Annotated in this window: 55 protein-coding genes (2 of these 55 cut by a window edge); 26 read left to right on the top strand and 29 right to left on the bottom strand. The window is 58.5% G+C overall.

Annotated elements, in window-relative coordinates; translation table 11 throughout:
- Together N2599_RS18330 and N2599_RS18325 are read left to right on the top strand one after the other, a co-directional pair.
- Positions 1-1,307, top strand: partial view of an ActS/PrrB/RegB family redox-sensitive histidine kinase gene (locus N2599_RS18330; protein WP_027513419.1) — the 3' portion only. The gene continues 4 nt to the left of window position 1, outside the view; only the last 1,307 of its 1,311 coding nucleotides appear in the window; its start codon lies off the left edge, out of view; its stop codon occupies positions 1,305-1,307.
- Positions 1,308-1,379: 72 nt separating this feature from the next.
- Positions 1,380-1,955 (top strand): ActR/PrrA/RegA family redox response regulator transcription factor, encoded by a 576-nt coding sequence (locus tag N2599_RS18325; RefSeq protein WP_027513420.1) that lies wholly within the window; start codon positions 1,380-1,382, stop codon positions 1,953-1,955.
- 6 nt (positions 1,956-1,961) lie between these two features.
- Here the strand turns inward: N2599_RS18325 and N2599_RS18320 are convergent, their stop codons facing one another.
- Positions 1,962-2,456 (bottom strand): MmcB family DNA repair protein, encoded by a 495-nt coding sequence (locus N2599_RS18320; protein ID WP_027513421.1) that lies wholly within the window; start codon positions 2,454-2,456, stop codon positions 1,962-1,964.
- 179 nt (positions 2,457-2,635) lie between these two features.
- Between N2599_RS18320 and N2599_RS18315 the strand changes: the two genes are divergently transcribed.
- Positions 2,636-3,316 (top strand): L,D-transpeptidase, encoded by a 681-nt coding sequence (locus N2599_RS18315; RefSeq protein ID WP_027513422.1) that lies wholly within the window; start codon positions 2,636-2,638, stop codon positions 3,314-3,316.
- Between the two features lie 74 nt (positions 3,317-3,390).
- Here the strand turns inward: N2599_RS18315 and N2599_RS18310 are convergent, their stop codons facing one another.
- The 6 genes from N2599_RS18310 to hslV all read right to left on the bottom strand — a co-directional run bounded on the left by N2599_RS18310 (position 3,391) and on the right by hslV (position 10,599).
- A complete protein-coding gene (locus N2599_RS18310; RefSeq protein ID WP_027513423.1) occupies positions 3,391-5,562 on the bottom strand; it encodes a malate synthase G in 2,172 nt (723 codons plus the stop codon).
- A 92-nt stretch (positions 5,563-5,654) separates the two neighbouring features.
- Positions 5,655-7,067 (bottom strand): cytochrome P450, encoded by a 1,413-nt coding sequence (locus N2599_RS18305; protein WP_027513424.1) that lies wholly within the window; start codon positions 7,065-7,067, stop codon positions 5,655-5,657.
- Between the two features lie 45 nt (positions 7,068-7,112).
- Positions 7,113-8,060 (bottom strand): DUF1402 family protein, encoded by a 948-nt coding sequence (locus N2599_RS18300; RefSeq protein ID WP_027513425.1) that lies wholly within the window; start codon positions 8,058-8,060, stop codon positions 7,113-7,115.
- A 196-nt stretch (positions 8,061-8,256) separates the two neighbouring features.
- Positions 8,257-9,564, bottom strand: a complete 1,308-nt coding sequence (gene hslU / locus N2599_RS18295) for an ATP-dependent protease ATPase subunit HslU (protein ID WP_027513426.1) — start codon at positions 9,562-9,564, stop codon at positions 8,257-8,259.
- The gene (locus N2599_RS18290; protein WP_027513427.1) at positions 9,561-10,085 is read right to left on the bottom strand and encodes a GNAT family N-acetyltransferase; all 525 of its coding nucleotides are present in this window, start codon (positions 10,083-10,085) and stop codon (positions 9,561-9,563) included. The genes hslU and N2599_RS18290 overlap by 4 nt, the downstream gene beginning before the upstream one ends.
- Entirely contained in the window at positions 10,072-10,599 is a 528-nt protein-coding gene (gene hslV / locus N2599_RS18285; protein ID WP_027513428.1) for an ATP-dependent protease subunit HslV, read from the bottom strand. The genes N2599_RS18290 and hslV overlap by 14 nt, the downstream gene beginning before the upstream one ends.
- Before the next feature lie 178 nt (positions 10,600-10,777).
- Here hslV and hisB point away from each other — a divergent pair, with 178 nt between their 5' ends.
- Genes hisB through coaA form a run of 7 tightly spaced genes read left to right on the top strand, consistent with a single transcriptional unit; the run spans position 10,778 to position 15,440 of the window.
- Complete coding sequence (hisB, locus tag N2599_RS18280; RefSeq protein ID WP_027513429.1) at positions 10,778-11,386, top strand: imidazoleglycerol-phosphate dehydratase HisB; 609 nt, start codon at positions 10,778-10,780, stop codon at positions 11,384-11,386.
- 24 nt (positions 11,387-11,410) lie between these two features.
- Positions 11,411-11,896 (top strand): DUF2628 domain-containing protein, encoded by a 486-nt coding sequence (locus N2599_RS18275; protein ID WP_027513430.1) that lies wholly within the window; start codon positions 11,411-11,413, stop codon positions 11,894-11,896.
- Entirely contained in the window at positions 11,896-12,546 is a 651-nt protein-coding gene (hisH, locus tag N2599_RS18270; protein ID WP_027513431.1) for an imidazole glycerol phosphate synthase subunit HisH, read from the top strand. The genes N2599_RS18275 and hisH overlap by 1 nt, the downstream gene beginning before the upstream one ends.
- 29 nt (positions 12,547-12,575) lie before the next feature.
- On the top strand, positions 12,576-13,325 hold the full coding sequence (gene hisA / locus N2599_RS18265; protein ID WP_027513432.1) for a 1-(5-phosphoribosyl)-5-[(5-phosphoribosylamino)methylideneamino]imidazole-4-carboxamide isomerase: 750 nt from the start codon (positions 12,576-12,578) through the stop codon (positions 13,323-13,325).
- The gene (gene hisF, locus N2599_RS18260; RefSeq protein WP_027513433.1) at positions 13,322-14,110 is read left to right on the top strand and encodes an imidazole glycerol phosphate synthase subunit HisF; all 789 of its coding nucleotides are present in this window, start codon (positions 13,322-13,324) and stop codon (positions 14,108-14,110) included. Before hisA ends, hisF begins: the two co-directional genes overlap by 4 nt.
- Before the next feature lie 14 nt (positions 14,111-14,124).
- Positions 14,125-14,439, top strand: a complete 315-nt coding sequence (locus tag N2599_RS18255; RefSeq protein ID WP_027513434.1) for a phosphoribosyl-ATP diphosphatase — start codon at positions 14,125-14,127, stop codon at positions 14,437-14,439.
- A gap of 5 nt (positions 14,440-14,444) precedes the next feature.
- On the top strand, positions 14,445-15,440 hold the full coding sequence (coaA, locus tag N2599_RS18250; protein WP_027513435.1) for a type I pantothenate kinase: 996 nt from the start codon (positions 14,445-14,447) through the stop codon (positions 15,438-15,440).
- A 6-nt stretch (positions 15,441-15,446) separates the two neighbouring features.
- Here the strand turns inward: coaA and N2599_RS18245 are convergent, their stop codons facing one another.
- The 3 genes from N2599_RS18245 to N2599_RS18235 form a co-directional block, all read right to left on the bottom strand.
- Complete coding sequence (locus N2599_RS18245; protein WP_027513436.1) at positions 15,447-16,058, bottom strand: alpha-ketoglutarate-dependent dioxygenase AlkB family protein; 612 nt, start codon at positions 16,056-16,058, stop codon at positions 15,447-15,449.
- Position 16,059: 1 nt separating this feature from the next.
- Positions 16,060-16,494, bottom strand: coding sequence for an alternative ribosome rescue aminoacyl-tRNA hydrolase ArfB (gene arfB, locus N2599_RS18240; protein ID WP_027513437.1), 435 nt, complete (start codon positions 16,492-16,494; stop codon positions 16,060-16,062).
- Positions 16,495-16,589: 95 nt separating this feature from the next.
- Positions 16,590-18,200, bottom strand: coding sequence for a phosphoenolpyruvate carboxykinase (locus N2599_RS18235; RefSeq protein ID WP_027513438.1), 1,611 nt, complete (start codon positions 18,198-18,200; stop codon positions 16,590-16,592).
- Between the two features lie 344 nt (positions 18,201-18,544).
- Between N2599_RS18235 and N2599_RS18230 the strand changes: the two genes are divergently transcribed.
- The 12 genes from N2599_RS18230 (at position 18,545) to trxA (ending at position 36,197) form a co-directional block, all read left to right on the top strand.
- Positions 18,545-19,276, top strand: coding sequence for a response regulator transcription factor (locus tag N2599_RS18230; RefSeq protein WP_198521689.1), 732 nt, complete (start codon positions 18,545-18,547; stop codon positions 19,274-19,276).
- Between the two features lie 77 nt (positions 19,277-19,353).
- Positions 19,354-21,147 carry a sensor histidine kinase gene (locus N2599_RS18225; protein WP_027513440.1) on the top strand — a complete coding sequence of 598 codons (1,794 nt, stop codon included), beginning with the start codon at positions 19,354-19,356 and terminating at the stop codon, positions 21,145-21,147.
- Positions 21,147-21,596, top strand: coding sequence for an HPr kinase/phosphorylase (locus tag N2599_RS18220; protein ID WP_027513441.1), 450 nt, complete (start codon positions 21,147-21,149; stop codon positions 21,594-21,596). The genes N2599_RS18225 and N2599_RS18220 overlap by 1 nt, the downstream gene beginning before the upstream one ends.
- A 152-nt stretch (positions 21,597-21,748) precedes the next feature.
- Positions 21,749-22,150, top strand: a complete 402-nt coding sequence (locus tag N2599_RS18215) for a PTS sugar transporter subunit IIA (protein WP_027513442.1) — start codon at positions 21,749-21,751, stop codon at positions 22,148-22,150.
- A gap of 17 nt (positions 22,151-22,167) precedes the next feature.
- A complete protein-coding gene (locus tag N2599_RS18210; protein WP_027513443.1) occupies positions 22,168-22,443 on the top strand; it encodes an HPr family phosphocarrier protein in 276 nt (91 codons plus the stop codon).
- Positions 22,444-22,610: 167 nt separating this feature from the next.
- Positions 22,611-24,011 (top strand): adenosylhomocysteinase, encoded by a 1,401-nt coding sequence (gene ahcY, locus N2599_RS18205; RefSeq protein WP_027513444.1) that lies wholly within the window; start codon positions 22,611-22,613, stop codon positions 24,009-24,011.
- Positions 24,012-24,213: 202 nt separating this feature from the next.
- Positions 24,214-26,802 (top strand): PAS domain-containing sensor histidine kinase, encoded by a 2,589-nt coding sequence (locus tag N2599_RS18200; protein WP_027513445.1) that lies wholly within the window; start codon positions 24,214-24,216, stop codon positions 26,800-26,802.
- The gene (gene tsaE / locus N2599_RS18195; RefSeq protein WP_375714113.1) at positions 26,799-28,301 is read left to right on the top strand and encodes a tRNA (adenosine(37)-N6)-threonylcarbamoyltransferase complex ATPase subunit type 1 TsaE; all 1,503 of its coding nucleotides are present in this window, start codon (positions 26,799-26,801) and stop codon (positions 28,299-28,301) included. The genes N2599_RS18200 and tsaE overlap by 4 nt, the downstream gene beginning before the upstream one ends.
- Positions 28,302-28,324: 23 nt before the next feature.
- Positions 28,325-29,059 carry a nucleotidyltransferase family protein gene (locus N2599_RS18190; RefSeq protein ID WP_027513447.1) on the top strand — a complete coding sequence of 245 codons (735 nt, stop codon included), beginning with the start codon at positions 28,325-28,327 and terminating at the stop codon, positions 29,057-29,059.
- Positions 29,060-29,062: 3 nt separating this feature from the next.
- On the top strand, positions 29,063-32,257 hold the full coding sequence (gene addB, locus N2599_RS18185; protein WP_027513448.1) for a double-strand break repair protein AddB: 3,195 nt from the start codon (positions 29,063-29,065) through the stop codon (positions 32,255-32,257).
- Positions 32,250-35,801 (top strand): double-strand break repair helicase AddA, encoded by a 3,552-nt coding sequence (gene addA, locus N2599_RS18180; RefSeq protein WP_027513449.1) that lies wholly within the window; start codon positions 32,250-32,252, stop codon positions 35,799-35,801. The genes addB and addA overlap by 8 nt, the downstream gene beginning before the upstream one ends.
- Positions 35,802-35,876: 75 nt before the next feature.
- Positions 35,877-36,197, top strand: coding sequence for a thioredoxin (trxA, locus tag N2599_RS18175; protein ID WP_086997466.1), 321 nt, complete (start codon positions 35,877-35,879; stop codon positions 36,195-36,197).
- A gap of 48 nt (positions 36,198-36,245) precedes the next feature.
- On the opposite strand, the gene N2599_RS18170 is transcribed toward trxA, so the two are convergent.
- The 9 genes from N2599_RS18170 to N2599_RS18130 all read right to left on the bottom strand — a co-directional run bounded on the left by N2599_RS18170 (position 36,246) and on the right by N2599_RS18130 (position 45,135).
- Positions 36,246-37,598 carry a bifunctional folylpolyglutamate synthase/dihydrofolate synthase gene (locus N2599_RS18170; RefSeq protein ID WP_260307468.1) on the bottom strand — a complete coding sequence of 451 codons (1,353 nt, stop codon included), beginning with the start codon at positions 37,596-37,598 and terminating at the stop codon, positions 36,246-36,248.
- Positions 37,599-37,625: 27 nt separating this feature from the next.
- Positions 37,626-38,528, bottom strand: coding sequence for an acetyl-CoA carboxylase, carboxyltransferase subunit beta (gene accD, locus N2599_RS18165; protein WP_027512286.1), 903 nt, complete (start codon positions 38,526-38,528; stop codon positions 37,626-37,628).
- A 39-nt stretch (positions 38,529-38,567) separates the two neighbouring features.
- The gene (gene trpA / locus N2599_RS18160) at positions 38,568-39,407 is read right to left on the bottom strand and encodes a tryptophan synthase subunit alpha (RefSeq protein ID WP_027512285.1); all 840 of its coding nucleotides are present in this window, start codon (positions 39,405-39,407) and stop codon (positions 38,568-38,570) included.
- A gap of 5 nt (positions 39,408-39,412) precedes the next feature.
- Positions 39,413-40,633 (bottom strand): tryptophan synthase subunit beta, encoded by a 1,221-nt coding sequence (trpB, locus tag N2599_RS18155; protein ID WP_027512284.1) that lies wholly within the window; start codon positions 40,631-40,633, stop codon positions 39,413-39,415.
- Between the two features lie 2 nt (positions 40,634-40,635).
- A complete protein-coding gene (locus N2599_RS18150) occupies positions 40,636-41,304 on the bottom strand; it encodes a phosphoribosylanthranilate isomerase (RefSeq protein WP_027512283.1) in 669 nt (222 codons plus the stop codon).
- 77 nt (positions 41,305-41,381) lie between these two features.
- Entirely contained in the window at positions 41,382-42,146 is a 765-nt protein-coding gene (locus tag N2599_RS18145; RefSeq protein WP_027512282.1) for a M48 family metallopeptidase, read from the bottom strand.
- Positions 42,147-42,240: 94 nt separating this feature from the next.
- Positions 42,241-42,675 (bottom strand): DUF2852 domain-containing protein, encoded by a 435-nt coding sequence (locus N2599_RS18140; protein WP_027512281.1) that lies wholly within the window; start codon positions 42,673-42,675, stop codon positions 42,241-42,243.
- Positions 42,676-42,819: 144 nt separating this feature from the next.
- Positions 42,820-44,091 (bottom strand): polyhydroxyalkanoate depolymerase, encoded by a 1,272-nt coding sequence (locus N2599_RS18135; protein WP_027512280.1) that lies wholly within the window; start codon positions 44,089-44,091, stop codon positions 42,820-42,822.
- A gap of 201 nt (positions 44,092-44,292) precedes the next feature.
- Complete coding sequence (locus tag N2599_RS18130) at positions 44,293-45,135, bottom strand: fumarylacetoacetate hydrolase family protein (protein WP_027512279.1); 843 nt, start codon at positions 45,133-45,135, stop codon at positions 44,293-44,295.
- A gap of 235 nt (positions 45,136-45,370) precedes the next feature.
- Here N2599_RS18130 and N2599_RS18125 point away from each other — a divergent pair, with 235 nt between their 5' ends.
- A complete protein-coding gene (locus tag N2599_RS18125) occupies positions 45,371-45,964 on the top strand; it encodes a nitroreductase family protein (RefSeq protein ID WP_027512278.1) in 594 nt (197 codons plus the stop codon).
- 57 nt (positions 45,965-46,021) lie between these two features.
- Here N2599_RS18125 and gyrB read toward each other — a convergent pair whose 3' ends face one another.
- From gyrB to N2599_RS18100, 5 genes are all read right to left on the bottom strand, one after another.
- Positions 46,022-48,457, bottom strand: coding sequence for a DNA topoisomerase (ATP-hydrolyzing) subunit B (gyrB, locus tag N2599_RS18120; protein WP_027512277.1), 2,436 nt, complete (start codon positions 48,455-48,457; stop codon positions 46,022-46,024).
- Between the two features lie 134 nt (positions 48,458-48,591).
- Positions 48,592-48,969 carry a helix-turn-helix domain-containing protein gene (locus N2599_RS18115; RefSeq protein WP_027512276.1) on the bottom strand — a complete coding sequence of 126 codons (378 nt, stop codon included), beginning with the start codon at positions 48,967-48,969 and terminating at the stop codon, positions 48,592-48,594.
- Complete coding sequence (locus N2599_RS18110) at positions 48,966-49,529, bottom strand: Smr/MutS family protein (protein WP_027512275.1); 564 nt, start codon at positions 49,527-49,529, stop codon at positions 48,966-48,968. Before N2599_RS18110 ends, N2599_RS18115 begins: the two co-directional genes overlap by 4 nt.
- Positions 49,529-50,647 carry a murein transglycosylase A gene (gene mltA, locus N2599_RS18105; protein ID WP_027512274.1) on the bottom strand — a complete coding sequence of 373 codons (1,119 nt, stop codon included), beginning with the start codon at positions 50,645-50,647 and terminating at the stop codon, positions 49,529-49,531. Before mltA ends, N2599_RS18110 begins: the two co-directional genes overlap by 1 nt.
- Positions 50,644-51,345, bottom strand: coding sequence for a Tim44/TimA family putative adaptor protein (locus N2599_RS18100; RefSeq protein ID WP_027512273.1), 702 nt, complete (start codon positions 51,343-51,345; stop codon positions 50,644-50,646). Before N2599_RS18100 ends, mltA begins: the two co-directional genes overlap by 4 nt.
- A gap of 126 nt (positions 51,346-51,471) precedes the next feature.
- On the opposite strand from N2599_RS18100, the gene N2599_RS18095 reads away from it, so the two are divergent.
- Positions 51,472-51,981, top strand: coding sequence for an FxsA family protein (locus N2599_RS18095; protein WP_027512272.1), 510 nt, complete (start codon positions 51,472-51,474; stop codon positions 51,979-51,981).
- An 81-nt stretch (positions 51,982-52,062) separates the two neighbouring features.
- Positions 52,063-52,539 carry a protein-export chaperone SecB gene (gene secB / locus N2599_RS18090; RefSeq protein WP_027512271.1) on the top strand — a complete coding sequence of 159 codons (477 nt, stop codon included), beginning with the start codon at positions 52,063-52,065 and terminating at the stop codon, positions 52,537-52,539.
- A gap of 51 nt (positions 52,540-52,590) precedes the next feature.
- On the opposite strand, the gene dnaQ is transcribed toward secB, so the two are convergent.
- The 5 genes from dnaQ to N2599_RS18065 are packed head-to-tail and all read right to left on the bottom strand — an operon-like array spanning position 52,591 to position 56,213.
- Positions 52,591-53,304, bottom strand: a complete 714-nt coding sequence (dnaQ, locus tag N2599_RS18085) for a DNA polymerase III subunit epsilon (protein ID WP_027512270.1) — start codon at positions 53,302-53,304, stop codon at positions 52,591-52,593.
- Complete coding sequence (gene coaE, locus N2599_RS18080; RefSeq protein ID WP_027512269.1) at positions 53,297-53,908, bottom strand: dephospho-CoA kinase; 612 nt, start codon at positions 53,906-53,908, stop codon at positions 53,297-53,299. The genes dnaQ and coaE overlap by 8 nt, the downstream gene beginning before the upstream one ends.
- Complete coding sequence (locus N2599_RS18075; RefSeq protein WP_027512268.1) at positions 53,908-54,765, bottom strand: shikimate dehydrogenase; 858 nt, start codon at positions 54,763-54,765, stop codon at positions 53,908-53,910. Before N2599_RS18075 ends, coaE begins: the two co-directional genes overlap by 1 nt.
- The gene (locus N2599_RS18070; protein ID WP_027512267.1) at positions 54,758-55,357 is read right to left on the bottom strand and encodes a Maf-like protein; all 600 of its coding nucleotides are present in this window, start codon (positions 55,355-55,357) and stop codon (positions 54,758-54,760) included. Before N2599_RS18070 ends, N2599_RS18075 begins: the two co-directional genes overlap by 8 nt.
- A gap of 34 nt (positions 55,358-55,391) precedes the next feature.
- A complete protein-coding gene (locus tag N2599_RS18065) occupies positions 55,392-56,213 on the bottom strand; it encodes a pyruvate, water dikinase regulatory protein (protein ID WP_027512266.1) in 822 nt (273 codons plus the stop codon).
- A 403-nt stretch (positions 56,214-56,616) separates the two neighbouring features.
- On the opposite strand from N2599_RS18065, the gene hemE reads away from it, so the two are divergent.
- Positions 56,617-56,973 carry the start of a uroporphyrinogen decarboxylase gene (hemE, locus tag N2599_RS18060; protein ID WP_027512265.1) on the top strand. Its footprint extends 678 nt past the window's final position, so the window shows 357 of its 1,035 coding nt (coding positions 1-357); the start codon lies at positions 56,617-56,619; its stop codon lies off the right edge, out of view.

The raw sequence follows: 56,973 nt of genomic DNA, 5'->3' as shown, positions 1-56,973 counted from the left end.
TCGATGACGCCAACAGCAAGCCTCAGGATAACCGCCACAGCAGCCGCAGGCTGCGCCTGCAGACGCTGGTACGCTTGCGCTGGCTCGCGGTCGGCGGACAGGCGGTGACGGTTTTCATCGTCGCCTTTTGGCTGAAATTCCCGTTGCCGCTGGTTACAAGCAGCTTGTTGATTGCAGCGCTTGCCTTGGTCAATTTCTTTCTGACGATCCGCTATCCACCAACGCATCGCCTGCAACCACCAGCCGCCTTCGCGCTGCTTGGACTTGACCTTCTGCAGCTTTGCGCGTTGCTGTTCATCACCGGCGGCCTGGCGAACCCGTTTGCGGCGCTCGTCTGCGTGCCGGTCATCATTTCTTTTGCCTCCCAACCGATCCGCTACAGCGTCGCCCTCATCGTCTTTGCGATGGTCTGCATCACGATCCTCGCTTTCTCGCCCTTCCCGCTTCCATGGTTCAACGGCGCCGAGATCAATGTGCACAACGTCATGCAGTTCGGTGTCTGGTGTTCGATCGCTTCGACCATGGCCTTTGCAGCTTTCTATGCCTATCGCGTTTCCATGGAAGCGAGCCAGTTGGCGGATGCGCTGGCTGCAACCGAACTCGTTCTGCAGAGGGAAAAGCACCTCTCGCAACTCGATGGCCTGGCGGCGGCGGCGGCACATGAGCTCGGAACGCCGCTTGCGACGATCAGCGTCGTCGCAAAGGAAATGGAGCGCGAGCTGAAGGATGACGACCGGTTCCGCGAAGACGTGCATCTGCTGCGCAGCCAGAGCGAACGCTGCCGCGATATCCTGAAGCGGCTGACGAGTCTTTCTGCAGAGGGCGATGCCCATATGCGGCGCCTGCCGCTATCTTCGATGATGGAGGAGATCATTGCGCCTTTTCGCGAATTTCCGATTGAAGTCGAGCTGATCGAAAAAAGCCCGCGCAAGGGTGAACCGGTGACGGAGCGCAATGCCGGGATCATGTATGGGCTTGGCAACCTCATCGAAAATGCCGTCGATTATGCTCGCGAGAAAGTAACAGTCACCGTCGAACATGACCCCAGTAAGGTTCTGATCGTCATCGAGGACGATGGCAACGGCTACGCACCGGATATTCTCACCCGTATCGGCGAGCCTTACGTCACCAAAAGGCAGAAAGAGGATACTGCGGGCGGGCTTGGGCTCGGGCTCTTTATCGCCAAGACGCTGCTTGAGCGTTCCGGTGCAACGCTGGTTTTTGAAAACCGCGATCCGGAAAGTGAAGGAGCGCGTATCCGTGTCGAATGGCCGCGCATGCTCATCGATGCAAATTCGACAAAATGACTTTATCGGCATAATGAAGATATGCGTAGCTGACAAATATCAGGTGGGCGTAAACCGCCAGGATCGAAGACCATGACCGAACAAAGCCACGAAACCCTTGCCGCCGGCGAGCACGATATTGGCCCCGATGCGAGCCTCTTGATTGTCGACGACGACGGGCCTTTTCTGCGACGTTTGGCACGCGCGATGGAGACACGCGGCTTCCAGGTCGAGACCGCCGAATCGGTTGCGGAGGGCGTTGCCAAGTCGAAGAGCCATCCGCCGAAATATGCGGTGGTCGACCTGCGGCTCGGTGATGGCAACGGCCTCGACGTCATCGAGGCGATCCGCCAGCGCCGGGACGATACGCGGATCATCGTGCTGACGGGCTACGGCAATATCGCAACGGCAGTGACAGCCGTGAAGCTCGGGGCCGTCGACTATCTCGCCAAGCCTGCCGATGCGGACGACGTATTCGCAGCTTTGACGCAACGGCCGGGCGAGAAGGCGGAGCTTCCGGAAAACCCGATGTCGGCCGACCGGGTTCGCTGGGAGCATATCCAGCGCGTCTATGAAATGTGCGAGCGCAACGTCTCCGAGACGGCGCGGCGGCTCAACATGCACCGCCGCACGCTACAGCGAATTCTCGCAAAACGCGCCCCGAAGTAGCCGCTGTTAGATATCGTCGGTGGCAAGCGGCTTGCCATTCGCCCATTCAGCCAGCATCAATCTCTGCGCGGCGGCGCGGGAGAAATTCAGTGTGACCGATTTGCGGGTTGCCGGCGCAAGCCGATGTTCGGGTGCTTCGCGGATCATATGCGCGCCATAGCCGTCGGACAGAAACAGTCCGCATTCCTCCGGGAAGATATCAAGCGGTACATCCTTGTGCGTCGCAAAGAACAGTCGGTCGCAATGCAGCCGGTATTCGGGCCACTTGCGATCAACGCGGAAATCCTCGATCGAGGTTTTGATCTCGATGATCCAGATTTCGCCTTTTTCCGAAATGGTAATCAAATCGGCGCGCCGGCCGCTCGCCAGCGGCAGTTCAGGCAGAACCGCATGGCGCATGTCGTGAAGTAATATCTGAGTCCCGCGGCGCACGAGCATGGCTCTGTCCGATTGCCGGCCATCTATTAACGGATTGTTATTGTAAACGCTCAAAATCGTCATGGATAACCGTGAGGACGTATCGCCCGTTGTTGCAAAAAAACCATGCGGTTCTAATTTGCCGCTGCCGGTAACTCTCGCCGCACTGCAACATCTTGCAAAGACGAAGTTAATCGAAAATAAACCATAATCAAAGATGGTTCCAAGACCGTTTCCTCACTGCCAATCCTAAAGAGATATTCATGCGCATCCGAAATGCATTCCCTGTATTCGGCCTAATGGCGACCCTCGCTCTGGCCGGCTGCTCTACCAATTCCGATCGCGCTTCCCTCGAAGACAAGGCCGCCGGCCCGACTGTCCAGACGGCACAAATCTTCGATGATGCCTACGGCGTGAGGACGGATGCCGGATACGCCCTGCCCGCGATCCCGATCCAGCGCGTCAAGCCGGAGTTCCGCCGACAGATTGTTTCCTACGAGACGACCGAGCGTCCGGGTACGATCATCGTCAACACCCGCGAGCGCCACCTTTACTACATCCTGCCGGGCGGCAAGGCGATGCGCTACGGCATCGGCGTCGGCAAGCAGGGCTTCGCATGGGCCGGCACGGCCTATGTCGCCTGGAAGCAGGAATGGCCGACCTGGCATCCGCCGAAGGAAATGGCTGTCCGCAAGCCCGACATTGCAAAGTACGTTGAGGACGGCATGGGCCCGGGTCTCACCAATCCGCTCGGCGCACGCGCCATGTATCTCTTCAACGAAAAGGGCCAGGATACCCTTTTCCGCCTTCACGGCACGCCCGAATGGGCCTCCATCGGCACCGCAGCTTCGTCCGGCTGCATCCGCCTGATGAACCAGGACGTGATCGACCTTTACAGCCGCGTACGCCCAGGCAAGGCGACCAAGGTCATCGTTATCCAGTAAGCTAGAAAGCGAATTCGGTATAAAAAAGGCCACCGGAATTTTCTTACGGTGGCCTTTTTGTTTGATCATGAGCCTTATGCGGCCTGCCTGCCTTTGAGCTCGAGACGGCGGCGATGAAGGACCGGCTCCGTGTAGCCGCTCGGCTGTTCCCTGCCCTTCAAGACGAGATCGACGGCAGCCTGGAAGGCCACCGAGCGGTCGAAATTCTCCGCCATCGGCATATAGGCAGGATCGCCGGCATTCTGTTGATCGACGACCGCGGCCATGCGCTTCATCGTCTCGATGACCTGTGCTTCACTGACGACCTTGTGGTGCAGCCAGTTGGCTATGTGCTGAGCGGAAATGCGAAGCGTTGCGCGGTCTTCCATCAGCCCGACATTGTTGATGTCCGGCACCTTCGAGCAGCCGATGCCCTGATCGACCCAACGGACGACGTAGCCGAGGATACCCTGCGCATTGTTGTCGAGTTCTCGCTGGATTTCCTCCGTCGTCCAGTTCGGCCGGGCGGCAACTGGAACGGAAAGGATATCGGAGAGCTTGGCACGGGCGCGATCCTTCAGTCCGCGCTGAACGTCGGCCACGTTGATCCGGTGATAATGCGTCGCGTGCAGTGTCGCTGCAGTTGGCGAGGGAACCCAGGCGGTGTTGGCACCGGCCTTCGGGTGGGCGATCTTCTGCTCCAGCATAGCCGCCATCAGGTCTGGCATCGCCCACATGCCCTTGCCGATCTGCGCGTGACCGGACAGGCCGCATTCGAGGCCGATATCGACGTTCCAGTTCTCGTAGGCCGATATCCATGCCGCCTGCTTCATGTCGCCCTTGCGGATCATCGGGCCTGCTTCCATCGAGGTATGGATCTCGTCTCCAGTACGGTCGAGGAAGCCTGTATTGATAAAGACGACGCGCTCGCGGGCAGCACGAATGCATTCCTTGAGATTTACCGTCGTGCGGCGCTCCTCATCCATGATTCCCATCTTCATCGTGTTCTTCGGCATGCCGAGAAGTTCTTCGACGCGTGAGAAAATCTCGACGGCGAACGCCACTTCCTCAGGCCCATGCATCTTCGGCTTGACGATATACATCGAGCCGGTGCGCGAGTTCTTGCGGCGGCCGTTGGGACCGATATCGTAAAGCGCGATCAGGCCGGTAATGGCGGCATCCATCATGCCTTCGGGAACTTCGCGACCGTCACGGTCGAGGATAGCCGGATTCGTCATCAGGTGGCCGACATTACGGACGAGCATCAGCGAGCGGCGATGCAAATCAAAGGCGGAGCCGTCCGGCGCCTGATAGGTGATGTCAGGATTGAGCTTGCGGATGAAGGTCGAGCCGCCCTTGGTTACTTCCTCCTGCAGGTCGCCCTTCATGAGGCCCAGCCAGTTGCGATAGACGACGACTTTGTCCTCGGCATCGACGGCAGCAATCGAATCCTCGCAGTCCATTATCGTCGTGATCGCTGATTCGAGCCAGACATCGGAAACATGCGCCGGATCGTTCTTTCCGATCGGCGTCGAGGCATCGATGACAATCTCGATGTGAATGCCGTTGTTTTTCAAGAGAAGATGTGTCGGCGCTTCGGCATTTCCTCGGTAGCCGGCAAAATGCCGATTATCCCTGAGGGCCAGTCTTTCGCCATCTGTCAAGGTGATCGCGAGATTGCCGCTGTCCACCTTAAAGGCAGCAGCATCCTTCCAACGCGCGCCTTCGAGCGGAGCGGCGCCGTCCAGAAAGTCGCGAACCCAGGCGATGACCCTTTCGCCGCGCTTCGGATTGTAGCCCTTGCCTTTTTCCGCGCCGTCGCTTTCGGGAATGGCATCCGTGCCGTAAAGCGCGTCGTAGAGCGAGCCCCAGCGCGCATTTGCGGCGTTCAACGCGTAACGCGCATTCATGACCGGGACGACGAGTTGCGGCCCGGCAATCGAGGCGATCTCGGGATCGACATTGTTGGTCGAAACCTGGAAATCAGAGCCTTCCGGCAGCAGATAGCCTATTTCGCGCAGAAATGCCTGATGGGCATCCAAGTCTGTCGGCGCGCCATTCTTGCGGTACCAGTCGTCAATCTGCTGCTGGAGATGGTCGCGCTTCAGAAGCAGTTCGCGGTTCTTCGGCGCGAGATCATGAACGATTGCTGAAAAGCCGGCGAAAAATGCATCCGCATCAACCCGAAGGTCGGGAAGCACTTCATTGACGATGAAATCATGAAGGACGGTTTCGACGAAAAGACCGTTCTTTTCAATGCGGCGCATACAATTCTCCTCCCGCAGACGGCGGCGTTTTCACATACTGTTCACTTTGCGCCGCTTTCATTCATAGTCAATTCTGCAATAGTTCGAAAGATTTATGCCCATGAGGAAACAGTGCGCGCGGTGACACGCATCGGCAGACCGTTCTGGGGCTGGGTCGTCAGTTTCTGCACCGGCCAAGGATTGGTCTTCTCCGTCACGTCGAAGCGGAAACGGCTCATCAATACGGCCAGCGCAATGACCGCTTCCTGCAGGGCGAAGGTGGCGCCGATGCAAACACGCGGACCGGCGCCGAATGGCAGGAACTGGAACCGGCCGATCTTGCCGCGGTTTTCCGGAAAAAAGCGCTCGGGCATATAGGCGCGCGGCTTGTCCCAGTAGAGCTCATGCCGGTGCAGGGTCCAGGGCATGATGAGCACCGTCATGCCGGCATGGATCTCGACCTTCTCGCCTTTGGCATCTGTCCAGCTGTCGTCAGCGATCGCCGCACGGTTGATCGACGGCGCCGGCGGATAGAGCCGCAGGGCCTCCTCGAAGGCGGCGCGCGTGAGGGGCATCAGATCGAGCCATTCGACGGGCTCGGCGCCGCTTGCAAGAACGCGGCCGATCTCTTCCTCCATCCCATCGCGGATATGCGGGCTGTTCGCCACGCAATATAGCGTCCAGGCGAGCGCCCGCGCCGTCGTTTCATGACCAGCGCCGATGAACGTCAGGATATTGTCTTCGATTTCTTCATTGGTGAGGCCGCCCGCCGATGCCCGGTCGAGCAGCAGAGTCAGAAAATCTTCGGGCGCCGAGGCGCGATCGGCAGCCATGCGCCGGAGCCTGGCGTCCATCGTTTCGCGCACCATGTTGCGGAACTTGTCGAGAACCTTCCGGCCGCCGACCCGCGTCACCCGCGGCACCCAACTCGGCGCTCGCAGGAGATCCATGGGGTCGACGCGGCCCATGCGGTGCAGAAGCGCGTTCACATCGTCAGCGAAGCTGTCCGAGGATGTGACGATTTCACCGGAAAACAGCGTATCGGCAAGGATTGCAAAGGTGAGCTCCGTCATATCGCTGGCGATTTCGAATACCCGGCCTTCGCTTCCCGCCGCCTCGTACTTATGCACATACGCCTCGGACTGCTGCAGCATCTGCGCGGCAAAGCCGTTGGCGTGGCGGGGCGTGAAGACGGGGGCAACCGCTTTCCGCGTCCGCTTCCAGACCTCGCCTTCAGCCGTCAGCAATCCATCGCGCAATATGGGGCGCAATATGAGCTGGCGGATATCCGACATGCGGTAGTTCGCGGTGTTATCGACCAGCACATATTTAATGAGGGCGGGATCGTTGACGATGATCGTGCTGTCGCCGAAGAAGCGGTCCTTGATCCAGGGAAGTGTGTAGGACGGCTCGCCCCAAAGCTCCAAGGGATTGCGAAAGATCGTGCGGATGATCTCCAGCCGCGACGGTGGCACGGAGCGCGGCAGCGGCGCGGGTGGAACAAACGGTTCCGGTCGCATATCCATGGCAAAGCCTTTCGCGGAAGATTATAGCCTCCCGCCAGGCGAACGTTAGAGCAGGCCCTCAAGCTCGTCCAGCTTGTCGTTGATCAGCCAGCCGTAATAATTCTCCTCCGGCCAGACTATCGCACCTGCGACCTGGTTCCTCGCGGCAAGAGCCGATGCGCGCTGGCGCGAATTGCCGACATTGTAAAGCGTGGCGGTCAGGCCGGGATTGTTCGAAATATCCATGCCGGTAATCTGCTTGTAATCATCTATCGACTGGCGGATGGAGGCCGCAACGAACGCGAGCGAGATATCCGGCTCCATGATGGCGCGGTAAACGGCGCCGGCATCCTTTTCGTTCAGTCTCGGATAGCCGGAAACACGGCTGACCAGATCCGACAGCATCAATGCCGTCAGCGGGTTCACCTGGCCGAGACCGAAGGTTTGACCGGCATAAAACGGCTGGAAGAACACGGCGCTGAAGCGGTTGTTCGGGAAGCTCTTGCCGCCGACGGTCCTGCCGCGGAACTCGCTTTCCCAGACATCCTCACGGCAGCTCCAAAGCAGATAGGAATCGCGCTTGCCGTTGCACTCGGCAAACTGTGGACGATCGACGAAGGTGTCGACATCCTCGCCTTCATAGGCAAAACGGAAGCTCTCGCCGGCGTAGGAAGCGGCCTTGACGTAATAGGATTGAAGGCGGTCATAGGCGTCGACGTTATAGGTGTGCTCGCCGACGATGGCCCCGATGATGTGGATGGGTTCAATGCCGTAAGCGGCCGCCGTCTTCCTGATCTTGCTCATCAGCTCGTGATCGGTGGAGAGTAGCTCATAAACCTTCTCATACTTGCGATCGAAGGTCGTCTTGGTACCCTTGGTGCGGCGGACGGATGCGCCAGGGACCGCAGGCTGCTCGACGTTGCGGTTGCCGGGCGGCACGACCTGCATCGCATGGGCGGGCACGGATGTAAGTGCCGCAACGGCGATCAGGAGGCATGTCAAAAGGCGTCGCACGATCAGCTATTCCGTCCTCTGGCTATTATATCGTCTTCATGGCGAAGCGCGCTGACTGGACCAGAATCTTGGCCGAATAAAGCCGCGTCCACAAACAAAACGGGCCTTCACTAAGTAGTAAAAGGCCCGCTGTCGAGAGTTCAGACTGCCGAAATCCGGCGCGAAACCCGCAAAGGTTTCGACCGATGCGGCAATATCACAGGATGAAACGCGAGAGGTCCGTGTTCTGCGCCAGATCGCCGACATGCTCACGCACATAGGCGGAGTCGATCTTCACCGCCGAACCGCCGCGATCCGGGGCATTAAACGAGATGTCGTCCAACACACGTTCCATCACGGTCTGCAGCCTGCGAGCGCCGATGTTTTCGACCGATGAGTTCAGATGGACGGCGACATCGGCCAAGGCATCAATCGCGTCGTCGGTAAATTCGAGGTTCAGGTTCTCTGTTTCCATGAGCGCGCGATACTGGCGGATCAGGCTTGCCTCGGTTTCTGTCAGGATACGGCGAAAGTCTTCCTTGGTCAGCGGACGAAGTTCGACACGGATCGGCAGGCGGCCCTGCAATTCCGGCAAGAGATCGGAAGGCTTCGAGACATGGAAGGCGCCCGAGGCGATGAAAAGAACGTGGTCGGTCTTCACCGGCCCGTACTTCGTGGAGACAGTCGTTCCTTCGACGAGCGGTAGCAAATCGCGCTGCACCCCCTCGCGCGACACGCCGGCACCCATCCCGCCGTCGCGCGCTGCAATCTTGTCGATCTCATCGAGGAAGACGATGCCGTCATTCTCGACAGCACGCACGGCTTCGCGCTGGATGACTTCGTTGTCGATCAGCTTGTCGGACTCGTCCCGGATCAGATCGGTATAGGAGGCTTTAACAGTGGTGCGGACCTTTTTGGTACGCCCGCCCAGCGCCTTGCCGAACATTTCCGAGATGTTGAGAACACCGATATTGGCACCGGGCATGCCGGGGATTTCAAAGCCGCCCATGCCCGCGCCGCTATCGGCAACCTCGATATCAATCTCCTTATCGTCCAGTTCGCCATTGCGCAGCTTCTTGCGGAAGCTGTCACGCGTGGCAGGAGAAGCGGTAGACCCGACAAGGGCATCAAGCACACGTTCCTCGGCGCTCATATGCGCCTTCGATTCGACCTCGGCGCGCTTCTTGTCGCGCGCGAGCCCGATGCCGATCTCGACGAGGTCGCGGATGATCTGTTCGACATCGCGGCCGACATAGCCGACCTCGGTGAACTTGGTCGCCTCGACCTTGATGAAAGGCGCACCGGCAAGTTTGGCAAGACGGCGCGAAATCTCCGTTTTGCCGACGCCGGTCGGGCCGATCATCAGGATATTCTTGGGCATCACTTCGTCGCGCAGGCTTGGATCGAGCTGCTGGCGGCGCCAGCGGTTGCGGAGCGCGATCGCCACGGCGCGCTTGGCCTCATGCTGACCGATAATGTAGCGGTCGAGTTCGGAAACGATCTCGCGAGGGGAAAAGGTGGTCATGGTAATTCCGTTTCTCCGGGTGCGTCCAGTGCCATGAAATGGGCCGGACCGTAAATGGAAGTTCTTTTATCGACGTAGCGAAAGCCCGCCTTCTCGTAAGCCCTGATCGCCTGAACGTTTTCAGGATCCGGATCGATCACGATGCGCGTGGCGCCACCTGCAAAAAGCTCGGACGCAAGCTTGCGGATGATCGCAGCACCGTGGCCTTTGCCCGTCAGTTCCGGGATACCGATCGAAATGTCGATGCCGAGCGTACCCTTCGGCTGATCGCGATAGGGATGGCCCTCCTCGAGATGAGGATCGTAACTTTGCAGATAGCCTATAGGCTTTCCGTCCAGTTCCACGATCATCGGCCGGGTTTCCTTACTCGTCATTGCCTCTTCGATCGAACCAAGCTCCGTTGCAGGTTCGCCCCACCATCTCGCGACATGCGGCTCCGTAAGCCATTGCGCCAGAAGCGGGAGATCCTCGCGGCAGACGTCGCGGAAACGATATCGCGAGACAGGCTTAGCTTTCAGCATCCAGTGTTTCCATCACCACGTTGTGGTTCGTATAGACGCAGATGTCGGCTGCGATATCCAGCGCTCGGCGAGCGACCTCTTCTGCGGACTTGTCCGTATCCATCAGGGCACGCGCTGCCGCCAAGGCGAAGTTGCCGCCGGAGCCGATCGCCGTAGCGCCATGCTCAGGCTCCAGAACATCGCCGTTGCCGGTGACTGCCAGTGTTATCGATTTGTCTGCGACCAGCATCATGGCTTCGAGGTTGCGAAGATACTTGTCCGTGCGCCAGTCCTTGGCGAGTTCGACGGCTGCGCGCATCAGTTGGCCCGGATATTGTTCGAGCTTCTTTTCAAGGCGCTCGAGCAGCGTAAAGGCGTCCGCGGTCGCGCCCGCGAAACCGGCAATGACCTCGCCCTTGCCAATACGCCGCACCTTGCGGGCATTGCCCTTCATAACGGTCTGACCGAGGCTGACCTGGCCGTCACCGGCCATCACCACCTTGCCGCCCTTTCGAATTGTAATAATCGTTGTCATCAAAACATCCTTGCCCGGATCAGCGGGCGTTACGCCGAGCCGCTCACCGGCCCCTGTGAGCCCTATGTAAGTTTGCCGATGGCGATTGCAAATGGGCGGGTTTTTCTGCCGGTGCGCTTCTGGATATTTTATGGAACGCCTGATAAGGAACGGCCGTCATTCCCGATGGAGCAGCCATATGGCCGATACTGCAGCAAGCCGCACGGGCAGTGTTTCCCGCAAGACGAAAGAGACTTCGGTTTCCGTTTCCGTCAATCTTGACGGCAGCGGCAAAGCCAAGATTTCGACGGGCGTCGGCTTCTTCGACCATATGCTAGACCAGCTTTCGCGACACTCACTGATCGACATGGACATCGAAACGAAGGGCGACCTGCATATCGACGATCACCACACAGTCGAAGATACCGGGATCGCGATAGGCCAGGCGATTGCAAAAGCGCTCGGCGACCGCCGCGGCATCACCCGCTATGCTTCGATCGACCTTGCCATGGACGAGACGATGACGAAAGCTGCTGTCGATCTTTCCGGTCGTCCGTTCCTGGTCTGGAATGTCGCCTTCAGCGCGCCGAAGATCGGCGCCTTCGACACCGAACTTGTCCGCGAATTCTTCCAAGCACTGGCGCAGAACGCCGGCATCACCTTGCATATCTTGAACCAATATGGTGCCAACAACCATCATATTGCAGAGACCTGCTTCAAGGCCGTTGCCCGCGCGCTGCGCATGGCGACAGAGATCGATCCGAGACAGGCGGGCCGTGTTCCCTCGACGAAGGGCACGCTCGTCTGAGCCCCTTCAGGGAGCTTGAACGATATGACTTCCAGCTATCTGGTTCTGACGCCTCCGGGCGGAACGGATGTCACCCATGAGAAGACGCGCGTCATCCGCGACGGCTTCACCCTGCTCGGCTTTCTTTTCCCCTGGCTATGGCTTCTTGCGCACCGGCTTTGGCTCCATGCGATTGCAGCATTCCTGCTTCAAGGCCTGGGCGGTGTTCTTATGGATCGGCCCGGGCTCTGGCCGGCAGGTTTTGCGATCACAATTGGTACCTGCATTCTGGCCGGTTTCGAGGGCCAGAACCTGCGGATCCGAAATCTCGCTTCCAAAGGCTGGAACGAGGAAGCCGTGATCACCGCGGATTCGCTTGCGACCGCAGAAGAGATCTACTTTTCGAATTTTGAGACCAATGCAGATGGCGACAGCATGCCCGCGCCGGAATGGGAGCGACATCCGCCTTCCCCCCGCCGCAACGGCAATACGACTTCGCTTGGTCTCTTTGGGTTTAACGGAGGACGCTAATGCGCGTCGCAATTATCGACTACGGCTCGGGCAATCTGCGCTCGGCAACAAAGGCCTTTGAGCGTGCAGCGCGCGAGGCAGGCATCGACGCGCATATCGACCTGACGGACAAGGCCGACAATGTCGCGTCGGCCGACCGCATCGTTCTGCCGGGCGTCGGTGCCTATGCCGATTGCCGCCACGGGCTCGATGCTGTTCCCGGCCTGGCCGAGGCGCTGATCGAAGCGGTCGAAAGGAAGGCTCGGCCCTTCCTCGGCATCTGTGTCGGCATGCAACTGATGTCGTCACGCGGCCTCGAAAAGACGGTGACGCGAGGTTTTGGCTGGATTCCTGGCGACGTCGTCGAAATGAACCCCAACGATCCCGATCTCAAGATACCGCAGATCGGCTGGAACACGCTCGACCTCAAGCATCCGCATCCGCTCTTCGAAGGCATTCCGACAGGGCCTGATGGTCTGCATGCCTATTTTGTGCATTCCTACCATTTGGCCGCCAGGAACGCCGGTGACGTCATTGCGACGACAGAGTATGGCGGGCCGATGACGGCCTTCGTCGGACGCGACAATATGGCCGGTTCGCAATTCCATCCGGAAAAAAGCCAGAAGCTTGGTCTTGCCCTGATCACCAATTTCCTGCGCTGGAAGCCTTAGGCTCGCGCAACCTGCAAGGACTGAATCACATGATATTATTTCCCGCCATTGACCTGAAGGACGGCCACTGCGTTCGCCTGAAGCTCGGCGACATGGAGCAGGCAACGGTCTACAACCCCGACCCTGCCGCGCAGGCGAAAACCTTCGAGGATCAGGGCTTCGAATGGCTTCATGTCGTTGACCTCAACGGTGCCTTTGCTGGCGAGAGCGTCAATGGAGCCGCTGTCGATGCAATCCTCAAGGCAACGACGAACCCGGTGCAGCTCGGTGGCGGCATCCGGACGCTTGCCCATATCGAAAGCTGGCTGGTACGTGGCCTGACCCGCGTGATCCTCGGCACGATCGCCGTTCGCGATCCGGCGCTTGTTATCGAAGCCTGCAAGCAGTTTCCCGGCCGCGTTGCCGTTGGTATCGATGCGAAAGGCGGTAAGGTTGCCGTCGAAGGTTGGGCGGAAGCGTCCGAGCTTGGCGTCATCGAACTTGCCAGGAAATTCGAAGGTGCCGGCGTCGCGGCGATCATATACACGGATATCGATCGCGACGGGATCCTGACCGGCATCAACTGGGCCTCGACGCTGGAGCTTGCCGATGCCGTTTCGATCCCGGTGATCGCCTCGGGCGGGCTCGCTTCGATCCGGGATGTGAAGCGCATGCTGCAGCCCGACGCCCGCAAGCTGGAAGGTGCCATCTCCGGCCGCGCGCTGTATGATGGGCGTATCGACCCCAAGGAAGCCTTGGCGCTGATCAAGGCGGCGCGGCAAAAGGATAATGCACAATGACCCTGAAAGCCCGCGTCATCCCCTGCCTCGACGTCAAGGACGGCCGTGTCGTCAAGGGCGTCAATTTCGTCAATCTGATTGATGCCGGCGATCCGGTCGAGGCTGCGAAAGCCTATGATGCAGCCGGCGCCGACGAACTCTGCTTCCTCGACATCACGGCTTCTTCCGACAACCGCGAAACCATTTTTGACGTCGTTTCCCGCACTGCCGAGCAGTGCTTCATGCCGCTGACCGTCGGCGGCGGCGTGCGCAGCCTCGCCGATATCCGCAAGCTACTTCTTTGCGGTGCCGACAAGGTTTCGATCAACTCAGCGGCGGTGAACAACCCGGATTTCGTCGCCGAAGCGGCTGACAAGTTCGGCGACCAATGCATCGTCGTTTCGATCGACGCCAAGCGGCGCCGCACCCAAGCCGTTGGCCAGGACAACTTGAGCGCCTGGGAAATCTATACCCACGGCGGACGCAATGCGACCGGCATCGATGCCTTGGAATTTGCGCAGAAGATGGTTGCGCGCGGGGCCGGGGAGCTTCTGGTCACTTCCATGGATCGCGACGGTACGAAAGCCGGCTACGATCTTGAACTCACCCGGGCGATCGCCGATTCCGTCCGCGTGCCCGTCATCGCTTCGGGCGGGGTCGGCGATCTCGACGACTTGGTCGCGGGCGTGAAGGATGGCCATGCCAATGCCGTGCTTGCTGCATCTATCTTCCACTTCGGCACCTATTCCGTCGGCGAAGCGAAACACTATATGTCTTCGCACGGCATCGCGATGCGCCTCGACTGATTGAAAGTGACAGAATGACCGGATTTTCCCTTTCCGATCTGGAAAAAATCGTCGACGAACGGTCGAAGGCCCCACCGGATGAATCCTGGACGGCAAAGCTCGTTGCCGCCGGGCAGCAGAAGGCCGCGAAGAAACTCGGCGAAGAAGCCATTGAAGCCGTTATGGCTGCCGTGACCGACGATCGCGACAATCTTACCTACGAGACGGCCGACCTCCTCTATCACCTTTTGGTCGTATTGAAGATAGCAGGCATTCCGTTGCAGGATGTAATGGCGGAACTTGAGCGACGTACCGCTCAATCCGGCCTCAAGGAAAAGGCCAGCCGGTAGAGTTGATGAGTATCGCGACGCAAATTCTTGGGGCGCCAGAAGCGCTCGATCACTTCCAGGCGAATTCCTATTCGCCCTACAATTTCTTTTCTTCCGAGGAATGGGCGAAGTTCCGCGCCGACACGCCGCTCACGCTAACGGCCGAGGAAGTCGCGAGACTGCGCTCGATGGGTGATCCGGTCGATCTCGACGAAGTCCGGCGCATCTACCTCTCGCTGTCGCGTCTGCTTTCTTCACACGTCGAATCATCGCAATTGCTCTTCGAGCAGCGCAACCGATTCCTGACCCTGTCCGACGTGACAAAAACGCCCTTTGTCATCGGTATCGCCGGCTCTGTCGCCGTCGGCAAATCGACGACCGCGCGTATCTTGAAGGAGCTCCTGCGGCGCTGGCCGTCGAGCCCAAAAGTCGACCTGATCACGACGGACGGCTTCCTGCATCCGAACGCGGTACTCGAACGCGAAAACCTGATGCAGCGCAAAGGCTTTCCGGAAAGCTACGACACAGGCGCCATCCTGAAATTTCTCTCCGCGATCAAGGCCGGGCAGCCGAATGTAAAAGCCCCCGTTTATTCTCACCTTGTCTATGACGTCGTTCCGAACGAATACACGATCATCGACCGGCCAGACATCCTGGTGTTCGAAGGCATCAACGTTCTGCAGTCGCGTGACCTTCCTGCCGACGGCAAGATCGTGCCGATGGTTTCCGACTTCTTCGATTTCTCGATCTACATCGATGCCGAAGAAGAACTGATCCACAACTGGTACGTCACACGCTTCATGCGCCTGCGCGAAACCGCCTTCCGTGATCCGAATTCCTATTTCCATCGCTATGCGTCGATCAGCGAGAAAGAAGCGCTTTCGATCGCGGAGGGGCTCTGGGCCAACATCAACCTGAAGAATCTCCGGCAGAACATCCTGCCGACCCGCCCACGCGCTGATTTGATCCTGCGCAAAGGCGAGAACCACCTTATCGAGCAGGTCGCGCTCAGGAAACTTTAGCCGGATTCACGGATCGACACGCCTTAACGTCAGGTTGATCCGCCCGCCATTCTTGAGCAGCGTCGATGTCGCCGGATAGATGCGGTCGACGCCGTGAAAGCACAGACGCCCTTCGCCCCCAAGCACCACGATGTCGCCGCTGGTGAGTTTGATCGACTTCGTGCGGTCGGTGCGGGAAAGCCCGCCAACGCGGAAGAGGCAGTTGTTGCCGAGAGAGATCGAGACCACGGGCGCCGTCAGATCCCGCTCGTCCCTGTCTTGATGCAGGCCCATTTTTGCATCGTCGGAATAGAAATTGATCAGGCAAGCCTGCGGAGGTTTTCCGTAACCGGAAACATCGTTCCAGATGTCGAGAAGCACCTCCGGCATTGCCGGCCATGGCATGCCAGTGACCGGATGCGTCGATTGATAACGGTAGCCGCGCTCCTTGTCCGTGACCCAGCCGAGCGGTCCACAATTGGTCATCCGCACCGACATCGGCCTGCCCGTTCCCGGCATCACGGGCACGAAAAGCGGGGCTTCGGCGACGATGGAGCGAATCATTTCGACGAGTCCTTCCTGCCGGGCACGGTCAAGGTACTCGGGGAAATGACGAACGCCATTCGAAAGCTGCGGCATATCATTCTCCGCCAGGACGGCTGCGCATCTTCTTCACTTCGGCCCGCCCGGATTTCTCCTTCAGGCGGCGTTCGATCGAGCCTTTGGTCGGCTTTGTTTTCCTGCGCGGTGGCGGTGGCGGCTTGGCGGCTTCGAGGATCAAGTCCTTGAGGCGTTCCCGCGCATCCTCGCGATTGCGATCCTGGCTGCGAAAACGACTTGCCTCGATCATCAGCGCGCCTTCTTTTGACATGCGTTTGCCCGCCAGCTTCGTGGCATTCGTCTTGACACGGTCGGGAAGCGAGGGGGAATTCACGATGTTGAAGAACAGCTGGACGGCGGTCGAAACCTTGTTGACATTCTGGCCGCCGGGACCGCCAGCCAGAACGAACTGTTCCGTCAGCTCCCATCCAGCGATGGTAATCCTGTCGTTGATATAGAGCGCGTCGCTAGCCATGCGCTTCTATCTCATATCGGCAGGATTTTTAAAACATGCAAAGAAAAACCCGGCGAGGTCGCCGGGTTTCACGTGAATCATCAATGTCTTGTGGCCTATTCGGCAGCGGCCTTGATACCGGGTGCCGCATCGCGCACGCCGCCATCAACATGTGCCTCGAACTTCGCGAAGTTCGAAATGAACATTGAGACGAGCTTTTCTGCCTGAACGTCATATGCCGCCCCGTTGGCCCACGTGGAGCGCGGATCGAGAATGCTGGTTTCGACGCCAGCGACAGCAACGGGCACTGCGAAACCAAAATTCGGATCAATGCGGAACTCTGCCTTGGCCAGTTCGCCGGAGAGAGCTGCCGACAGTAAGGCGCGCGTTGCCTTGATCGGCATGCGCTTGCCGGTGCCGTATGCGCCGCCCGTCCAGCCCGTGTTGACCAGCCAGCAATCAACACCATGGCGGCCAATCAGCTGCTTCAAGAGATTGCCATATTCAGTCGGATGACGCGGCATGAACGGCGCACCGAAGCAGGTCGAGAATGTCGCTTCCGGCTCCGTCACTCCCTTCTCCGTGCCGGCGACCTTTGCGGTATAGCCGGAAAGGAAGTGATACATGGCCTGATCCGGCGTCAGACGCGCGATCGGCGGCATGACGCCGAAAGCATCTGCCGTTAGCATGATGATCGTCTTTGGATGCGCGGCGAGGCCTGTCTTCGAGGCATTGGGAATGAAATCAAGCGGATAGGCGCAGCGGGTGTTTTCCGTCAGCGAACCGTCGTCGAAATCCGGCTCACGCAGTTCGTTGAGCACCACGTTTTCAAGCACCGTGCCGAAACGCTGCGTCGTCGCATAGATTTCCGGCTCCGCTTCCGCCGAAAGGCGGATCGTCTTGGCATAGCAGCCGCCTTCGAAGTTGAAGATGCCATTTTCGCCCCAGCCATGCTCGTCGTCTCCGATCAACGTACGCGTCGGATCAGCAGAGAGCGTCGTCTTGCCGGTGCCGGAGAGGCCGAAGAAAACCGCAGAATCACCATCCGGGCCGGCATTCGCCGAGCAATGCATTGGCATGACACCGGTTGCTGGAAGCAAGTAGTTAAGCACGGTGAAGACGGATTTCTTCATCTCGCCGGCATAAGAGGTGCCGCCAATCAGAACGAGGCCGTTCGTGAGATCACATGCAATCACCGTTTCACTGCGGCAGCCGTGGCGCTCCGGATCAGCCTTGAAGCTCGGCAGATCGATGATCGTCAGTTTCGGCACGAAGGATGCAAGGGCAGAAAGCTCCGGACGGATCAGAAGATTGCGGATGAAAAGCGAGTGCCAGGCAAATTCCGTCACGACACGCGTCGGCAGCGCGTAGTTCTTGTCGGCGCCGCCGATCAGGTCCTGAGCGAAAAGCTCCTTGCCGACGGCATGCGCCAGCATATCTTGATGCAGCAAGGCAAAATGCTCCGGCGACATCGGCTTGTTGTTGTCCCACCAGATTTCGCCGTCCGTATTGGCATCGCGGACGACGAATTTGTCGCGTGGCGAGCGGCCGGTATGCTGTCCTGTCAGAGCACGAAGGGCGCCTTGGGCCGTGAGTTCGGCTTCACCGCGGCGAATCGCTTCTTCATAAAGGGAGGCGGCGCTAAGGTTATAGCGGACGCTTTTTGCGCGTCCCAAACCGATCGTCGCCAGCGCTATCGCCGGGTTGTGAATTCCGAACGTCTCCATGGCTTTTCCTTTCGTCCAAGGCTGCCGCCGTTAAAACTGAGAGAAAAAGTAAGGTGACGAATTTTAAAAAGCAATAGCGCTAAATGAAGAAAATATAATGATATCAAATATTTAATCGATTTAAATTTATTTTATTCATTTTAAATCGTTTGAACTGAGCATTTTGGATCGATTTTTATCGCAACACTTGTGTCCTGCCGTTTTGATCATTGCGACAATGCTACCCTTTATCTTTGCCACAATTTGTTCCACCTTTATCCTCCATAAGCGCATCCGGTCGTTGGGGCCGGCCTGGGGACATCAAAAATTCCGGGAGATGCGCATAGATGACGGAGACGAACACCATGGCGACAATCGCGCTCGTTGACGACGACCGCAACATCCTGACTTCGGTGTCGATCGCACTGGAAGCCGAAGGATACAAGGTCGAAACCTACACGGATGGCGCCTCGGCCCTCGATGGCCTTATCGCGCGCCCGCCGCATCTTGCCATCTTCGATATCAAGATGCCGCGCATGGATGGAATGGAGCTCTTGCGCCGCTTGCGGCAAAAATCCGATATGCCGGTGATTTTCCTCACCTCGAAGGATGAGGAGATCGACGAACTCTTCGGCCTCAAAATGGGCGCGGATGATTTCATCACAAAGCCATTCTCTCAGCGATTGCTTGTGGAACGGGTCCGCGCCGTGCTTCGTCGCGCCTCCAGCCGGGAAGCAACGGCCGTCTCGGCCGCCGGCGCTGCGCCTAAGGCGGGCGCTGCCCAGCTTGCGCGTTCGTTGGAGCGCGGCCAGCTCGTCATGGACCAGGAACGCCATACCTGCACGTGGAAGGGCGAACCGGTAACGCTGACGGTGACCGAGTTCCTGATCCTTCACTCGCTCGCACAGCGTCCGGGCGTAGTGAAAAGCCGCGATGCGCTGATGGACGCGGCCTATGACGAACAGGTCTATGTCGACGACCGCACCATCGACAGCCACATCAAGCGGCTTCGCAAGAAATTCAAGATGGTCGATACCGACTTTGATATGATTGAAACGCTTTACGGAGTGGGCTACCGCTTCCGCGAAGCAGCCTGACGCCGGACGGCGCGGCGCATGAGTATTGTCGAGGGCCGCAGGCCGGCAACGGCCGCGCCCTCCGAAAGGGCCTGTCGTTGGCACAGTTGGTGCAGGAAAGGGATTTGGATGATGCGGAAGGCTTGAGCGGCCGCCGTGTCAGGGGAAGGCGCTGGTCGCATCCCTTCACCATCATTCGCCGGATCTTCGGCAATGCGGTCTTTTCGAGCCTGACGCGCCGCATTCTCTTTTTCAATCTCGCAGCACTGCTCGTCCTTGTCGGCGGCATTCTTTACCTCAACCAGTTTCGCGAGGGGCTGATCGACGCCCGCGTCGAAAGCTTGCTGACGCAAGGCGAAATCATTGCCGGCGCGGTTTCGGCATCGGCTTCCGTCGATACCAACTCGATCACGATCGATCCGCAGAAGCTTCTCGAGTTGCAGGCCGGGCAAAGTATTACGCCTGTCCCGAATGATGAGGATCTGGAGTTCCCTATCGATCCGGAAAAGGTTGCACCGGTTCTCAGGCGGCTAATTTCGCCAACGCGAACGCGCGCCCGCATCTTCGATGCCGATGCCAACCTGCTTCTCGATTCCCGCCATCTTTATTCGCGCGGCCAGGTTTTGCGCTTCAATTTGCCGCCGGTTGAAGAGGAAAAGCAGACTTGGGGCGAATGGCTTACGACGCTTTTCAACAAGGCGTTGCAACCTGGAAACCTGCCGGTCTACAAGGAAGCGCCGGGCGGCGACGGATCAATCTATCCGGAAGTGATGAATGCGCTGACTGGTGTGCGCGGCGCCGTTGTACGCACCACCGAAAAGGGTGAGCTGATCGTCTCTGTGGCTGTCCCGGTCCAGCGTTTTCGCGCCGTTCTCGGCGTTCTGCTCCTTTCAACGCAGGCAGGCGACATCGACAACATCGTCCATGCTGAACGACTGGCGATTATGCGCGTCTTCGGTGTGGCGACGCTCGTCAACGTTCTGCTGTCGCTGGTTCTATCCTCGACTATCGCCAATCCGCTTCGCCGTCTCTCGGCTGCGGCGATCCGCGTCCGGCGCGGCGCGAAGGAGCGCGAGGAGATCCCCGATTTTTCGGCCCGCCAGGACGAGATTGGGAACCTTTCGATCGCCCTCCGCGCAATGACCACCGCACTTTATGACCGCATCGATGCGATCGAGAGTTTTGCCGCCGATGTCAGCCACGAGCTCAAGAACCCGCTGACGTCGCTTCGCAGCGCTGTGGAGACGTTGCCGCTTGCCAAGTCGGATGATTCCAAGAAACGGTTGATGGATGTGATCCAACATGACGTCCGCCGCCTCGATCGTCTCATCAGCGATATCTCCGACGCCTCTCGCCTTGATGCCGAGCTTGCCCGTGTCGATGCCCAATCCGTCGATCTCGAGGCTTTCCTCAGCGATCTGGTTGAGGTTTCCAGACAGATTCGCCATAAGAACAAGGACGTGCAGATCGAGTTCGCGATTGAACGCAAGCCTGGGATCAAGACGCGCTTCGTTGTTAACGGCCATGATCTTCGTATCGGACAGATCATCACCAACCTGATCGAGAACGCCCGCTCCTTCGTTCCAGATGAAGGCGGCAAGATCACAGTCCGGCTGTTTCGCACGCGGTCCCGTTGCATCGTCTACATCGAAGACAACGGCCCAGGTATCCAGGCGGAAAATATCGACCGTATCTTTGAGCGCTTCTACACCGACCGGCCGGAATCGGAAGGCTTCGGGCAGAATTCCGGTCTCGGCCTATCGATCAGCCGTCAGATCGCGGAGGCGCATGGCGGCTCGTTGCGCGCCGAAAACATCGTTGATGCGGAAACGGCTGAAGTGCTTGGCGCCCGCTTCATTCTCGCCCTGCCCGCAGTCTCGATGTCGTCGTGATGGGCGCGGCTTTCAACATCAACGCCACGGCGATCGTCATCAACAGGACCGGTCTGCTCTTCGTTGGCCCCTCGGGCTGGGGTAAATCCATGCTGGCATTCACTTGTATCACGGAAGCGAAGCGGATGGGGCTGGCTGCCTTGCTGGTCGCCGACGATCAGGTATTTCTGTCGAAACGCGATGGTGAGATCGTTGCCGAATGTCCTTCCGCAATCTCCGGGTTAATCGAGTTGCGCGGGACCGGCATCGTCAAATGCGAAAGCGTCCCGCTCGCCCCGATGCATTACGCCGTGCTCCCCGGCAGTGCGTCGGGCGAGAATCGCCTCCCACCGGACAACGACATCGCGCATTTCGCAGAAGATTTTTCGCTGCCGGCTCTTCGCTTGCTGGCAAACGCTACAGTACCTCTCGCGATTTTGATGGCAAAGGCACCGGACATAGGCCGATAGTGCCTGCTATACAGGCGGATTCGCCCCATATCTCTGCATTTTTATCTTGCACTTCGGCTTTTGATGGCCAAGATGTGCCCCCACCGGTGGACGCGATTGCTGCATTGCGATATTGGGGCCACCGTTTATATGCCATTGGGAGCAGTTAAATCATGATCGGACTTGTGCTTGTCACTCATGGCAAGCTGGCTGAAGAGTTTCGTCATGCCGTGGAGCATGTCGTCGGTCCTCAGAAATTTATCGAGACGGTCTGCATCGGCCCCGAAGACGATATGGATCAGAGACGGCAGGATATCCTGCACGCGGTCTCTGGCGCGGACGATGGCCACGGCGTCGTCATCCTGACCGATATGTTCGGGGGTACTCCTTCCAATCTCGCCATTTCGGTGATGAGCAGCGGTCATACGGAAGTGATTGCCGGCATGAACCTGCCGATGCTGATCAAGCTTGCCGGCGTACGCGGCGAAAACAACATGGAAAAGGCGCTCGTCGAAGCGTCCGAGGCCGGGCGGAAATACATCAATGTCGCCAGCCGCGTTCTGAGCGGCAAATGATGAGCACAAGCCCCGCCATGACCGCGCTTTCCCGGGAACTGCTCATCGTCAACAAACGCGGCCTACACGCGCGCGCCTCCGCCAAATTTGTCCAGATGGTCGAAACATTCGACGCTGCCGTTACTGTCTCGAAGGACGGCATGACGGTCGGCGGCACCTCGATCATGGGCTTGATGATGCTTGCTGCGAGTCCGGGCACGACCGTTCTCGTATCCGCGTGCGGCAACCAGGCCGCCGAAGCGCTGAACGCATTGGATCAATTGGTCCAGGACAAGTTCGGCGAAGAAATGTGAGCTTTCCGGGCTTCATATAAACATATAAAGACTTCTTTATATCCTTGTTGCCATTGCCTATGAAGCCTGCTACACGGCGAGCACGGCCGTGCGTCATGCACGCGCTCGAGCTATTGCGCCGTCACTGCGCGCTTTGACTATGAGACGCTTTTCAGCTGGAGACCTCGATGAGCACTGAAAAAGATTATGTCGTCGCCGATATCGGTCTGGCGGATTTCGGCCGTAAGGAAATTACGATCGCCGAAACCGAAATGCCGGGCCTCATGTCCTGCCGCGCCGAATTCGGCCCGTCGCAACCGCTGAAGGGCGCGCGTATCACGGGCTCGCTGCACATGACGATCCAGACGGCTGTTCTGATCGAAACGCTGGTGGCGCTCGGCGCCCAAGTCCGCTGGGCCTCGTGCAACATCTTCTCGACGCAGGACCATGCCGCTGCCGCAATCGCGGCTTCCGGCGTTCCGGTCTTTGCCGTCAAGGGCGAATCGCTCGAGGACTACTGGGTCTACACCGACAAGATCTTCCAGTGGGCCGATGGCGGTCTCTCCAACATGATCCTCGACGATGGTGGCGACGCTACCATGTACATCCTGCTCGGCGCGCGTGCTGAGGCTGGCGAAGACGTGCTCTCGCACCCGCATTCCGAAGAGGAAGAAATCCTCTTTGCACAGATCAAGAAGCGGCTTGCCACTTCACCAGGCTGGTTCACGAAACACCGTGATGCGATCAAGGGTGTCACCGAAGAAACCACCACCGGCGTCAACCGCCTCTACCAGCTTAGCCAGAAGGGCCTGTTGCCCTTCCCGGCGATCAACGTCAACGACTCGGTCACCAAGTCGAAATTCGACAACAAGTACGGTTGCAAGGAATCGCTGGTCGATGGCATCCGTCGCGCCACTGACGTGATGATGGCCGGCAAGGTTGCCGTCGTCTGCGGATATGGCGACGTCGGCAAGGGTTCGGCGGCGTCACTTTCCGGCGCCGGTGCCCGCGTCAAGGTCACGGAAGCCGATCCGATCTGCGCGCTGCAGGCCGCCATGGACGGTTATGAAGTCGTGCTGCTCGAGGACGTCGTCTCGTCGGCTGATATCTTCGTCACCACGACTGGCAACAAGGACGTCATCCGCATCGACCATATGCGTCAGATGAAGGATATGGCGATCGTCGGCAATATCGGCCACTTCGACAACGAAATCGAAGTTGCTTCGCTCCGCAACCTCAAGTGGACGAATGTAAAGCCACAGGTCGATCTGATCGAGTTCCCGAAGGGCAATCGCATTATCCTTCTCTCCGAGGGCCGGCTGCTCAACCTCGGCAACGCGACAGGCCATCCGTCCTTCGTCATGTCGGCTTCCTTCACCAACCAGACCCTGGCTCAGATCGAACTCTTCACCAAGCCGGATCAATATTCCAACCAGGTCTACATCCTGCCTAAGCACCTCGATGAGAAGGTTGCGCGCTTGCACCTCGACAAGCTTGGCGTGAAGCTGACGCAGCTTTCTGAAGAACAGGCCGCCTATATCGGCGTTTCGCCGAAGGGTCCTTTCAAGTCTGACCACTACAGATATTAATCTGAGCAACAATATCCACAACATCTTGGGGATGCCGCATTGACATATGCGGCATCCTTATTTTTTGGAACACACCTTTCCGCCGATTCCCTTCCGAAGTATTGTTTTAGAACTCGATTCGTGGCGCGGAGTTATCCGGTTCGCCCGAAAATGGGATGTCTTGTCGTAATGCGGCACATTGAAGGACGGAGACATACCGCTGATGTCGAAAGTGAATCACAACCTGCCGGGACAGGCGGACGAGGGCGTTTGGCCTGATGTCCGTTCAGTCGAGGCAGGTGAAAAACATACTTGTGCGGCGGCCACAACAACCGTGAAGGTAAGCTCGGGATCACTGGCGCGGCTCGCAAGAATTTGCGCAGGCGGGACGGCTATCGCAGCTTTGGCGCGACCAGTTCTGGCTCAAGTCGAATCCGAAGCAATGGCATCCGCGCATCTTTTCACATCGTCGCAGGTCGTCGGTTTTTCCGTCGTGATCGGCGTCATTTCCGCAGCCTTGCTTTCGACGCTCTGGCTCGTGCGCCAGCGCGGCAATCTTGAAAACGAAAGCCGCGAAATCCGCTCTGCTCTTTCCGATGCGCATCAGCGTATTTCGCAATACCAGGCGCTGATCGCCGACAAGAATCGCCGCATCGTTGTCTGGGACGGCCACGAGCGGCCAGAACTGCTCGGCCAGCTTCCAGCCGAGACCGGTGCGCCGCAAGACAGCGAATTCCTGGCGTTCGGCCTGTGGCTGAAACCTCGTTCTGCGTCGGAGCTCGAAAGGGCGATCGATCGTCTGCGTAGTGCCGCACAAAGCTTCGATATGGTCGTCGAAACCAATCGCGAAGAAATTCTCGAGGCGCAAGGCCGGGTTTCCGGTGGCCGCGCTTTCGTACGCTTCGTGGCACTCAACAATCTTCGCGCCGAGCTTGCCGAATTGAAGATCGAGCGCGACCGGCTGATGTCCTCGATCTCGGCCTTCCAGAACCTGCTCGACGCGATCGACCTGCCTGCCTGGCAGCGCGACTCCGAAGGACGCCTCGCCTGGGTCAATCAGGCCTATGGCGATGCGGTCGAGGCGAAGTCGCCGCAGCACGCGATCAACGAAGGACGGGAGTTCCTGACAACGATCGCCCGCGAACGCATCCGTGCTGCCGCCACGCCGGAATCACCTTTCCACGACAGGATTTCGACTGTCGTTCGTGGCAATCGCACCTTCTTCGACGTCGTGGACGTAAAGCTGCCGAGCGGTTCAGCGGGCATCGCTATCGACGTTTCGGATGCCGAATCGCTTCGCGCAGAGCTTGAACGCACGCTGAAAAGCCATGCCGAAACGCTGGACCACCTCGCGACGCCCGTTGCGATCTTCAATGGCGACCGCCGTCTGCAATTCTATAACCAGGCCTTCGTCGCACTCTGGGAACTCGACATCGCTTTCCTCGAAAGCAAACCTGACAATGCCGAACTGCTGGAGCGTTTGCGCGCCGCAAAGAAGCTTTCCGATCAGCTCAACTGGAAAAGCTGGAAGGAGGCCGCGCTTTCCGTCTATCGGGCGCTCGATACGCAAACGGACCTCTGGCATTTGCCGAATGGGCAGACGCTGCGGGTCTTTGCGACCGCGCATCCACAAGGCGGCGCGACGTGGGTCTTCGAGAATTTGACCGAACAGGTCGCACTCGAAACGCGATACAACACGCTGGTCAAGGTTCAGGGTGAAACGATTGACCATCTCTCCGAAGGCGTTGCCGTTTTCGGACCTGACGGCCGTATGCGCCTTTCGAACCCGGCCTTCCGTATGCTCTGGGGCATTACAGAAGCCGAAGCCAAGCCCGGAACGCATATTCGCGCGATCGGCGAAGCGTGCTTGCCGTCCTATGACCGGCCGGACGGCTGGAAGACCTTTGCAGAGCTGATTACCAGCTTCGATGACGAGCGCCGCTCCAGCCAGGGAACACTGGAATTGCTTTCCGGCCTTGTGCTGGACTACGCCATCATCCCGCTGCCGAATGCGCAGACAATGCTGACCTTCGTCAACATGACGGACAGCGTCCGCGCCGAACGCGCGTTGACGGAAAAGAACGAAGCACTGCGCAAGGCCGACGAACTGAAGAACGATTTCGTCCAACATGTCTCCTATGAGCTGCGTTCGCCACTGACCAATATCATCGGCTTTGCCGATCTGCTGCGCACGCCAGGTGTCGGACCACTGAACGAACGCCAAGCCGAATATATCGACCACATTTCGACGTCCTCATCCGTTTTGCTGACGTTGGTCAACGATATTCTCGATCTTGCGACCGTCGATGCCGGCATCATGCGGCTCAATTATTCGGAGATTGATCTCAACGATCTTCTCGATGATGTCTCCATGCAGATCGCTGATCGGTTGCAGGAAAGCGGTGTAACGCTGGAGATCACGGCGCCTGCCTACCTTGGCTCGATCGTCGCCGATCCTCAGCGTCTGAAGCAAATCCTGCTGAAGTTGCTCGCCAATGCTGCGAATTTTTCACCGGATGGTGCTGCAATCTCTCTCGAATGCCATCGCGAGGGCACGGATTTCGTCTTCTCGGTCAGTGACCGCGGCCCGGGTATTCCGCAGGAGATGATCGCAACGGTTTTCGACCGCTTTGCTACGGGCGAAAAGAGCGGCAAGCGTGGTGGTGCAGGCCTCGGCCTTTCGATCGTCGACAGCTTCGTTAGCCTGCATAATGGCAAGGTGGCGATCGACAGCCAACCAGGCAGGGGTACGAAGGTTATTTGCCGGATTCCCTCAGTCAGCCTGCCGCATTCCATCGCAGCGGCAGAATGATCACGGAAAACAGCGCAATCTCCCTTTTTCTGAAGGACGAGGCAGCAACAATCCGCTTCGGAGAAGATCTGGCGCTCGCGCTGAAAGCCGGCGATTGCCTAGCGCTTTCCGGAGATCTCGGCGCAGGAAAATCGTCCCTTGCCCGCGCGCTTCTGCGCGCGATAGCGGACGACGAACGGCTTGAGGTACCGAGCCCGACGTTCACGCTGGTTCAATCCTACGATTTGCGGATCCCAGTTTCGCATTTCGATCTCTACCGCCTCGCTGACGGTGCGGAACTGGAGGAGCTCGGCTTCGACGAAGCCATTCAAAGCGGCATCTGCCTTGTCGAATGGCCGGAAATGGCAGAAGGCGAACTCCCCGCCGATCGCATCGCGATGAAACTGGAACACGAAGGCAGTGGCCGGCGCGCAACGATCGCCGCACCGCCCGGGCAGATGCAGAGAATCCGCCGGGCTCTCGCAATCCGCGCTTTTCTCACGAAAGCCGGGCACCCAACCGCCAGGCGCCGCTTCCTGACGGGTGATGCGTCGCTGCGTGCCTATGAAGCCATCTATCCGGATCAGGACGGTCGCAAGATCCTGATGGACTGGCCGCCGCTTCCCGAGGGACCGGCAGTACTCGATGGAAAGCCTTATCCGAAGGTTGCCCACATCGCCGAGAATGCCTATCCTTTTGTTGCAATCGCCAATGTGCTACGCAAAAGGGGCTTTGCAACGCCCGAAATCTACGAGGTCGACTATGATCAGGGTATTTTGCTGATCGAAGATCTCGGCAGCGATGGGGTACTCGACGCGGACGGCAAGCCCATTGCCCAGCGCTACCGACAAAGTGTCGCCTGTCTGGCACAACTGCACGGGATGAAAATTCCACGCGATATCCGCGTCACCGAAACCCGCATCCATCACATTCCCGATTTCGACCGCACCGCCATGAAGATGGAAGTGCGCCTTGCTCTCGACTGGTATCTCCCCTGGCAGCGCGGTACGGCTGCCAGCGATCCCGAGCGTCAGGAGTATCTGGCGATCTGGGATGCGCTTATCGATGATCTCGCATCGGCGGAAAAAAATCTGTTGCTCCGCGATTTTCATTCGCCAAACATCATCTGGCGCGAAGGACAGCAAGGCATTCAGAAGATCGGTCTCATCGATTTTCAGGACGCCATGATTGGCCCGACCGCCTATGACCTTGCATCTATCGTGCAGGATGCGCGCGTCACCATCGAGCCTGCCCTGTTCAAGCAGCTCATGGACGACTATTTGGCTCTTCGTCGTGCACAGGGCAATTTTGCGGAAGCCGGCTTCCTGAAAAGCTGGGCGATCATGTCGGCCCAGCGCAACTGCAAGCTTGCCGGGCTCTGGGTGCGGCTGTTACAGCGCGACGGAAAGCCCGGCTATACGAAACACATGCCCCGCACGCTCTCCTATCTCAAGGTGGCGTTTGAACACGAAGCGCTCGCCCCCTTGCGCGATTGGTGCGCAAGGGCTGGAATAGGTTAGAGCGAATCATAGTCCCGGATCAGATGACCATCAAACAAGCCATGGTGCTGGCTGCCGGCCTTGGCACCCGCATGCGCCCTATCACCGATACGATCCCGAAGCCGCTGGTGAAAATCGACGGCAAGCCGATGATCGACTATGCATTGGACTCGCTGGCCGAGGCAGGCGTCGAGAGGGCGGTTGTTAACGTCCACCATTTTGCCGACCAGATGCTCGCACATCTGAATTCCTACAAAGCGCTCGAAATCATTATTTCCGACGAACGCGACCGGCTGATGAACAATGGCGGCGGCCTGGCAAAGGGCCTCAAGCTGCTTGATCGTGGCACGGTTTTCGTCACCAATGCCGATCTTTTCTGGATCGGCGAGCGCCCTGATAGGCCGAGCAATCTTCGACATTTAGCCGGATTCTTCGATGCGAGCCGGATGGATATGGCGATGCTCTGCGTCAGGCTCGCGGATACGACTGGCCACAACGGCAAGAATGACTTCAACCTTGCCCCAGATGGCAGGCTTACCCGCTATCATGAAGAGGGTCCGAATCCCGTCGTCTATGCCGGCGCGATCGTCATGGACACATCGTTGTTGGACGACGCGCCCGCCGATGAACCGTTCAATATCAATATCTATTTCGATAAAGCGATCGAGCGCGGACGGCTTTTCGGTACGATGCTCGAAGGCCATTGGCTGACGGTCGGGACGCCGGAGGCGATCGGCGAAGCGGAGGAAACGATCCGGCGCTTCCGGATGTTTGTGTGACGGATGGCCGAACGGCACCAGCCCCGCGTTCTAACGATCCCAACAGGTCTGCCTTTCCTGAAGACGCTTGCCGCGGCGCTCTGCGACGGCCGTCTCGCGCCTCTCTTCCGGCACGATCCAGATGATCCGCTTTCGCTCTCCAAGGTGACGATTTACCTGCCAACGCGACGCGCTGCCCGCGTGCTGCGTTCGGAATTCGTCGATCTCCTTGGTGGCCGTTCGGCAATCTTGCCGGTTATCCGGCCGCTCGGCGAGACGGATGACGACAGCGGCTATTTCGAGGAGGCGCTACCTGCGACACTCGATCTCGCGCAGCCGCTTTCGAATACGGCGCGCCTACTGGAACTTGCTCGCCTCATCCTCGCGTGGCGCAACAGGCTGCCAGAGATCGTGCGGCGTGTCCACGCCGACTCGCCCTTGGCTGCGCCGGCGAGCCCGGCAGACGCGACCTGGCTCGCACGCAATCTTGCCGAATTGATCGATTCCATCGAGACCGAGGATCGCGAGTGGTCGGAGCTCTCGAAGCTCGATGCCGAAGATCACGCTCTGTGGTGGCAGTTGACGGCCGAATTTCTGCAGATTGCCAGCGCTTTCTGGCCGGAACGGCTTGCTGAGCTCGGAAAATCGTCACCGGCACGGCATCGCAATGCCATCCTACGCGCGGAGGCCAATCGGCTCACAGCTGCCAAACCCGCCGGACCAATTATTATTGCCGGGTCCACTGGCTCGATGCCGGCGACGGCCGACCTCATCGCTGCCGTCGCCAATCTGCCTGAAGGCGTGATCGTGCTGCCAGGTCTCGATCTATCCATGCCGGATGCGCATTGGCAGATGGTTGCGCCAGAGATCACCGCTGGCGAGCGGACCAACCCCGCGAGCCGAAGTCACCCGCAATATGGCCTTTCATCCCTCCTCAAACGGCTGAGCCTCACGCGCGGCGACGTCGTTGCAATCGAGGAGGCGGAACAAGATCTGCATCGCCGCGCAGAAATTCTTTCCCGCGCCCTTGTGCCCGCGGAAGCGACGAGCAATTGGGGCGAATGGAAGAAGGCGCTCCCGAATGACGCATTGGCGGCAGCCTTTGCCGATGTCTCGCTGATCGAAACCGCAAACGAACGCGAGGAAGCGACCGCGATCGCCATAGCCTTACGGCTGGCATTGGAGCAGCCGGGACGAAATGGCGACAGCCAGGCAGCGCTTATCACGCCCGACCGCAATCTCGCCCGGCGCGTGATGGCAGACCTCTCCCGTTTCGGCATCTTGGCCGACGACTCGGCCGGCACGCCACTTGCTGCTATGCTGCAGGGCACGCTTTTGCAACTGCTTCTCGAAGCAACACTCCGGCGCGGCGATCCGGTCTTAATCGTGGCCTTGCTCAAACATCCACTGGCCCGCTTCGGCCTCGAACGCGGCGCGCTCACACAAGCCATCGAGGCACTGGAACTACTCGCCTTGCGTGGTGGCGTTGCCGAAGTTGATATCAGCGCGCTGGAACCCTTACTCGATCATCAACTTTCAGAGCAGGCACGGGATAGGCACGCGCCGAAGTGGCGGAGGTCGCTTCCGCCGGAAGCGGTGGAGCAAGCGCGCAATCTTGCCCGGCGGGTGTCGAATGCGACCGAACCACTGGCATCCGCGCTCGTCCGGCACCGACCGGATGGCAGTGGACTGACGACCAGCTTCACCCTTTCCGATTGGGCCGAGCGGACCGGACGTGCGCTCGAAGCTGTAGCAGTCGATGAACGCGGCACCCTCGCCCATCTCTGGGCTGGTGAAGCGGGTGATTCACTTGCAAGCCTGCTGAGAGAAGTGATCGAGACGGAGGGCCAGATCGAAGCCGATGGACCGCAATGGATCGATATCATGGCGGCTCTTTCGGCAGGCCAGGCGGTCAAACCGCGCGCGCTCAGCCATCCGAGGGTCTTCATATTCGGCACATTGGAGGCGCGGCTGCAAAGCGTCGACACGCTGATCCTAGGGGGACTGAATGAAGGCTCCTGGCCCGGTCAGACGGCAAACAATCCCTTCATCTCGCGCGCAATGAAGACGGAAATCGGCCTCGAGCCGCCGGAGCGACGCATCGGCCAACTCGCCCATGACTTCGAAATGGCGAGCGGAACACGGCATCTGATCTATTCGCGCTCGCTGCGGCAAGGCTCGACGCCGACGGTCGCTTCGCGCTGGCTTCAGCGGCTGCTGGCGCTGGGTGGCGAGACTTTCGAGAGGGAACTGAAAGCACGCGGCAACCGCTTCGTGCATTGGGTAAGCCTGCTGGACGAGGGCAGGAGCCAAGCGCCTGCGCAGCGCCCCTCGCCCACGCCGCCGCTCGAATTGCAGCCGAAATCCTATTCCTTCAGCGAGGCCAGCCGCTTGCGGCGCGACCCCTATTCAATCTATGCACGCCGCATCCTGCGGCTCGATCCGGTCGATCCCTTCAATCGCGATCCGGGTGCTGCAGAGCGCGGGACACTTTATCACGCAATCATCGACCGCTTTGTCCGTGAAGGACATGCTGCCGGTACGCCGGAAGCCGCAGACGCGATGGAAACCATTCTGACGGAACTCTTCGATGTGGAGCGCCTGCCGCCGCACATCGACGCGGTCTGGCGTCCGCGTTTCCGGGAGGTGGCGCGCGCATTTCTCGAATGGGAAGCGGAGCGGCGGCCGGCGATCCGCAAGACCTATACGGAAGTACGCGGCAGCGTGGAGCTCAAACCCATCAGCATCCGGTTGACCGGCGTGGCTGACCGCATCGATGCGACCGGTCCCAACGCCGCCGACATCATCGACTACAAAACCGGCTTCAATCCAACGCCCGCGCAGGCGCGCGCGCTACTCGACCCACAGCTGGCGCTCGAGGCTGCGGCGCTCAGTGCCGGTGCGTTTCGCGACATCGGAAGCCTGGTGCCGCAGGATCTCATCTATGTGCGCCTCCGCCCCGGCAGCCGTTTCCGCACTGACGTGGTCAACAACGAGACTTCGACGCGCAGCGACAAGGCAAAATCAGCCCGCGACCTGGCAGAAGAATCGATCGATCAATTGGTCAAATTCGTGTCTCTGCTGCAGTCCGGCGAGCGTGGCTTCACGTCACGGTTAATTCCGGCGCAGCAGTTCGATTTCGGCGGCGATTACGATCACCTGGCTCGCGTCTCCGAGTGGTCGACGGCCGAAAATGAAGAGGGGGGCGGTGATGAATGATCCGACCGCACTTCCAGAGGGCGACGATCCGCGCACGTGGATCAGTTGGACGACGATCCAGCAGTCGATTGCCTCCGACCCGTCGCGGTCAGCCTGGGTTTCAGCCAATGCTGGTTCTGGAAAGACGCATGTGCTGACGCAGCGTGTCATCCGGCTCCTGCTTGCCGGCGCGCGGCCCTCTGCCATCCTCTGCCTCACTTATACCAAGGCAGCTGCATCTGAAATGTCGAACCGTGTCTTCGCACGTTTGGCCGAGTGGGCGGTGCTGCCGGACGAGGAATTGAGAAGCCGGATAACACAGATTGAAGGCGCGATACCGGATCAGCTCAAGCTTGCCGAAGCGAGACGGCTTTTTGCCAAGGCGTTGGAAACGCCGGGCGGACTGAAAATCCAAACCATCCATGCCTTTTGCGAGGCCTTGCTGCATCAGTTTCCGCTGGAGGCCAATGTCGCCGGACACTTTTCGGTTCTCGACGATCGCGCCGCGGCCACATTGCTCGCCGATGCGCGCCGCTCCCTGTTGACCGCGACGACACCCGAGCAGGATCCCACACTTGCTGATGCCTTTTCCTGTGTTCTCAATCTCGGTGACGAGACCGGATTGGAGACACTGCTTGGCGAGATCGTCGCCAACCGTAACGCCATTCGCCGCTTCATTTCAACGGCTGAACACCGAGGCGGGATTGCGGCCACGCTGCGCAGGGAACTGCAACTTTCGGCCGACGAGACGGAGACCCAGATCATCTCGCAATACTGGCCGCTTCCGGGTCTTTTCGGCCTGACGCTCGACCTTTACCTGACACTGGCAGCCCAGAAGGGCGGTGCGAAGGCACAGGAAGTCACCTACGGCTTGCGGCAGGCTTCCAATGAGCGGAACGCGGCGAAGCGCGCCGAATTGCTGGAAAAGATATTCCTGACGGCGAAGGGCGAACCTAAGTCGGATTCGCAATTCACCGTCAAAGCCATGCTCTCCGATGCACCTGAGCTTGCAGATGCGATTTCCGAAGCGCGCGCGCATATCGTCACCTGCCGCGACCGCCTCAAGATCATGCGCATGTTCAATGCCACGCATGCAGCGCTTATCCTCGCCGACCGGCTGAACCAGGATTACGAGGATCTAAAAAAACAGCGCAGTCAGCTGGATTTCGAAGATCTCATCACCCGAACCGCGGATCTGCTGATGAAGAGCGGTGTCGGGCCTTGGATTCACTATAAGCTCGACCAGGGTATCGATCATATCCTGGTCGATGAGGCGCAGGATACGAGCCCGATCCAATGGAGCGTGATCCAGTCGCTGGCGGAAGATTTCTTTTCCGGCGAAAGTGCACGGCCCGTCGTGCGGACGCTGTTTGCCGTCGGCGACGAGAAGCAATCGATCTATTCCTTCCAGGGCGCGCGCCCGGAGCGTTTCTCCGAGGAGAGCGAGAATACAAGGAGGCGGGTTTCGGCAGGCGGTCAAATGTTTTCGTCCGTGCGTTTGCCCCTTTCCTTTCGCTCGACATCCGACGTTCTTGCTGCGGTCGACCACATCTTTGCATCACCCGAAAACGCGCGAGGCCTTAGCGCCGTCGAAGAGCCGGTCGTTCACCGCTCTAGCCGCATCGGTCACCCAGGTGCCGTCGATCTCTGGGAGACGATTGCCCCCGAAACCACCGTTAAGGACGAAGACTGGACGGCGCCATTCGACGCGACGCCCGAAAGCGCCCCGGCCGCGATCCTTGCCCGGCGTATGGCCCACACGATCGAGCGGCTTGTCGGACACGAGACGATCGTCGAGAAAGGCAAGGAACGCCTTATCCAGGCTGGCGATATCCTTGTGCTGGTCCGCAAGCGTGATGCCTTTGTCAACGCTCTGACCCGTGCGCTGAAGCGGCGCAACAATATTCCGGTCGCGGGTGCCGACCGCCTCAAGCTCACCAGCCATATCGCCGTCCAAGACTTGCTGGCGCTTGGCCGTTTCCTCCTATTGCCGCAGGATGATCTTTCATTGGCGGCCGTGCTCAAGAGCCCGCTGTTCGACCTGTCGGAAGACGATATCTTCGCACTCGCTGCGCTGCGCGGCGAGTATGAAAGCGTCTGGACTCATCTGCAGAAATTTGCAGCAGACGGTAACGAGCGATATGCGGCCGCGGCTGAAAAGCTCGCGCTACTTCTTCATCAATCACGAAACCTGTCCGTCCACGACTTTTACTCGCGTCTGCTTGGCGTTCACGGCGGCCGGCGGCAGTTTCTCGCGCGTCTTGGCACCGAGGTCAGCGATATTCTGGACGAGTTCCTGACATTCGCGCTCGATCACGAAAGCTCGGGACTCCCTGGCCTGCAATCCTTCATCTCGACACTGGAGCTCGAAGCGCCCGAAGTGAAGCGCGAGCAGGACAAGGGCCGCAACGAGGTGCGGATTATGACCGTACATGCTTCCAAGGGGCTGGAAGCACCGATTGTTTTCCTTGTCGACGGCGGCTCGAAAGCTTTCACGCATACGCACATGCCAAAACTGCGTCTGCTTGAAACAAACGCAGATGCCCCTCTGATACCGGTCTGGGTCCCGGTCAGCGACCTTGCCAATTCGATGACGCAAACCGATACCGCACGGCTTCAGAAATCGGCGGAGGAGGAATACCGGCGGCTGCTCTATGTGGCGATGACGCGTGCCGCCGACCGATTGATTGTCTGCGGCTATCGCGGTGTCAGGGCAAACACCGATACCTGGCACATGATGATTTCATCGGCGATGGCGGACAGCCACCCGCACGTTATGCCCGCAACTTTCGAAGGACCAGATGGCGATTGGCAGGGCGTGAAATGGCGCGTGCCGCAAGTAGGCCGCACGTTCGAGCGCTCCGAGAGACCAGAAGACAAGGACGAACGGGAAACCTTGCCCTCCAGCATTCTCAAACCGCTCCCGCCGCAAAGGCAACTGCCGAGACCTCTCAGCCCATCCGGCGCCGGAACGATCATCGATGAGGAGGCGGATAACCTGTTGATCAGTTCGCCGCTCTTTGCGGAAAAAACACGCTCGGACCGATCGTTGGAAAAAGGGCGCCTGATCCATCGCATGCTGCAGACTCTACCGGACATCGCTCCAGTCGAGAGAGCGGACGCCGCAGCGCGGTACGCGGCCCGTGCTGCACGTTTCTGGCCGGAAGCCGAACGGCAAGGGCTGGTTGATTCGGTTCTACGGCTACTGGCAGATCAGAGTCTTCAGCCCATTTTTGCAGCGCATGCGCAGCCGGAGGTCTCGATCATGGGCACGCTGGCCCTGGAGGGGCGGCACTATGCCGTTTCCGGCCGTGTCGACCGGCTGGCCGTGTTTGACGACCGCGTGGTCATCATCGATTACAAGACCAACCGCGTGCCGCCTGCCACGGCAAAGGATATTCCCTTCGCGCATCAAGCGCAGCTTGCGATCTACCGCGAAATCCTGGCACCGCTTTATCCCGGCAAGCGCATCGATTGCATGCTGGTTTATACCGACAACGCTACCGTTCATACCCTGACCGCGAGCGCGCTTGAAATGGCGCTTGCAGGACTCAAAACAAAGTGAAATACCGGACATTGAAAATTTGGCACCGCACCATCACATGTGGATCAACAGTAAATTCCGCTAAAGGAGCAGCCTATGGCTACCGTGAAAGTCGATATCAACAACTTCCAGTCGGAAGTTCTGGAATCTGCAGAACCCGTCGTCGTTGATTTTTGGGCTGAGTGGTGCGGTCCGTGCAAGATGATCGCTCCGAGTCTTGAGGAAATTGCGATCGAACTTGCCGGCAAGGTTAAGGTCGCCAAGCTCAATATTGATGAAAACCCGGAACTGGCAGCTCAGTTCGGCGTCCGCTCGATTCCGACGCTTGCCATCTTCAAGGCTGGTGAAGTTGCCGATATCAAGGTTGGCGCTGCTCCGAAGACCGCTCTTTCGAGCTGGATTTCGAATGCAGCTTAATTTTTGATTGCATACTGAATGAAATAGCCCGGCTTCGACCGGGCTATTTCATTTGGGGGGCGTTCCATTGTCCGCAAGGACATCGCCGACGAGATAGAGAGAGCCGCCGATCAGGATTCGCGGCGGCGGAACCTGCGGATCGAGGGTCTCCTTGATCACGTCCAACGCTTCACCGACTGTGGACATCGGCTCGGCGACAAGGCCTGCATCATAGGCAGAATTTGACAGAACCACGGGATCGATCATCGCGTCGCTGCCGCGGATCGGCACGCAGAAGACCTTTTCCGCAAGGCCTACGAAGGCCTTGAAATAGCCGATCGGCTCCTTGGTATTGATCATGCCGGTTATGAGGTAGAGCGGACGCGGCTGCTTCTCTTCGAAATTTGCCATCGCTTCCGCGATGACTTCGCCGGCGCCGGGATTGTGGCCCCCATCGACCCATATCTCGGCACCGGGCGGAGCGTGTGCGATCAGGTTGCCTTCGGTCAGCCGCTGGAGGCGGCCAGGCCATTCGACGGAATTCATAGCCTTTTCCATCATCGCTTCAGTGACGACGAAACCCGCTGCCTTGACAGCGCGGATTGCGGCCGCTGCGTTGGCATACTGATGGCGGCCCGGAAGCCGCGGCAATGGCAGGTCGGCAAGACCGAATTCGTCCTGATAGACGAGGCGGCCGTACTCCTCATGCGCCACGTAATCTTGGCCGAAGACGGCAGTCGGGCAATGCAAGCGCTCGGCAGTCGCCATCAGCACATCCAGGACCGCGTCATATTCCTGATGGCCGATCACCACGGCATGGCCGGCCTTCATGATGCCGGCCTTTTCGGCCGCGATCAGTTCGACGCGGTCACCAAGATAGGGCTGGTGGTCGAGCGAGATCGGCATGATGACCGAAACAGCCGGATCGGAGATGACGTTTGTGGCGTCGAACCGGCCCCCGAGGCCGACCTCAATGATTGCCGCATCGGCTGGGTGCTCGGAAAAGAGCAGGAAAGTCACGGCCGTCAGGATTTCGAAAACCGTAATTTTCTGCCCGGCATTGGCTTCTGCGACGCGCCGGAGCGCGTCTGCGAAAACCGCGTCGTCAACCAGCTGGCCGCGACCGCTCTTGATACCGATTCGATAACGCTCATGCCAGTTGACCAGATGCGGCGAGGTGTGGACGTGAACGGCGTAGCCGCCGGCTTCCAGCAGCGCGCGGCAAAAGGCAGTAACTGAACCCTTGCCATTCGTTCCGGCGACATGGATGACACGCGGCAGCCGGTTCTGCGGGTTGCCGAGAACTTCGAGAAGGCGAGTAACGCGATCGAGCGAAAGATCGAAGCCCTTGGGATGCAGTCCCATCAGCTTGTCGATCTCCTGCGCTGCTTCACTCACTGCGGTCTGGCCTCTGGGTATCATTCAGCACCCCGCCCAAGCAGGTTTTAATCAAGCGCTCGCTGCGATTGCAATCGCGCCGCCATTCGTCGCAACCGAGTTAGCAGGCTTCCTGGTTAGGATGCTCAGCACACGCGCAAGCGTTTCGGGAATATCGTGCCGTTTGATGACCATGTCGACCATGCCGTGCTCAAGCAGATATTCCGAGGTTTGGAAACCTTCCGGCAGCTTCTCGCGGATTGTCTGCTCGATGACGCGCTTACCGGCGAAGCAGATCTCGGCACCCGGCTCGGCCAGATGAAGATCGCCCAGCATGGCGTAGGAGGCGGTAACGCCGCCCGTCGTCGGGTTAGTGAGAACGACAATGTAGGGCTGGCCTGCTTCCTTCAGCATGTCGACTGCCACGGTGGTGCGCGGCAACTGCATCAGCGAAAGGATGCCTTCCTGCATTCGCGCGCCACCGGAAGCCGGGAACATCACCAGCGGGCACTTTTCGGAAATCGCGCGCTCGAAGGCTCTGACGATCGCCTCACCGGCAGCGAGGCCGAGCGAACCGCCCATGAAATTGAACTCGTGCACGACGGCGACGAGCTTCAGTCCACGGACCTTGCCAACGCCAGCGAGGATCGTGTCTTCCTGTTCGGTCTTGAGACGACTATCCTTCAGGCGATCCGTGTATTTCTTGGAATCGCGGAACTTCAACGGATCCTGCGCGACCTTCGGCTGCGGCAGCGACTCATATTCGCCCTTATCGAAGAGGTCGGCAAGGCGTGCCTTTGCAGGCATCTTCATGTGATAGCCCGAAGCCGGAATGACCCACTTGTTGTCTTCCAAATCCTTGTGGAAGACCATCTCGCCCGTTTCCGGGCACTTGATCCAGAGGTTCTCCGGCACTTCGCGACGGCCCAGCATGGAATTGATGCGCGGGCGAACGTAGTTAGTGATCCAGTTCAAGTCGAAAACTCCTGATTGACTACAGCCAATGTGGGGACACTATTCGGCAGCAACAAGGCGCGCCGAACGTGCCCCGGATGAAAGACCGCGAACGAGGGTGGCCACGGCCTGGACTGTGTCCGCTGTAGCCTTCCCATCCCTAGTCAGGCTTGTCGCCACCTGATTGACAATGGCCGTACCGACGACGACACCATCGGCCGAGCTGCCGATGACCTTGGCATGATCGGCCGTCTTGACACCGAAGCCGACGCAGACAGGCAGATTGGTGTGCTGCTTGATGCGTTTCACGGCCCCGGAAACCAGCGAAGGATCCGGTAGAGCAGAACCGGTGATGCCGTTCATAGAGACGTAATAGACGAAACCGGATGTGTTCTTCAAAACCGTCGGAAGACGCTTCTCGTCGGTCGTCGGAGTGGCCAGACGGATGAAGTTGATGCCTTTCCGGATTGCCGGAATGCAGAGCTCGTCGTCCATTTCCGGCGGAAGATCGACGACGATCAGGCCATCGATGCCGGCAGCAATCGCATCGTCAAGAAATTTCTCAACGCCGTAGATGTAGATAGGATTGTAGTAACCCATCATAACGATCGGCGTCGTACTGTCACTTTTGCGGAAATCGGCGGCCAGCTGCAGCGTTTTCCTGAGCGTCTGTCCGCCCTTAAGCGCGCGCTGGCCAGCCATCTGGATTGCCGGGCCATCGGCCATTGGGTCGGAGAACGGCATGCCGAGTTCGATGATATCGGCGCCGGCTTCCGGCAGCACTTTCATGATGCCGAGCGAGGTTTCGTAGTCCGGGTCACCACCCATGAAGTAGGTCACGAGCGCCGGACGGCCTTCAGCCTTCAGATCGGCAAAGCGTTTATCCATACGTGCGGTCATGCTTTTTACACACCCATTCCCAAGATCTTGCCGACGGTGAAGATATCCTTGTCGCCGCGGCCGGAGAGGTTCATCAGGATGATCTCGTCCTTGCCCATCTTCGGCGCACGCTTGATGACTTCGGCCAGCGCATGCGACGGCTCAAGCGCCGGAATGATGCCCTCCAGGCGCGTCAGCGTCTGGAAAGCATCGAGCGCTTCGTGGTCCATGATCGGCACGTATTCGACGCGGCCGATGTCGTTCAGATAGGAATGCTCGGGGCCGATGCCGGGATAATCGAGACCGGCCGAGATCGAGTGGCCTTCCTTGATTTGGCCGTCTCCATCCTGGAGCAGGTACGTGCGATTGCCGTGAAGGACACCCGGCGAGCCGGCTGTGATCGAGGCGCAATGTTCATCGCCTTGCAGACCCTTGCCGCCGGCTTCAACGCCGACAATCTTGACGCCTGCGTCATCCAGGAACGGATGGAAGATGCCGATTGCATTCGAACCGCCGCCAACCGCCGCGATGATGAGATCGGGCAGGCGTCCTTCGGCTTCCAGCATCTGCTGCTTGGCTTCCGTGCCGATGACCGCCTGGAAATCGCGAACCATTTCCGGATAGGGGTGCGGGCCGGCTGCGGTGCCGATCAAATAATAGGTGTCATCTACATTGGTGACCCAGTCGCGAAGGGCCTCGTTCATCGCATCCTTCAGCGTGCCGTGACCTGCCGTTACCGGCTTCACTTCAGCGCCGAGGAGCTTCATGCGGAAAACGTTCGGCGCCTGACGCTCGACGTCTGTCGCACCCATGTAGACTACGCAGGGAAGGCCAAAGCGGGCGGCGACTGTTGCAGAGGCAACGCCATGCTGGCCAGCACCGGTCTCGGCAATGATGCGCGTCTTGCCCATGCGCTTGGCAAGCAGGATCTGGCCGATGCAATTGTTGATCTTATGCGAACCCGTATGGTTCAGCTCTTCGCGCTTGAAATAGATCTTCGCACCGCCAAGCTCGGCCGTCAGGCGCTCAGCGAAATAAAGCGGGCTCGGGCGGCCGATGTAGTGGCTGCCAAGATGTTTCAATTCCGCCTGGAATTCCGGATCGTCCTTTGCCTTGTTCCATTCGTCCTGCAGATCGAGGATCAGCGGCATCAGCGTTTCGGCGACGAAACGGCCGCCATAAATGCCGAAACGGCCGTCCTCATCGGGGCCGGAACGGAAGGAATTGGGTTTTAGCGTCTGGTTCACTCTCAACTCCTTGAGGCCGTTTCAGGCTCGCAAGCCCTCTCGACCGCATCGAAAAAATCATCGATCATGGCAACGCTCTTCACGCCGGGCGCGCTTTCGACGCCGGAGGAGCCGTCGATACCCGGCGCTTTGGTGATCGCCAGCGCTTCGGCAATGTTGTCCTTGTTCAGCCCACCGGAAAGCATGTAATCCACGCCGTCGTCAAGCCAGCCGAGCAGACTCCAATCGAAGGAAACCCCGTTGCCGCCGGGTAGTTCGGATCCTTTCGGCGGTTTGGCGTCGAACAGAAACCGGTCAGCAATCCCAATATAAGCCTCAACCGGCTTCAGATCATCGGCGCTGCGAATGGAGAATGCCTTCATGATTGGCAGACCGTAGACGGCTTTTATCGTCAAGACGCGTTCCGGGCTCTCATTACCGTGAAGCTGGATCATGTCCGGCTTCAAAAGCGCGACGATTTCATCGAGTTCGTCATTGGTCGGATCAACTGTGACGGCGACGATCTTCGCTTTGCCGCGGACGGGATCGGCAAGCTTTCCGGCAAGATCCGGCTCGATATAACGCGGGCTCTTCTCGAAGAAGATAAAACCGATATGGCTCGCGCCGCGATTCACCGCGCGATCGATCGCTTCAGCGCTCTTCAGGCCGCAGATTTTGATATCGGGTTTCATGGCAGCGGAGTGACACGAAAAGGCAAAAGAGTCGAGCCAATTTGCGACTGAGGCTTTAATTTACCGCGGCTATGCGCTCAATCAAAGTCAATTGCGTGAAGCTGGCTTCCGTAGCGCTTCAGCCAGGATTTCGCCTCTTCCATATGCGGGCAGAGCTTTTCGCAGAGCGCCCAGAAACGCGGGCCGTGATTCATTTCCTTGAGGTGCGCGACTTCGTGGGCCGCCAGATAATCGATCACTGAGGCCGGCGCCATGACGATGCGCCAGGAAAAACTCAAGTTTCCTTCCGACGAGCATGAGCCCCAGCGGCTGCGGGTGTCTTTGATGGAGATCGATTTGACCGGCGCTTGGATCGAATGGGCGTGGAAGCGGGCGAGCCGCTCGAGGTCGGCCCGCGCCTCCTTCTTCAGAAAGGTTGCGATCCGGCGGCCAAGATGTTCCGGTAGGCCACTGACCCTGAGCATATGCCGGCCATCGACCATGACCGCCTCGGTCAGGCCGCGCAGACTGCCCGTGTGTTCGATCCGGTGCTTGACGCCCCGGAGCAGAATTTCACGGCCGTCACAAAGCGCGCTGTCGATGGAGAACTTTGCCAGTTTCGTCAGCAGCCATCCCTGATGACGATCGAGGAAGGCATTGACCTCGCGCTGCGCAAGGCCCTTCGGTACCGTCATTTTCAGCGCCCTGCCGCCGGGCTCGATACGCAGCGTAATGCGGGTTGCGCGGTCATGATGCTTGATGGTGAGCGGCATCAGCCTGCCTGCAACGTCCAGCGTCCGCGTTTCGGGCGGAGCAGGTTTTCGCGCAACGGTACGTCTCGGTTTGGAAAGGAGCGGAAACATAAGTGCTTTTTCTATACGATTCGCAGCTAATCCGGCATAGAAAAAGAAAAACCGGCATCGTTGATGCCGGTTTGCTGATCATCTACGGACACCGTTAAGGCGTCTGATATTCGGCAGCGGGTCCGTTGTCATTGCGCTTTGAATTCTTGCGGTCGCGCATGAAACGGTCGAACTCTTCCTGATCCTTCGCGCGGCGAAGCTCGCGCATATAGGTATCGAATTCCTCACGCATTTCATCGAGCTTACGACGCTCTTCCTCAATACGGTCAAGCTCGGCCTTCCGCCAATCGTCAAAGGCGACGTTGCCGGTCGAAAAATGCGGGCGGTAGCGGCCATGCGAACGGCGGCAGCCGGCAAAGAAGCCGTCGGTCGCATTATTCGCATCGCGCTTGAAACCACGAAGGCGCTCGCCGAAGATGATATAGGCAAGCATGGCCAGGCCCAGAGGCCAGAAGACCACGAAGCCGAGCACCATCAACGCAACGGTGGCCGGAGTCCAATCCGGGCGAAGCAATGCTGACTGGTTCATCGTGCGTTATCCTCGCTTTCTGCGCCCGGCGGAATACCGAACGCTGAAAATCGATGTGGTAACCGCCAGCCAGCCCTTCAAGACGATTGCCCGCGAAATCGGACAAGGCCTTGAACGAGCAGCATTAAATCAGCATCCTCTAACTCAGGCGGATTTGCCGCCCCTGATGACGCGCTTTACGGCCGGCTTTCCTGAGCGAGAGTGTTCGCGGACGAAGTTGACGATACGCGGCGCGATCTCGCTACGGAAGCGTGATCCGTTGAAGACGCCGTAGTGGCCGACGTCCGGTTGAAGGTAGTGCATGCGCATGTCGTCCGGGATGTTGATGCAGATCGTCTGCGCCGCCTTCGTCTGGCCCACACCGGAAATGTCGTCGTTCTCGCCCTCCACGGTCAGGAGCGCAACATTGCGGATTGCGGCCGGATCGACGCGCTTGCCACGATGGATCAACTCTCCCTTCGGCAGAGAGTGCTTCATGAAAACCTGATCGACCGTCTGCAGGTAGAATTCCGCGGTCAGGTCCATCACGGCAAGATATTCGTCATAGAAATCGCGGTGCTTTTCGGGCTCGCCGTCATTCTTCACGAGATGCATGAAGAACTCCTTGTGAGCGATGACGTGGCGGTCGAGGTTCATCGACATGAAGCCGGAGAGCTGCAGGAAGCCCGGATAGACCGGGCGCATGAAGCCAGGCTGCGGCCACGGCACATTCATGATTGCGTTTTCGGCAAACCACTCGAGCGGCCTTTCCTCTGCGAGTTTATTGACCGCTGTCGGATTGATGCGTGTATCGATCGGCCCGCCCATCAGTGTCATCGAAGACGGCGATAGCGGATCATTTGCCTCTTCCATCACCGCAGCCGCCGCCAGAACGGGCACGGAGGGCTGGCATACCGCAACGACATGCGTATCAGGGCCGAGGAAATGCAGCATCTCGATGACGTAATCGACATAGTCGTCGAAATCGAAAGTGCCTTCCGTCATCGGCACCATGCGGGCATCGATCCAATCGGTAATAAAGATATCGGCGCTCGGAAGCAGCGCTTCGACTGTACCGCGAAGCAGCGTTGCATAGTGACCGGACATCGGCGCAACGATTAATATTCGAGGATCGCGGTGACCGGACGGCGTGTTGCGCGCAAAATGCAGAAGATTGCAAAAGGCGCGCGACCAGACGATCTCTTCGCGCACTGCGACCTTCCTGTCTCCGACGACTGTTTCCTTCAGTCCGAACGCCGGCTTGCCGTAGCGGCGCGTCGTCCGCTCGAACATTTCGAGACTTGCGGCTATCGCGCGGCCGTACGGCGTTTGCGAAAATGGATTGAGCGGGTTGGCATAAACAAGCCGCATCGCATCGGCGGCAGCGCGGAACGGCGCCATCGCAGCATGGTTCAATTCATAGAGCTGATAAAACATGATTTGCGCCACCTTTCTTTTGCGGAAAGGACAGCGCCGTCAGGCAAGCCATCCACTTCTTTCCATCGTTTGCGGGCACTTCAATTGAGAGTAACAGGCTTTTGCTGCATAGCAACATAGGCATCCGCATCGCAAAAAGAAATGCCGGAAATGTGATTCCCGGCATATGATACACTCACAATTGTTAAAGATCGGACAGTTTCAGCGATCCGCGACAAAGGTCTGCTTCTGCGTGCCGAGGCCTTCGATTCCAAGTTCGACGACATCGCCAGCCTTGAGGTAACGCGGCGGCTTCAAACCCATGCCGACGCCCGGCGGCGTACCGGTGGAAATCACATCGCCCGGATGCAGCGACATGAATTGGCTGAGATAAGAGACCAGATAAGCGACCCCGTAGACCATCGTCCTCGACGACCCGCTCTGCATCGTCTCGTCGTTGACCTTCAGCCACATGCCGAGATTCTGCGGATCGGCGATCTCATCCTTCGTAACGAGCCAGGGGCCGATCGGGCCGAAGGTGTCGCAGGATTTGCCCTTAGTCCACTGGCCGGAGCGTTCCGTCTGGAATGCGCGCTCCGAGACATCATTGGAGACGCAATAGCCGGCAACGTAGTCCAGCGCTTCGGCTTCGGTGACATATTTTGCTGTCTTTCCGATGACAACGCCGAGTTCAACCTCCCAATCGGTCTTTTCCGAGCCTCGCGGGATGACGACGTTGTCGTTGGGGCCGACGATCGCGGAGGTGGCCTTCATGAAAATGATCGGTTCCGGCGGAACCGTTGCGCCAGTTTCGGCAGCGTGATCAGAGAAATTTAGGCCAATACAGATGAATTTCCCGGTGCCCGCAACACAGGCGCCAATACGGCCCGGAGTCAATTCCGGGAGGCTCTTCGTGTCGAGCGCTGCGATCTTTGCAAGACCTGCCGGCGAAATCGCTTCACCACCGACGTCGGAAACATGCGCCGAAAGATCGCGGATCTTGCCATCGGAATCGAGTAGCGCCGGTTTTTCACGGCCCGGTTCGCCAACGCGCATCAACTTCATAAAAATCTCCTCCTCATCGAAAACGGACTCCATCACCTATGAACCAGTCGACTAAGCGTGTCATTACGGCTTTTTGCTGAAGCGGTACGCATTGTTAATAATTTCGCCGGAACTGAATTGGCGCGCCGGATTGAATGAAATGATAAACATCTGCGGCAATCCGTTTGCTTGCAAAGCTCTCGTTGGCGGGCAATATCATTCGCTCCAGCGCCCTCAACCAATAGCCGGAAACAAGATGACCGCAACCAATAGCCGCACATCCGAATATCCGATCGATGCGATGTTTCTCGATCGCTGGTCGCCACGGGCTTTCACCGGCGAAATCATAACCGAAGAGCAATTGCTGACGATCCTGGACGCAGCGCATTGGGCGCCATCTTCCAGCAATCAGCAGCCTTGGCGCTTCATCTACGCCCTTAAGGGCACGGAACATTTCGAGAAGCATCTTGGCCTGCTCGTCGAATCGAACCAGGAATGGGCAAAGAATGCTTCTGCATTGATCTTCGTTATCTCACGCAGTTTCAGCGGCGATTTCTCGGAGAACAAACCGCGCTATACCCATTCGTTCGACGCCGGGGCCGCGTGGGGGCATCTCGCCATGCAGGCACGCTTTTCAGGCTTCTACGCCCACGGCATGGGTGGAATCAAACACGACGAGATCAGGCAAGCCTTCGCTATCCCGGAAGGCTATCGCGTCGAGGCCGGCATAGCCATCGGCCGCCTTGGCGACAAAAGCGTACTATCGGAACGCAACCAGGCACGCGAAGTGCCAAGCCAGCGCATGCCGCTTGCCGAGGTGGCCTTCAACGGAAAATTCATTGCCAATTGACCCCTGCCGAAACAAAAAGGCGCTCCAGTGAGCGTGCCTTTTTGCACAAGGAATCAATTAGATATCAAGATTTGCGACGCTGAGCGCGTTATCTTGGATGAATTCGCGGCGCGGCTCGACTTCGTCGCCCATCAGCCGGGCGAAAAGGCCATCGGCATCCGTCGCGTCGGGGACCTTGACCTGTAGCAGCGAACGGGCGTTCGGGTCGAGCGTCGTCTCCCAAAGCTGTTCGGCATTCATTTCGCCAAGGCCTTTGTAGCGCTGCATTGTCAGTCCCTTGCGGCCGCTGGCAAAAATTGCGTCGAGCAGAGCGCGCGGACCGGAAATCTCGATATCGCCGTCGCGGCGCGAAAGCGCCGGCGGGGTCTGGTAGATTTCTTTGAGGCGCAACGAGAGCTGATCGATGTGACGCGCGTCCTGCGAGCCGATGAGCGCCATGTCGAGCACGACGGCTTCCTTGACGCCGCGCACCATTCGCTCCAGCCGCAACCCGCCTTCGCTAGTCAGGTCGCCTTCCCAGCCGCGCTCGGTTTCCTCGGCGATGATATCGAGACGCTTGGCAACATCACCTGCAAGCCGTTCGGCCCTTGCACGATCGCTGACTGCTTCCGCGTTCAAGGCCCCGGCGATTGCCGCCTGCTCTACGACAGCGCGGTTGTAGCGAGAATGCAGGTTTTCGAGCAACGCGCGCAAGCGCAATGCATCGAAAATGACTTCACGGAGATCCTGGCCGGTACGGACTTCGCCGCTTCCAAGCTTCAGCGCCGCCTCCTCGAGGCCCTGACCGATCAGATAATCCTCCAGCGCCTTTTCGTCCTTCACGTACTGAACGGACTTACCGCGAGAAACCTTATAGAGCGGTGGCTGGGCGATATAGAGGTGACCGCGCTCGATCAATTCCGGCATCTGACGGAAGAAGAATGTCAGCAACAGCGTACGAATGTGGGCGCCATCGACATCGGCATCCGTCATGATGATGATCTTGTGGTAGCGAAGCTTTTCGACGTTGAACTCATCCTTGCCAATGCCGGTGCCGAGTGCCGTGATCAGCGTGCCTATTTCCTGGCTCGACAGCATCTTGTCGAAGCGGGCCCGCTCGACATTGAGGATCTTGCCTCGCAAAGGCAGGATTGCTTGATTTTCACGGGAACGGCCTTGCTTCGCAGAGCCACCTGCGGAGTCACCCTCAACGAGGAAGACTTCCGACTTTGCCGGATCGCGCTCGGAGCAATCGGCGAGCTTGCCGGGCAGCGAGGCGATATCGAGCGCACCCTTGCGGCGCGTCAGTTCACGGGCCTTACGAGCCGCTTCGCGGGCGGCGGCGGCTTCAACGACCTTGCCGACGAGCACCTTGGCTTCACTCGGGTGCTCTTCAAACCAGGTGCCGAGCGCTTCATTGACCAGGCTTTCGACGACCGGACGAACCTCCGAGGAGACTAGCTTGTCTTTTGTCTGCGACGAGAACTTCGGATCCGGCACCTTCACCGAAAGGACGGCCGTCAGGCCCTCGCGGCAGTCTTCGCCCTGAAGTGTGACTTTCTCCCTCTTGGTAATGCCGGAGCTATCGGCATAGGAGACAACTTGGCGTGTCAGCGCGGCGCGGAAGCCGGCCATGTGCGTGCCGCCGTCGCGTTGTGGAATGTTGTTGGTGAAACAAAGGACATTCTCGTGGTAGCTGTCGTTCCACCACATCGCGACTTCGACGGTAATTCCATCCTTTTCGCCGCGGATAGAGACAGGCTTATCGACCAGCGGTTTCTTGGCACGATCGAGATAGGAAACGAAGGCCTCAAGGCCGCCGTCATAACGCATCTCTTCTTGCCGGATGTCGGAATGGCGCTTGTCAGTCAGCAAGATGCGAACACCGGAATTCAGGAAAGCAAGCTCGCGCAGGCGGTGCTCCAGCGTGCCATAGTCGAAATCCGTCATCGTGAAGGTTCCGGTGCTCGGCATAAAGCTGACTTCCGTGCCGGTATCGCTGCCCGCGTCACCTGTTACCTTGAGCGGCGCATCGGCGACGCCATGCGTGAAGCTCATTTCATGGATCTTGCCCTGGCGGCGGATTTTCAGTTTCAGCCAGACGGAAAGGGCGTTAACCACCGAAACACCGACGCCATGCAGGCCGCCGGAAACCTTGTAGGAATTCTGATCGAATTTACCGCCGGCATGAAGCTGCGTCATGATGACTTCGGCTGCGGAAACGCCTTCGCCGGTGTGTATGTCCGTCGGAATACCACGGCCGTTGTCGGTCACTGTGACTGAGCCGTCAGGGTTGAGCGCGACGGTGACGATGTCGGCATGGCCGGCCAGCGCCTCGTCGATCGCGTTGTCGACGACTTCATAAACCATGTGATGCAGGCCGGAACCGTCGTCGGTATCACCGATATACATGCCGGGGCGCTTGCGCACGGCATCAAGTCCCTTGAGGACCTTGATGGAATCTGCGCCATATTCGGTATTAACGCCGTTTTCCGTCGCTGGTGTATCGGTCATACTGTCTTTGAATTTCCCTGTTGTAAGCGCCTGAATTCGCGTCGCGAATCACCAGCCTTTTTCATTCCGGAATATAAGGTTTTTGAGCACCATTCCCAATGGTAGAGCCTGCTAATCGGGCATAAAGCAGGGGATTATGACGCTTTTCCGTCAGCTTTAGCGAGATTTTCAAGCATAGCCGCTAGCTCGGCCAAAGCTGCCCTGTCAAGGTTGCGAATCCGGGCCGCCAAACGATTGGTAAACGCCGTATATTCGGGGGGCAGACCCGAGGTATCGATCACCACGCGCGGGTCCGATGCGCGGGCGAGCAGGAAGAGTTCTTCGGCTTCATCCCAGATGATGTTGAAATAGCCGGCGATCCGCTGAAGCAGGTCGAAGGTCGGCAGGCCGCGCTTTCCGTGTTCGAGTGCGGAGAGATATGCGGGCGAGACATTGAGCGCCGCTGCCATCTGCTTTTGCGATACGCCCTTGCGGACCCGAAGCTTTCGAACTGCTTCACCGAACGGCGTCATGACCTGTCCCCCTGCCGCCGGGAGAGCCGGATATAAAGCGCCCCCTCGCCGCCGTGGTGCTGCGCAGCCGCTTCGTAAGACGAAATCAAATAGCGGAATTCCGGCTTCGAAAACCAAAACGGAACGGCCCTTTTCAACGCGCCTTCGCTTCCCATCGAACTGCCCTTGCCGGTGATCACCAGCACATGCCGCATGCCGCGCTCATGCGCGCGGATGAGGAAATCGAGAAGCATGACATGCGCTTCGCTTTGCACCAGGCCATGGAGATCGATACGCGCCTCCAGTGCCAGCCTGCCTTTTGCAATCTTACGTTTGACTGGCCGCTCCAGCGGATGATGGGTGCTGGACGGCTGCTTTGTTGCTGCACGCGGGGTTGCGGCTTGCGCTTCCATTTCGGCAGATGATTTCTGCTCGGCATTCCCGGCCTCGGTTTCGGCTTTCGCCAGAAAGGCATCAAGTTCGGTGAGCTCGCCTTTTTTTCCGGCAAGCGGTCGCGTGCTGCGCGCAACCTTGCCCCACAGAATTCGCTCGTCCGTGCTGAGCTTGCGGTCCCTCGTCATCAGCCGAACCTTCCAGCCGCTGCGTTCGGAATCAAGATGGCAAAGTCTGCGTCGTTGCGCACCGTACCCGCCAGTTCGCCCGCTTCATCGCCGGAACCCGTAAAAATATCGCCGCGCGCAGGACCAACGATCGCAGAGCCCGTGTCCAAGGCAAGCATCAAACGCTGGAACGGCCTCCCATTATCAAGGTGGGTCAGGCTTTCAGAGCGGATGAAGAAGGGAAAGCCGAAGGTATGTATCAGGCGGTCGACCGCAAGCGATCGTCCGGCCAGCAACGGCACTTTCGCTGCTGCAACCGGTCCAGCTTCGGAATCGGCAACCGGCGCCTCGAGGAAGAAAATATAAGATCGATTGTGCCAGAGAACCTCATCGACCTCTTCTGGATGCGCTGCGAGCCAAGCGCGGATCGACTGCATGGAGATATTCGCACGATCGATTTCACCGCGATCGACCAAGAGCTTGCCAATGGCAGAGAAGGGATGTCCGGCCTTTGCCGCATATGTGATCCGAGCCGTCCGTCCATCCGGATAGCGCAGACGTGCCGCACCTTGCACATGCACGAAGAAAACATCGACCTTGGATTTGGCCCAAGCGATTTCAAGGCCTCGGCCGTCGAGGAAGCCTTGGTCGATCGCCTGCCGGTCGGGATAGCCGCTTATCTCTCCATCCTCGAGGCGGCCGAAGGCATAAGATGAATCGAGGCCTGCGGGGCGGTTGCTATTGTCGAGCTCGATCAGATCGTCAGGCCGTCTGTAGAAGGGGAAGCGATAAGTAGAATCGGGCTTGCCGGAAACGGCGATCTCCGGCTCGTAAAAGGCCGTAACGAAACCCCGCCGACCGTCGCCTCTTCTGATGAGAAACGCCCGACAATTCTGTTCAAAGAAGGATCGGGCCTCGGAAGCGGAGGCGGGTTTCGCATTTCGGGCGGCTTGTAGCAAAGGCAAAAGATCGTCGGCGCTCAGCCCCAGCGATCCGGTGCGGTACGGTTTCCTGCCGGCAATTTGGCGGCGACAGGTTTCCATGACTTCAAAAAGGCTGGAGGGATCGTCATCCCTCCAGCCTTTGAGTTCATCGAAATCGACAGCTTGCAGAACGAAGTCCGCTTTATTGTCACTCATGTTTCCGATTCGGTTGCCACGAGCTTCCAATTGGGGTCGCGCGAGCGCGTATCACGAGCGAAGGTCCAGATGTCATTGACCTCAGCTACGTTCTCGGCGTCGCCCTCTATCAGCTTGTCGGCCTTGTCATAGGTCGCGGAGATCAGCTGGCTGGCGATACGGATCGTAATCTGTGCCTCGCTGCCTCTGGCTTCCGCCTGGGTGATGTCCGCCTTATCGATGCCGACGAAGGTGGATTTCACCTTTTCGCCCTTGGCCTCGCGATCCGTGATCGCCGCGTCAAAACCTTCATAAACCTCGCGGGACAAAAGATTCTTCAACGTTTTTCTGTCGCCGTCGGCATAAGCCATGACGATCATTTCGTAGGCCATTTTCGCGCCGTTCAGGAATTCCTTTGGATCGAAGGACGGATCGACCTTGCTGAGTGCGCGGAGAGATTCATTGAGCGGCGTGCCGGCAGGGGCGAAAGCGTCGATCGCCGCAAAGCGATCGTCCTCTTCTGCGGGCGTATCGCGGCGGGGTAGCGTTACGACCTTGCCGGCATCGGAATGCTCAGGGCCGGCGGCATCGCGCGGCGTGAAAAGATCGCGCGGCGGCTTCTCATTTCCCGTGCGGCGCCCGAGAACACTGCGGAGCTGAAAAAAAATCAGCACCGCAGCCACAAGGAAAAACAAAGTGATGAAGTCGTTTGAACTCATATCGTCCCGCAGCCGCCGTTAACATCCATGATTTGTACTCCCATATAGGCCGCATATACAGATGATTCAAATAGCCGCAATCTCGCGATTGCGATCGAGGCCCGGCAAACGCCGGTTGGAGAGACGATGCGACTTGCAATGCTTCCAGGTTTTGTTCTTTTGTTGCCGCTGGCCGAGATAGCGGGCTTCGTGATCGTCGGGCGCGCTATCGGCCTGCTGGCGACCCTTGGCCTCGTCGTGCTGAGTTTTGCAATCGGCATGGCTCTGCTTCGCCGCCAGGGAATCGGCATTCTGCAGCGTATGTCTGCCGAGGGGCGAACCGGCGTAATGCCGGGCCGGGACCTTCTGCGGCCGGCCATGCTCGTCATTGCGTCGCTGCTTCTCATGGTTCCGGGATTTATTTCGGATGTCATCGCCATCCTGCTTTTCATCCCCGCCATTCGTGACCTTGCCTGGAACTACATCCGCAAGCGATTCGTTATCGTTGGAACGAAGAAGGGCTTTGCGGCATCGCAATCATCCGAATCCGGCAACCGATCCAAGCCGGACTCAAAAGTCGTCGATCTTGATGAGGACGACTACCGCCGCGAGCCGAACAAAGATTCTCCTTGGTCCGGCAAGCGGCTTGGCGAGTAGAGACGGGTTCGCCTAGGGTTGTAAGCCTTTTCCCGAAATGTTAGATGGCGGCACCATTCAATGCCCCTCGAGGAAAATCCAATGGCTGATGAAAACAACGGCAGCGGCACGACAAGCCCGAGCCTCACAATTCTCGCTCAGTACACGAAGGATCTTTCCTTCGAAAATCCCGGCGCGCCGCGTTCGCTTCAGGCGCGCGACAAGGCTCCGGCGATCAATATCAGCGTCAACGTCAATGCCAATCCGCTTTCGGATAGCGATTTCGACGTTGTGCTGTCGCTCAACGCCGAGGCCAAGGATGGCGACAAGACGGTCTTTCACGCCGAACTCGTCTATGGTGGTGTCTTCCGCGTTGCCGGCTTCCCGCAGGAACACATGCTTCCGGTTCTCTTTATTGAATGCCCGCGCATGCTCTTCCCGTTTGCCCGCCAGATCATTGCCGATGTTACGCGCAATGGCGGCTTCCCGCCGTTGATGATCGACCCGATCGACTTCGCACAGATGTTTGCGCAACGCGTCGCTGAAGAGCAGACGCGCGCAAAGGTGCAGACAAACTGAGTTCGAAGTACCTGATTAGACTGCAGTGCCCGGGTGAAAGCCCGGGCATTTTTAATTTGGACGATCGTATTTGGCCCAGATGCCTTTGCTGCCGAGCGCAGCAATCAATGCGTCGTGAGCCTGAGCTTCTGCTTCGCTGAGGCGTGGCGCGAGGGGGCGGGGCCGCTTCAAAACGATGTCGACGGTCTCGTCCAGAATAATCTCGGCGTCGCCTGACCCAGTTGCAGCAGCAACACTCAAACCAAGAGCGGTCTGACGCCCTCCGATCATTTCGATATAGACCTCGGCGAGCAGCTCCGAGTCGAGAAGTGCACCGTGTTTTGTGCGGTGCGAGTTGTCTATACCATAGCGGCGGCAGAGGGCATCGAGCGAGTTCGGTCCCATTGGATGTTTGCGCCGCGCGAGTGATAACGTATCGACCACCTTCTCCGGCAAGATCGGCGGCATGCCAAGGCGAGCAAGCTCCGCATTGACAAATCCCATGTCGAAGGTTGCGTTGTGTGCGATCCACTTTGCGTCGCCGAAGAAGTCGATGATCTCTTCAACGACGTCGGCAAATGGCCTCTTTTCCTTCAGAAACTCGTCGGTAATGCCGTGAACGGCCAGAGCATCGGGATGGACTTTTTGATTGCCGGGATTGATGTAGATATGGATTGTGCGGCCGGTCGGGAAATGGTTCAGAAGCTCGACGCCGCCGATTTCTACGATGCGATCGATGCGGCTGTCGAGGCCGGTGGTTTCCGTATCGAATATGATTTCACGCATTCCGGAAATCTCCTTTCGCGATCCGCGCTTTCAGATCCGCGATGATTTCGCTTACCCTCGCCCGCGTTATTTCGATGGCGTGCCCCGTATCGATGACATAGTCGGCACGCGCCCGCTTTTCGGCGTCCGGGGTTTGCCGCGAGCGAATCATACTGAATTTTTCCTCTGTCATGTTCGGACGCGCAAGCACCCGGTCGCGCTGAATCTGTGGATCGCAGCTCACGACGACGATTATGTCGACTCGGGTTTCGGCACCCGTTTCGAAAAGCAGCGGGATATCGAGCAGGATTATCTCCGATCCTCGCGCTTGCTCGCGTTTTACGAATTCGGCTTCGCGCTTGCGAACCAACGGATGCACGATCGCCTCCAGCGCCTTGAAGCCATCTGGTCTGCGCGAAAGTTGGCGGCCAAGTTCCTGCCGGTCGACAGCGCCATATTTCACTGTGCCAGGGAATTCAGCTTCGACCAGTGGCGCCGCCTCTCCGGCATACAGCTCATGCACCACAGCGTCGGAATCGTTGACGGGAATACCGGCTTCGGCAAAGAGCTTTGCCGCAGTTGATTTTCCCATTCCTATGGAACCCGTGAGACCGATCCGGATCATCAGTGCTTTTCCATATCTGCGACGATGAGCGCACGAAGCTCGTCATCCACGACCGGGCGCTTGCCGAACCATTTCTCAAAGCCCGGCACTGCCTGGTGAAGCAGCATACCGAGTCCATCCACGATCACAAAACCTTGTTCCTCGGCTTGTTTCAACAAAGATGTCTTCAGCGGCACATAGACGATATCGGTGACGACTGCATTTTCGTCGAGTGGCAGGAAATCGATTGCCGGTGCCGTTTCGCCGTCCATGCCGAGCGATGTCGTATTGACGAAAAGCCCCGCTCCTTTCATGACCTCCGCGAGTGCTCCCATTGGATGTGCATGGACTTTCTCACCGAAGCGATCGGCAAGTTCCTGCGCACGAGCAGCGGTTCGATTGACGACATGAATCTCCCGAAAGCCGCGGTCGCGGACTGCCTGTATGACCGCGCGGCTCGCCCCACCTGCCCCGAGTATTACTACGGTGTCATGTTTATCCCAGCCAGGGTGGCGCGCGTCCAGGTTCGCGGTAAATCCCTGCCCGTCGGTATTGGTCGAATGGAGTTTTCCTTCCGCCAGCCATAACGTGTTGGAAGCACCGAGTTCCTGGGAGAGTTCGTCCGGCCTGTCGGCGAGCCGACAGGCCATCTCCTTGTGTGGGATGGTGACATTGCCGCCGATAAATTGGGAGCTTTGATCCTTGAGCGATCCCATGAATGCCGCAAAATCGGCGGGAGCAACCTCGTATGGGCGGTAGCTACCGCGAAGTCCAAGCTTTTTCAGCCAGTATCCGTGGATCAAGGGCGAGCGTGAGTGCCGCACCGGGAAGCCGGTAACGAAAGCATTCGGGCCGAATGTTTCACGTGAATCATCCATCGATCGCGCCCAATTCCCTTAGTTTCTGAAGCAGCGGCAACATTGGCAGGCCAAGGATCGTGAAATAGTCGCCGTCGATCCGGTCGAAAAGTTGAATTCCCTCGCCTTCCAGCTGATAGGCGCCAACGCTGCCGAGCGCCTTGTCGCCAACTCTTGCCAGATGGCGCGATATGAAATCCGCCGACAGAACGCGCATCGTCAGCGACGCGTGTGACACGTGCTCCCATAGAAGCGCACCATTTCCGATGATAGCGATCGCACTGTTCAGACGATGTGTTTGCCCCGAAAGTACTCTCAGATGATTGGCGGCGTCAGCCATGTTGTGCGGCTTGTGAAACACGTGATCACGAAGCGACATGGTCTGATCCGAGCCGATGACGAGAGAATCCGGAAACCGGCTGCTCACCTCCTCCGCCTTGGCCCTAGCAAGCACCGAGGCGACAGTGTCTGGAGATGCGCCCTCTCTTTCGAGCGGTGCTTCGATCGCCCGCTCGTCGATCTTTGCCGCATGCGCTTCAAACTCCAGACCGGCGTTCGCGAGCAGCATCCGCCGGAATGGACTGGACGAGGCGAGAATCAGTTTCGATGTCATGCGTCTCTTAGCTCAAGATTCATAATATCAGCGCTTAGCGCAGCTTGGGGCGCAGGGCAACGATTGCGGCCGCCGTCTCTTCGATGGAACGACGGGTCACATCGATCAACGGCCAATTATGGCGCGCGCAAAGAGAGCGGGCATATTTTAGTTCTTCGGAGATCGCTGCTCGATCCGTATATTGGCTACGATCGAAGCCAGGTGTCACACCAAGCACCCGGTTTTCACGCACCTGCGATATCCGATCCGTCGTTGCGATGAGACAGACGATCAACGGCCTCGTTGCAGTGAAAAGCGCTTCCGGCAAGGGCACATCGTAGACGATCGGAATGTTCGCTGTCTTGATGCCGCGATTGGCGAGATAGATACTCGTCGGTGTTTTCGATGTCCTGCTGATGCCGATGATGACGACGTCGGCGTCGTTGTAATCCTCGGGCATCTGCCCATCGTCGTGATCCATGGTGAAATTGAGCGCCTCGATACGCGCAAAATACCCGGCATTCATCACGTGCTGGGCACCGACGCGACGCCGCAACGGAGCACCGAGATAAAGCTGGAAAGCGGCCATCACAGGCTCAAGCACATTGACCGAGGCGACGCCCATTTCCACGCATCTCTCATCGATCAGCCCCGCAAGTTCCCGATCGACGACCGTGTAGAGGACGATGCCCGGCTCGTTGTCGATCGCATCGAGAACAGCAAACAGCTGCTTACGATTCCGTATCAACGGATAGACATGTTCTACCGGCTGAGCGGATTTGAACTGGGCGGACGCGGCACGACCGGCTGAGATCAGAGTCTCACCGGTCGAGTCAGAAATCAGATGCAGATGGAAGAAGTTCGTGCGGTTCTCCACGCTATTTTCCGCTGCCTGTTGAAAAGACTGGATGATAGAGAGCTAAGGGACCGGCATGGCTTCAGGCAAGGGAAAACGTGGCCCCTTATCCACATTTCGGATTTTCTGGAGAGCACCACAGGGCAGTCTGTGGATTTTGTGATCGGCGTTAAAGAACTCATCTGGAATACACAGGATATCCACAGACAACGCCGCCTCACCCTTCGAGGCAAGTTTCTGGAATCATTTTTAGATTCGAACTTCTCCAAAATCTACGATGGAATGCGATCGATATTGTCCTGATATCTTTGATGCGCGTAACAAATTGTATCAGCAGTGGATGGATTTTAATCCTTGATAGACACCGACTCTAAGAAATAGAAACCTTTTAAAATATCTTTAGATTCTTAAAGGGACGAAGCGCTTGAGCGAAACGCGCCGGAAAATCATGAGAGTTCTCGACGGTGAAACTCTCTCCCCTCCTCCGATCTGGCTTATGAGACAAGCAGGCCGTTATCTGCCGGAGTATCGAGAAACGCGTGCAAAGGCAGGAAGCTTCCTCGACCTCTGCTATTCACCGGAGCACGCTGTCGAAGTGACACTGCAGCCCATCCGCCGCTACGGCTTCGATGCGGCGATCCTCTTCTCTGATATTCTTGTCATTCCGGATGCCATGAAGCGCAATGTGCGTTTCACGGAAGGCCATGGTCCGGAAATGGACCCGATCGACGAGGCTGGAATTTCACGTCTGGCTGCTGATGGTGTTATCGACTATCTGAAG

This window comes from Rhizobium sullae (assembly GCF_025200715.1).
Lineage (GTDB): Bacteria > Pseudomonadota > Alphaproteobacteria > Rhizobiales > Rhizobiaceae > Rhizobium > Rhizobium sullae.
The sequence above is the reverse complement of the archived record's forward strand: the minus strand, read 5'-3'. Positions and strand labels throughout refer to the sequence as shown.

Coding starts and splice junctions, on each gene's coding strand:
- N2599_RS18070 (WP_027512267.1), bottom strand. CDS start 55,357: ATGACATCGAAACTGATTCTCGCCTCGTCCAGTCCATTCCGGCGGATG.
- hslU (WP_027513426.1), bottom strand. CDS start 9,564: ATGACCACCTTTTCCCCTCGCGAGATCGTTTCCGAACTCGACCGCTAC.
- N2599_RS18230 (WP_198521689.1), top strand. CDS start 18,545: ATGGCGACAATCGCGCTCGTTGACGACGACCGCAACATCCTGACTTCG.
- N2599_RS18115 (WP_027512276.1), bottom strand. CDS start 48,969: ATGACGCCGTTCGGTGAAGCAGTTCGAAAGCTTCGGGTCCGCAAGGGC.
- N2599_RS18075 (WP_027512268.1), bottom strand. CDS start 54,765: ATGGATGATTCACGTGAAACATTCGGCCCGAATGCTTTCGTTACCGGC.
- N2599_RS18215 (WP_027513442.1), top strand. CDS start 21,749: ATGATCGGACTTGTGCTTGTCACTCATGGCAAGCTGGCTGAAGAGTTT.
- tsaE (WP_375714113.1), top strand. CDS start 26,799: ATGATCACGGAAAACAGCGCAATCTCCCTTTTTCTGAAGGACGAGGCA.
- hisA (WP_027513432.1), top strand. CDS start 12,576: ATGATATTATTTCCCGCCATTGACCTGAAGGACGGCCACTGCGTTCGC.
- N2599_RS18275 (WP_027513430.1), top strand. CDS start 11,411: ATGACTTCCAGCTATCTGGTTCTGACGCCTCCGGGCGGAACGGATGTC.
- coaE (WP_027512269.1), bottom strand. CDS start 53,908: ATGATCCGGATCGGTCTCACGGGTTCCATAGGAATGGGAAAATCAACT.
- N2599_RS18135 (WP_027512280.1), bottom strand. CDS start 44,091: ATGTTTTATCAGCTCTATGAATTGAACCATGCTGCGATGGCGCCGTTC.
- hisB (WP_027513429.1), top strand. CDS start 10,778: ATGGCCGATACTGCAGCAAGCCGCACGGGCAGTGTTTCCCGCAAGACG.
- arfB (WP_027513437.1), bottom strand. CDS start 16,494: ATGGCTAGCGACGCGCTCTATATCAACGACAGGATTACCATCGCTGGA.
- N2599_RS18235 (WP_027513438.1), bottom strand. CDS start 18,200: ATGGAGACGTTCGGAATTCACAACCCGGCGATAGCGCTGGCGACGATC.
- N2599_RS18100 (WP_027512273.1), bottom strand. CDS start 51,345: ATGAGTTCAAACGACTTCATCACTTTGTTTTTCCTTGTGGCTGCGGTG.
- N2599_RS18150 (WP_027512283.1), bottom strand. CDS start 41,304: ATGAAACCCGATATCAAAATCTGCGGCCTGAAGAGCGCTGAAGCGATC.
- N2599_RS18190 (WP_027513447.1), top strand. CDS start 28,325: ATGACCATCAAACAAGCCATGGTGCTGGCTGCCGGCCTTGGCACCCGC.
- N2599_RS18200 (WP_027513445.1), top strand. CDS start 24,214: ATGTCGAAAGTGAATCACAACCTGCCGGGACAGGCGGACGAGGGCGTT.
- N2599_RS18315 (WP_027513422.1), top strand. CDS start 2,636: ATGCGCATCCGAAATGCATTCCCTGTATTCGGCCTAATGGCGACCCTC.
- ahcY (WP_027513444.1), top strand. CDS start 22,611: ATGAGCACTGAAAAAGATTATGTCGTCGCCGATATCGGTCTGGCGGAT.
- N2599_RS18145 (WP_027512282.1), bottom strand. CDS start 42,146: ATGTTTCCGCTCCTTTCCAAACCGAGACGTACCGTTGCGCGAAAACCT.
- N2599_RS18325 (WP_027513420.1), top strand. CDS start 1,380: ATGACCGAACAAAGCCACGAAACCCTTGCCGCCGGCGAGCACGATATT.
- N2599_RS18310 (WP_027513423.1), bottom strand. CDS start 5,562: ATGCGCCGCATTGAAAAGAACGGTCTTTTCGTCGAAACCGTCCTTCAT.
- N2599_RS18255 (WP_027513434.1), top strand. CDS start 14,125: ATGACCGGATTTTCCCTTTCCGATCTGGAAAAAATCGTCGACGAACGG.
- hisF (WP_027513433.1), top strand. CDS start 13,322: ATGACCCTGAAAGCCCGCGTCATCCCCTGCCTCGACGTCAAGGACGGC.
- N2599_RS18170 (WP_260307468.1), bottom strand. CDS start 37,598: ATGATACCCAGAGGCCAGACCGCAGTGAGTGAAGCAGCGCAGGAGATC.
- coaA (WP_027513435.1), top strand. CDS start 14,445: ATGAGTATCGCGACGCAAATTCTTGGGGCGCCAGAAGCGCTCGATCAC.
- N2599_RS18305 (WP_027513424.1), bottom strand. CDS start 7,067: ATGGATATGCGACCGGAACCGTTTGTTCCACCCGCGCCGCTGCCGCGC.
- dnaQ (WP_027512270.1), bottom strand. CDS start 53,304: ATGCGTGAAATCATATTCGATACGGAAACCACCGGCCTCGACAGCCGC.
- addA (WP_027513449.1), top strand. CDS start 32,250: ATGAATGATCCGACCGCACTTCCAGAGGGCGACGATCCGCGCACGTGG.
- secB (WP_027512271.1), top strand. CDS start 52,063: ATGGCTGATGAAAACAACGGCAGCGGCACGACAAGCCCGAGCCTCACA.
- addB (WP_027513448.1), top strand. CDS start 29,063: ATGGCCGAACGGCACCAGCCCCGCGTTCTAACGATCCCAACAGGTCTG.
- hisH (WP_027513431.1), top strand. CDS start 11,896: ATGCGCGTCGCAATTATCGACTACGGCTCGGGCAATCTGCGCTCGGCA.
- N2599_RS18125 (WP_027512278.1), top strand. CDS start 45,371: ATGACCGCAACCAATAGCCGCACATCCGAATATCCGATCGATGCGATG.
- N2599_RS18320 (WP_027513421.1), bottom strand. CDS start 2,456: ATGACGATTTTGAGCGTTTACAATAACAATCCGTTAATAGATGGCCGG.
- N2599_RS18130 (WP_027512279.1), bottom strand. CDS start 45,135: ATGAAGTTGATGCGCGTTGGCGAACCGGGCCGTGAAAAACCGGCGCTA.
- gyrB (WP_027512277.1), bottom strand. CDS start 48,457: ATGACCGATACACCAGCGACGGAAAACGGCGTTAATACCGAATATGGC.
- N2599_RS18110 (WP_027512275.1), bottom strand. CDS start 49,529: ATGACGAGGGACCGCAAGCTCAGCACGGACGAGCGAATTCTGTGGGGC.
- N2599_RS18220 (WP_027513441.1), top strand. CDS start 21,147: ATGGGCGCGGCTTTCAACATCAACGCCACGGCGATCGTCATCAACAGG.
- hslV (WP_027513428.1), bottom strand. CDS start 10,599: ATGACAACGATTATTACAATTCGAAAGGGCGGCAAGGTGGTGATGGCC.
- N2599_RS18140 (WP_027512281.1), bottom strand. CDS start 42,675: ATGAACCAGTCAGCATTGCTTCGCCCGGATTGGACTCCGGCCACCGTT.
- N2599_RS18245 (WP_027513436.1), bottom strand. CDS start 16,058: ATGCCGCAGCTTTCGAATGGCGTTCGTCATTTCCCCGAGTACCTTGAC.
- mltA (WP_027512274.1), bottom strand. CDS start 50,647: ATGAGTGACAATAAAGCGGACTTCGTTCTGCAAGCTGTCGATTTCGAT.
- N2599_RS18290 (WP_027513427.1), bottom strand. CDS start 10,085: ATGCTGAAAGCTAAGCCTGTCTCGCGATATCGTTTCCGCGACGTCTGC.
- trxA (WP_086997466.1), top strand. CDS start 35,877: ATGGCTACCGTGAAAGTCGATATCAACAACTTCCAGTCGGAAGTTCTG.
- N2599_RS18095 (WP_027512272.1), top strand. CDS start 51,472: ATGCGACTTGCAATGCTTCCAGGTTTTGTTCTTTTGTTGCCGCTGGCC.
- N2599_RS18210 (WP_027513443.1), top strand. CDS start 22,168: ATGACCGCGCTTTCCCGGGAACTGCTCATCGTCAACAAACGCGGCCTA.
- trpA (WP_027512285.1), bottom strand. CDS start 39,407: ATGACCGCACGTATGGATAAACGCTTTGCCGATCTGAAGGCTGAAGGC.